Origin of the sequence: uncultured Bacteroides sp. (assembly GCF_937912035.1) — a bacterium.
Lineage (GTDB): Bacteria > Bacteroidota > Bacteroidia > Bacteroidales > Bacteroidaceae > Phocaeicola.
This window is the reverse complement of sequence record NZ_CALDPF010000020.1, coordinates 1-49,036: the sequence shown is the minus strand read 5'-3', so window position 1 is coordinate 49,036 and position 49,036 is coordinate 1. Positions and strand designations below refer to the sequence as shown.

General features: G+C 34.6%; 60 protein-coding genes. 44 read left to right on the top strand and 16 right to left on the bottom strand.

What is annotated here, in order from left to right; all coding sequences use genetic code 11:
• From Q0486_RS03260 to Q0486_RS03215, 10 genes are all read left to right on the top strand, one after another.
• Window positions 1-1,305 (top strand): pyocin knob domain-containing S74 family peptidase (locus Q0486_RS03260; protein ID WP_299230277.1); only part of this gene is annotated, 1,305 nt, incomplete at its 5' end.
• Window positions 1,295-2,569 carry a hypothetical protein gene (locus tag Q0486_RS03255; RefSeq protein WP_299230276.1) on the top strand — a complete coding sequence of 425 codons (1,275 nt, stop codon included), beginning with the start codon at window positions 1,295-1,297 and terminating at the stop codon, window positions 2,567-2,569. The genes Q0486_RS03260 and Q0486_RS03255, both read left to right, overlap by 11 nt.
• Window positions 2,569-2,958, top strand: coding sequence for a retropepsin-like aspartic protease (locus Q0486_RS03250; RefSeq protein ID WP_299230275.1), 390 nt, complete (start codon window positions 2,569-2,571; stop codon window positions 2,956-2,958). The genes Q0486_RS03255 and Q0486_RS03250 overlap by 1 nt, the downstream gene beginning before the upstream one ends.
• A gap of 11 nt (window positions 2,959-2,969) precedes the next feature.
• Complete coding sequence (locus tag Q0486_RS03245) at window positions 2,970-3,404, top strand: hypothetical protein (RefSeq protein ID WP_299230274.1); 435 nt, start codon at window positions 2,970-2,972, stop codon at window positions 3,402-3,404.
• A gap of 11 nt (window positions 3,405-3,415) precedes the next feature.
• Window positions 3,416-3,829 carry a hypothetical protein gene (locus tag Q0486_RS03240; RefSeq protein ID WP_299230273.1) on the top strand — a complete coding sequence of 138 codons (414 nt, stop codon included), beginning with the start codon at window positions 3,416-3,418 and terminating at the stop codon, window positions 3,827-3,829.
• A 2-nt stretch (window positions 3,830-3,831) separates the two neighbouring features.
• Window positions 3,832-4,245 (top strand): D-Ala-D-Ala carboxypeptidase family metallohydrolase, encoded by a 414-nt coding sequence (locus Q0486_RS03235; RefSeq protein WP_299230272.1) that lies wholly within the window; start codon window positions 3,832-3,834, stop codon window positions 4,243-4,245.
• Entirely contained in the window at window positions 4,242-4,757 is a 516-nt protein-coding gene (locus tag Q0486_RS03230) for a hypothetical protein (protein WP_299230271.1), read from the top strand. Before Q0486_RS03235 ends, Q0486_RS03230 begins: the two co-directional genes overlap by 4 nt.
• Window positions 4,758-5,410: 653 nt before the next feature.
• On the top strand, window positions 5,411-5,569 hold the full coding sequence (locus tag Q0486_RS03225) for a hypothetical protein (protein ID WP_299230270.1): 159 nt from the start codon (window positions 5,411-5,413) through the stop codon (window positions 5,567-5,569).
• Between the two features lie 37 nt (window positions 5,570-5,606).
• Complete coding sequence (locus Q0486_RS03220; protein ID WP_299230269.1) at window positions 5,607-6,026, top strand: DUF5053 domain-containing protein; 420 nt, start codon at window positions 5,607-5,609, stop codon at window positions 6,024-6,026.
• A 551-nt stretch (window positions 6,027-6,577) separates the two neighbouring features.
• A complete protein-coding gene (locus tag Q0486_RS03215) occupies window positions 6,578-7,768 on the top strand; it encodes a phage integrase SAM-like domain-containing protein (protein WP_299230268.1) in 1,191 nt (396 codons plus the stop codon).
• A gap of 82 nt (window positions 7,769-7,850) precedes the next feature.
• On the opposite strand, the gene Q0486_RS03210 is transcribed toward Q0486_RS03215, so the two are convergent.
• Both Q0486_RS03210 and Q0486_RS03205 read right to left on the bottom strand, forming a co-directional pair.
• A complete protein-coding gene (locus tag Q0486_RS03210; protein WP_299230267.1) occupies window positions 7,851-8,912 on the bottom strand; it encodes a type I restriction endonuclease in 1,062 nt (353 codons plus the stop codon).
• 33 nt (window positions 8,913-8,945) lie between these two features.
• A complete protein-coding gene (locus Q0486_RS03205; RefSeq protein WP_299230266.1) occupies window positions 8,946-9,635 on the bottom strand; it encodes a S24 family peptidase in 690 nt (229 codons plus the stop codon).
• 171 nt (window positions 9,636-9,806) lie between these two features.
• Here Q0486_RS03205 and Q0486_RS03200 point away from each other — a divergent pair, with 171 nt between their 5' ends.
• From Q0486_RS03200 to Q0486_RS03035, 34 genes are all read left to right on the top strand, one after another.
• Window positions 9,807-10,010: a hypothetical protein gene (locus Q0486_RS03200; protein ID WP_299230265.1), complete on the top strand. Its 204-nt coding sequence runs from the start codon at window positions 9,807-9,809 to the stop codon at window positions 10,008-10,010.
• 207 nt (window positions 10,011-10,217) lie between these two features.
• Complete coding sequence (locus tag Q0486_RS03195) at window positions 10,218-10,430, top strand: DNA-binding protein (RefSeq protein WP_299230264.1); 213 nt, start codon at window positions 10,218-10,220, stop codon at window positions 10,428-10,430.
• Window positions 10,431-10,689: 259 nt separating this feature from the next.
• Window positions 10,690-10,938, top strand: a complete 249-nt coding sequence (locus Q0486_RS03190) for a hypothetical protein (protein WP_299230263.1) — start codon at window positions 10,690-10,692, stop codon at window positions 10,936-10,938.
• Between the two features lie 3 nt (window positions 10,939-10,941).
• Window positions 10,942-12,102, top strand: a complete 1,161-nt coding sequence (locus tag Q0486_RS03185; protein WP_299230262.1) for a DUF2800 domain-containing protein — start codon at window positions 10,942-10,944, stop codon at window positions 12,100-12,102.
• A 58-nt stretch (window positions 12,103-12,160) separates the two neighbouring features.
• Complete coding sequence (locus tag Q0486_RS03180) at window positions 12,161-12,721, top strand: DUF2815 family protein (protein ID WP_299230261.1); 561 nt, start codon at window positions 12,161-12,163, stop codon at window positions 12,719-12,721.
• A gap of 95 nt (window positions 12,722-12,816) precedes the next feature.
• Window positions 12,817-14,763 (top strand): DNA polymerase, encoded by a 1,947-nt coding sequence (locus Q0486_RS03175; protein ID WP_299230260.1) that lies wholly within the window; start codon window positions 12,817-12,819, stop codon window positions 14,761-14,763.
• Between the two features lie 166 nt (window positions 14,764-14,929).
• Window positions 14,930-15,136, top strand: coding sequence for a hypothetical protein (locus tag Q0486_RS03170; protein ID WP_299230259.1), 207 nt, complete (start codon window positions 14,930-14,932; stop codon window positions 15,134-15,136).
• Window positions 15,126-17,549, top strand: coding sequence for a virulence-associated E family protein (locus tag Q0486_RS03165; RefSeq protein ID WP_299230258.1), 2,424 nt, complete (start codon window positions 15,126-15,128; stop codon window positions 17,547-17,549). The genes Q0486_RS03170 and Q0486_RS03165 overlap by 11 nt, the downstream gene beginning before the upstream one ends.
• 275 nt (window positions 17,550-17,824) lie before the next feature.
• Complete coding sequence (locus Q0486_RS03160) at window positions 17,825-18,151, top strand: VRR-NUC domain-containing protein (RefSeq protein WP_299230257.1); 327 nt, start codon at window positions 17,825-17,827, stop codon at window positions 18,149-18,151.
• The gene (locus Q0486_RS03155; RefSeq protein ID WP_299230256.1) at window positions 18,148-19,524 is read left to right on the top strand and encodes a DEAD/DEAH box helicase; all 1,377 of its coding nucleotides are present in this window, start codon (window positions 18,148-18,150) and stop codon (window positions 19,522-19,524) included. The genes Q0486_RS03160 and Q0486_RS03155 overlap by 4 nt, the downstream gene beginning before the upstream one ends.
• An 80-nt stretch (window positions 19,525-19,604) precedes the next feature.
• Entirely contained in the window at window positions 19,605-20,117 is a 513-nt protein-coding gene (locus Q0486_RS03150) for a hypothetical protein (protein WP_299230255.1), read from the top strand.
• Window positions 20,114-20,428 (top strand): hypothetical protein, encoded by a 315-nt coding sequence (locus Q0486_RS03145; protein ID WP_299230254.1) that lies wholly within the window; start codon window positions 20,114-20,116, stop codon window positions 20,426-20,428. Before Q0486_RS03150 ends, Q0486_RS03145 begins: the two co-directional genes overlap by 4 nt.
• On the top strand, window positions 20,425-20,892 hold the full coding sequence (locus Q0486_RS03140; protein WP_299230253.1) for a hypothetical protein: 468 nt from the start codon (window positions 20,425-20,427) through the stop codon (window positions 20,890-20,892). Before Q0486_RS03145 ends, Q0486_RS03140 begins: the two co-directional genes overlap by 4 nt.
• Window positions 20,867-21,064, top strand: a complete 198-nt coding sequence (locus tag Q0486_RS03135) for a hypothetical protein (RefSeq protein ID WP_299230252.1) — start codon at window positions 20,867-20,869, stop codon at window positions 21,062-21,064. Before Q0486_RS03140 ends, Q0486_RS03135 begins: the two co-directional genes overlap by 26 nt.
• A gap of 424 nt (window positions 21,065-21,488) precedes the next feature.
• Complete coding sequence (locus Q0486_RS03130; RefSeq protein WP_299230251.1) at window positions 21,489-21,857, top strand: HNH endonuclease; 369 nt, start codon at window positions 21,489-21,491, stop codon at window positions 21,855-21,857.
• Window positions 21,858-21,956: 99 nt separating this feature from the next.
• Window positions 21,957-22,328 carry a P27 family phage terminase small subunit gene (locus Q0486_RS03125; RefSeq protein WP_299230250.1) on the top strand — a complete coding sequence of 124 codons (372 nt, stop codon included), beginning with the start codon at window positions 21,957-21,959 and terminating at the stop codon, window positions 22,326-22,328.
• The gene (locus Q0486_RS03120) at window positions 22,325-24,031 is read left to right on the top strand and encodes a terminase TerL endonuclease subunit (RefSeq protein WP_299230249.1); all 1,707 of its coding nucleotides are present in this window, start codon (window positions 22,325-22,327) and stop codon (window positions 24,029-24,031) included. The genes Q0486_RS03125 and Q0486_RS03120 overlap by 4 nt, the downstream gene beginning before the upstream one ends.
• 44 nt (window positions 24,032-24,075) lie before the next feature.
• Window positions 24,076-25,272, top strand: a complete 1,197-nt coding sequence (locus Q0486_RS03115; protein WP_299230248.1) for a phage portal protein — start codon at window positions 24,076-24,078, stop codon at window positions 25,270-25,272.
• Window positions 25,259-25,915, top strand: coding sequence for an HK97 family phage prohead protease (locus Q0486_RS03110; protein ID WP_299230247.1), 657 nt, complete (start codon window positions 25,259-25,261; stop codon window positions 25,913-25,915). The genes Q0486_RS03115 and Q0486_RS03110 overlap by 14 nt, the downstream gene beginning before the upstream one ends.
• A 7-nt stretch (window positions 25,916-25,922) precedes the next feature.
• Window positions 25,923-27,038 carry a phage major capsid protein gene (locus tag Q0486_RS03105; protein WP_299230246.1) on the top strand — a complete coding sequence of 372 codons (1,116 nt, stop codon included), beginning with the start codon at window positions 25,923-25,925 and terminating at the stop codon, window positions 27,036-27,038.
• Window positions 27,039-27,064: 26 nt separating this feature from the next.
• Window positions 27,065-27,355 carry a head-tail connector protein gene (locus Q0486_RS03100; protein WP_299230245.1) on the top strand — a complete coding sequence of 97 codons (291 nt, stop codon included), beginning with the start codon at window positions 27,065-27,067 and terminating at the stop codon, window positions 27,353-27,355.
• On the top strand, window positions 27,352-27,669 hold the full coding sequence (locus Q0486_RS03095; RefSeq protein ID WP_299230244.1) for a phage head closure protein: 318 nt from the start codon (window positions 27,352-27,354) through the stop codon (window positions 27,667-27,669). The genes Q0486_RS03100 and Q0486_RS03095 overlap by 4 nt, the downstream gene beginning before the upstream one ends.
• A complete protein-coding gene (locus tag Q0486_RS03090; RefSeq protein WP_299230243.1) occupies window positions 27,662-28,129 on the top strand; it encodes a hypothetical protein in 468 nt (155 codons plus the stop codon). The genes Q0486_RS03095 and Q0486_RS03090 overlap by 8 nt, the downstream gene beginning before the upstream one ends.
• The gene (locus Q0486_RS03085) at window positions 28,122-28,526 is read left to right on the top strand and encodes a DUF3168 domain-containing protein (protein ID WP_299230242.1); all 405 of its coding nucleotides are present in this window, start codon (window positions 28,122-28,124) and stop codon (window positions 28,524-28,526) included. The genes Q0486_RS03090 and Q0486_RS03085 overlap by 8 nt, the downstream gene beginning before the upstream one ends.
• Complete coding sequence (locus tag Q0486_RS03080; RefSeq protein ID WP_299230241.1) at window positions 28,523-28,972, top strand: phage tail tube protein; 450 nt, start codon at window positions 28,523-28,525, stop codon at window positions 28,970-28,972. The genes Q0486_RS03085 and Q0486_RS03080 overlap by 4 nt, the downstream gene beginning before the upstream one ends.
• Before the next feature lie 49 nt (window positions 28,973-29,021).
• Entirely contained in the window at window positions 29,022-29,321 is a 300-nt protein-coding gene (locus Q0486_RS03075) for a hypothetical protein (protein WP_299230240.1), read from the top strand.
• A 71-nt stretch (window positions 29,322-29,392) separates the two neighbouring features.
• The gene (locus Q0486_RS03070; RefSeq protein WP_299230239.1) at window positions 29,393-29,662 is read left to right on the top strand and encodes a hypothetical protein; all 270 of its coding nucleotides are present in this window, start codon (window positions 29,393-29,395) and stop codon (window positions 29,660-29,662) included.
• Window positions 29,622-31,448 (top strand): hypothetical protein, encoded by a 1,827-nt coding sequence (locus Q0486_RS03065; RefSeq protein ID WP_299230238.1) that lies wholly within the window; start codon window positions 29,622-29,624, stop codon window positions 31,446-31,448. The genes Q0486_RS03070 and Q0486_RS03065 overlap by 41 nt, the downstream gene beginning before the upstream one ends.
• Window positions 31,445-33,589, top strand: coding sequence for a hypothetical protein (locus tag Q0486_RS03060; protein ID WP_299230237.1), 2,145 nt, complete (start codon window positions 31,445-31,447; stop codon window positions 33,587-33,589). The genes Q0486_RS03065 and Q0486_RS03060 overlap by 4 nt, the downstream gene beginning before the upstream one ends.
• A gap of 66 nt (window positions 33,590-33,655) precedes the next feature.
• Window positions 33,656-36,670 carry a tail fiber domain-containing protein gene (locus Q0486_RS03055; RefSeq protein WP_299230236.1) on the top strand — a complete coding sequence of 1,005 codons (3,015 nt, stop codon included), beginning with the start codon at window positions 33,656-33,658 and terminating at the stop codon, window positions 36,668-36,670.
• Entirely contained in the window at window positions 36,660-37,928 is a 1,269-nt protein-coding gene (locus Q0486_RS03050; RefSeq protein ID WP_299230235.1) for a hypothetical protein, read from the top strand. Before Q0486_RS03055 ends, Q0486_RS03050 begins: the two co-directional genes overlap by 11 nt.
• On the top strand, window positions 37,928-38,317 hold the full coding sequence (locus Q0486_RS03045) for an aspartyl protease family protein (protein ID WP_299230234.1): 390 nt from the start codon (window positions 37,928-37,930) through the stop codon (window positions 38,315-38,317). The genes Q0486_RS03050 and Q0486_RS03045 overlap by 1 nt, the downstream gene beginning before the upstream one ends.
• 118 nt (window positions 38,318-38,435) lie before the next feature.
• A complete protein-coding gene (locus Q0486_RS03040; RefSeq protein WP_299230233.1) occupies window positions 38,436-38,852 on the top strand; it encodes a hypothetical protein in 417 nt (138 codons plus the stop codon).
• A 21-nt stretch (window positions 38,853-38,873) separates the two neighbouring features.
• Window positions 38,874-39,485, top strand: coding sequence for a hypothetical protein (locus tag Q0486_RS03035; RefSeq protein WP_299230232.1), 612 nt, complete (start codon window positions 38,874-38,876; stop codon window positions 39,483-39,485).
• A 174-nt stretch (window positions 39,486-39,659) separates the two neighbouring features.
• On the opposite strand, the gene Q0486_RS03030 is transcribed toward Q0486_RS03035, so the two are convergent.
• From Q0486_RS03030 to Q0486_RS02965, 14 genes are all read right to left on the bottom strand, one after another.
• Window positions 39,660-40,088, bottom strand: coding sequence for a DUF4494 family protein (locus tag Q0486_RS03030; RefSeq protein ID WP_299230231.1), 429 nt, complete (start codon window positions 40,086-40,088; stop codon window positions 39,660-39,662).
• A 14-nt stretch (window positions 40,089-40,102) separates the two neighbouring features.
• On the bottom strand, window positions 40,103-40,372 hold the full coding sequence (locus Q0486_RS03025; protein WP_299230230.1) for a hypothetical protein: 270 nt from the start codon (window positions 40,370-40,372) through the stop codon (window positions 40,103-40,105).
• A 98-nt stretch (window positions 40,373-40,470) separates the two neighbouring features.
• On the bottom strand, window positions 40,471-42,567 hold the full coding sequence (locus tag Q0486_RS03020) for an AAA family ATPase (protein ID WP_299230229.1): 2,097 nt from the start codon (window positions 42,565-42,567) through the stop codon (window positions 40,471-40,473).
• Between the two features lies 1 nt (window position 42,568).
• On the bottom strand, window positions 42,569-43,354 hold the full coding sequence (locus tag Q0486_RS03015) for a helix-turn-helix domain-containing protein (protein ID WP_299230228.1): 786 nt from the start codon (window positions 43,352-43,354) through the stop codon (window positions 42,569-42,571).
• A 2-nt stretch (window positions 43,355-43,356) separates the two neighbouring features.
• A complete protein-coding gene (locus Q0486_RS03010; protein WP_299230227.1) occupies window positions 43,357-43,509 on the bottom strand; it encodes a hypothetical protein in 153 nt (50 codons plus the stop codon).
• A gap of 240 nt (window positions 43,510-43,749) precedes the next feature.
• Window positions 43,750-43,932 (bottom strand): hypothetical protein, encoded by a 183-nt coding sequence (locus tag Q0486_RS03005; protein ID WP_299230226.1) that lies wholly within the window; start codon window positions 43,930-43,932, stop codon window positions 43,750-43,752.
• 5 nt (window positions 43,933-43,937) lie between these two features.
• Window positions 43,938-44,405: a hypothetical protein gene (locus Q0486_RS03000; RefSeq protein ID WP_299230225.1), complete on the bottom strand. Its 468-nt coding sequence runs from the start codon at window positions 44,403-44,405 to the stop codon at window positions 43,938-43,940.
• Between the two features lie 11 nt (window positions 44,406-44,416).
• Window positions 44,417-45,514 (bottom strand): DNA polymerase III subunit beta, encoded by a 1,098-nt coding sequence (locus Q0486_RS02995; RefSeq protein ID WP_299230224.1) that lies wholly within the window; start codon window positions 45,512-45,514, stop codon window positions 44,417-44,419.
• A gap of 299 nt (window positions 45,515-45,813) precedes the next feature.
• Window positions 45,814-46,107, bottom strand: a complete 294-nt coding sequence (locus Q0486_RS02990) for a hypothetical protein (protein WP_299230223.1) — start codon at window positions 46,105-46,107, stop codon at window positions 45,814-45,816.
• A 245-nt stretch (window positions 46,108-46,352) separates the two neighbouring features.
• Window positions 46,353-47,156, bottom strand: coding sequence for a recombinase RecT (locus tag Q0486_RS02985; protein WP_299230222.1), 804 nt, complete (start codon window positions 47,154-47,156; stop codon window positions 46,353-46,355).
• A 9-nt stretch (window positions 47,157-47,165) separates the two neighbouring features.
• Window positions 47,166-48,158, bottom strand: coding sequence for a hypothetical protein (locus Q0486_RS02980; protein ID WP_299230221.1), 993 nt, complete (start codon window positions 48,156-48,158; stop codon window positions 47,166-47,168).
• 49 nt (window positions 48,159-48,207) lie between these two features.
• Complete coding sequence (locus Q0486_RS02975; RefSeq protein WP_299230220.1) at window positions 48,208-48,639, bottom strand: single-stranded DNA-binding protein; 432 nt, start codon at window positions 48,637-48,639, stop codon at window positions 48,208-48,210.
• Window positions 48,636-48,797, bottom strand: a complete 162-nt coding sequence (locus tag Q0486_RS02970; protein ID WP_299230219.1) for a hypothetical protein — start codon at window positions 48,795-48,797, stop codon at window positions 48,636-48,638. Before Q0486_RS02970 ends, Q0486_RS02975 begins: the two co-directional genes overlap by 4 nt.
• Before the next feature lie 18 nt (window positions 48,798-48,815).
• On the bottom strand, window positions 48,816-48,992 hold the full coding sequence (locus Q0486_RS02965; RefSeq protein WP_299230218.1) for a hypothetical protein: 177 nt from the start codon (window positions 48,990-48,992) through the stop codon (window positions 48,816-48,818).
• Window positions 48,993-49,036: the final 44 nt, after the last annotated feature.

The window sequence follows — 49,036 nt, the reverse complement described above, 5'->3', positions numbered from 1 at the left end:
GCATATAGTGCTTCTTGGGTTGCCCAAATAGCTCAAGATTATCGTAATGGTAATTTATTTGTTAGAGGTAAAAATAATGGAACTTGGCAAGCATGGAAAAGAATTGCTTGTAAAGGAGAAGCTCAACCTGCTTCTGATGTTTCAGCATGGGCAAAAGCTGCTACTAAACCTACATATACTTATAGTGAAGTGGGAGCAGCACCAAATAGCCATACCCATAGCTATGCTGGCTCATCATCTGCGGGTGGTGCTGCAACATCTGCTGATAAAGTTAATAAAGCATTAACTTTCACAGGCTATTCGACAGCTTCTTTTGATGGTTCTACTGCTGTGTCTGTTGCAATACCTAATAACACTAACCAACTAACTAATGGTGCTGGATATATAACTTCAGCTGGGAGTATAACTGGAAATGCAGCGACTGCAACTAAAGTTAATAAAGCACTAACCTTTAGTGGTTATTCGACAGCTTCTTTTGATGGCTCAGCCGCCGTAACGGTAGCTATACCAAATAATACAAATCAGCTAACAAATGGTGCAGCCTTTATTACTGCTTCCTCTAATATCACTGGTAATGCAGCGACAGCGTCTAAAGCTACTCAGATAATCGTAGGTACTTGTACTACCGCCCAAGCCACTGTGCAAAAAGATGTAACATTAGCTAATTATGTATTAGAAGCAGGTTCTAAAGTTATTGTTAAATTTACTTATGCAAGCGTTGCATCTGCAACTTTAAATGTAAATGGCAGAGGAGCTAAGACTATTTATTATAATGGGGCTGTAACTACTACTACTACATGGGGTGCTGGTGATATTGTGGAATTGCAATATGATGGTACACAGTTTCATATCTTATATGTAAATACAGATAGTGCTATAACTAAACCAACTTTAGCAGGTGATATAACAGGTAACGCAGCCACTGCTACCAAATTGCAAACCGCAAGAACTATTTGGGGACAAAGTTTTGATGGTAGTGGTAATATCACAGGAAATATGACTGTTACAGGAGATATCGTAGCGAGCGGTAATATTACTTGTTATTCGGATAGGAGATTAAAGACAAATGTAGAACCTTTGAAAAATAGAGGATATATCCAACCTTGTACTTTCATGAAGGATGGTAGAAAGGATATCGGTTTTATCGCTCAAGAAGTAAAAGAGTTATATCCTGAATTAATAGGAGAAGGAGAGTATCTAAGTCTTAATTATGCACAGATTACGGCAATCCTTGAAGCTCAAATAATAGAGTTAAATAATCGAATTATAGAATTAGAAAACAAAATACAAAAGCATGATAGGTAACGGAGGAATAATAGTGGCACCTGTCACTATTGATGATATAAAGCAAATATTAGGTGAAAGTAGTAATACCATAACAACTTTATGTCGAAGTGATAAAATAAATAAATGGAGTAGGGTAAAACCAGTTTCAAGTGATATAGTATCTGATATGTCATTTGATACAGACCATTCAATAGGGCTAACTTGGGGGATGAAACCCCCAATAGCTCAAGCAAGTGATGGACTGAATCTTAATAAGTTATACATAAACCATTCAATGGGGGCTGCTGCTTATCCTGATTGGGTATATGAAAAAGTACAAGAAGGGAAGCCTTGTAGAATGGGAGATTTCAAGGGATATAATCCAGCGGCGCAAACACCATTCTATATGGATGTGCAAAATTATACTACATCAGTAAATCTTTTTGAAACTAATAAAATAAGGTTAGTTATGTATAGCAACTTAGCTTTGGGTGACTTTCCTACATTGGGAGAGTTCTTTAAAAAATTTTATAGTTATTATTTTGTTGCTGAAATATATGAATATAATTCCCAAATACCTTTTTACGGATTAGAAAATTGGAATTATAAGTATAAAAGTGAAACTCCATTAAGCTCAGCAGGAAGTGAATTGTATATAGATGTTGACGTGAGTATGTTTAATAATAAAAAAATTGACGTACTGATGGGGATGCAAAAATATGAAAGTGGACAATATCAACCACAAACAGGAATGATGCCACCAAGAAGTATGACTGGTTATTATAGACAAATATCTTTCTTTACATTGTTTAACAGAAATATTTCTAATGGATATTGTGCGTATTCACCAAGTGAAAGTATATCACCTTGGAGGGCTTCAAGTACAGCATCTTCAAATCAAGTATCTATGAATGGATATTCTAATTTATACATCAAATTTGATATAGATAAAAAGGAAGTTCCAATGTATATAATTGGTGCTGGCTTTAATACTAATAATTTGCCTGCTAATAGTAAGCATGTAATGTTTAAAGTTCAAACCGTAGGAGAAGGATATAACAATAACCAAACAGCTGTTGGAACACCAATAGACACTACTACAAGGCAAAATATGGCTAATGGATACACTTTAGTTGAAGGTGGTTCAGGAGTTCAAACTGTCGGATTAAATTTTGCAAATCTTATAAAAGCATATGGTAAAATTATATATGTAATGTTTTTCTATTCTACAGATGGCGGTAATACATGGAGTTCAAACCCTATGGGCTATAGTATGAGTATTAATATAACAAGAGGAACATAATGAAAAGAATAAAAAGCAAATCAGATAAAAGACTAATCATTGAAGGAGTGGTAAATGGTAAGTCTGCAAACTTTCTAATAGATACGGGGGCTTCAATAGCCCTCATATCCGAAAGTCACAGAAGAAAATATGATCTAAAGAGAGGTAGACCTTTCAATGGAAAGATAGTTGGAGCTGGAGGAGAGCTTAGCACTTCTTATATCTGTGATACGTTCCCAGTAATCAATGGCAGACCATTCTCACAATTTATACTAACTGATATTGACAACATTATAAACTCTATAGAAAGAGAAACAGGAATTGAAATAATAGGTATAATATCCCTGCCACAAATGAAAGTAAATGGCATACAAATAGACGCAAACGACAACGAAATAATTTTTGAATAAAATATACGATTATGAAATTAATAGAAGTATTAAACGCTTACAATGTTTTAGGTGAAGCAAAGGTATCTAATCTAGAGGATAGTGAAGTATTAAAGATAGTAAAGGCTAGAAAAGCGATGCGCCCTTTAGTAGAGGAGTACGAAGCATTTTCAAAAGATGTACATGATAAGTTTAGATACGATGGTATTGAAGCAGATGATAAAGTAAGAATGGAAGTGATAACAAAGTTAAACGTAGATAATTCTTACAAGGTTACTGAAGAAGAGAATGAAGCTATAAAAAGAATTCTTGACTATATCCAAAAGGTTGAAAACGCAAAGACAGAAGAGCTTGGAAAAGAGGTAAACATCTTAATTGAGAAGTTGGATGATACTAGCTTAACAAAGATGATAAAAGATAATGGTTGGGAACTTAAAAAATTAGATGAGTTAGGAGTTATGCTATAATAGTTTATAATATGACATTGATTGAAATAATAATAAGTGCGATAACTACTATTGGTGGTGTTACAGGCTTTATCAGCCTGTATCACGCCAAATCGAATAAACAGACTATCGACATACACAACATGCAGGAAATGTTGAATGAAGCGCATAGGATGTATGACGAAGCTAGTGAAAGGTATGATGATAAAGTAAAAGAGTTTGAAGAGTACAAAGAATCAAACAAGAAATACATATCTGAATTAATCATTAGATTTGATAAAATCGAAAAGAGATTAAATAAAACGGAGAACTCTGTATTTCAGTTGACAAGCGCAGTATATCAAGGCTATCGTTGTAAGTTTCCAGTAAAGATAGAGGATTGTCCTGTTATCAAAGAATATGAGAAAGCGCACTGTTCAGAATGTGAAAAACATAATAATGATTGATTATGGGAATGTTTTTTACAATAGGCGAGCTATGTCGCAGTGATGTAGCTCTAAATAAAGGTATCAAGAATGAGCCGAACTTGAGACAGAAGATGAACATGGAGAAGCTGATAGATAATGTTCTAGATCCTTTGAGGAGTGCATACAGAAAACCTATATATGTGAATAGTGGATTTAGAAGTTTATCTCTGAATAAGATACTTGGTGGAGCAAAGAATAGCCAGCACATGGAAGGTAAGGCAGCCGATATACAAAGTGCTGATAAAAAAGATAATCTCTGGCTGTTTGAGTATATCCGTGATAATTTGGAGTTCGACCAACTTATAAATGAGAAACCAGATAAGGATGGAATCCCACAATGGATCCACGTAAGCTACAATGAAGATAATAACCGTAATCAAGTTTTGACGTTATGAAATCATTTATTGTAAGTCTTTTATTATTAATCCTCTTGATGTGTAGTTGCAAGACAAAAGAAGTTGTTCGTGATGTATCAAGTTACGAGCAATCTTCTAGCAATATTACGAGCGTTCATACTGAAAGTAATACTGACAGCACTAAAACAACGAAACGCACAGAAACGGAAAACTATACACGTATAGAAGAATCTGAAACGATTACTATATATGACACAGATAAGCAGACTCCATCCCAAGTTACCGAGAAGAAGAAAATCATTGAATCGGTTATCAAAGATAAAGCAGATGAAACCAAGCACACAGGAGTAAACGAAACCAAAAAGGATAGCACTGATATTAATTTTGCTACCGACATAAATGTCGTGAGCAAAGAAGATGTGAAAGAAGAATCTGTTACCAAAGGTATGTTTGATAACTTAGGGAAATACTTAGGAATTGGATTAGCTATTTTAATTGGTATCTATTTGATTTGGAAGAACATAAAAAGTGAAATTGATGAGAACATTTAGAATTATAGAGGATATCACACAAGGTTAGTGTATCTTTGTGCTAATAATTAATAGTAGCATTTTGTAAAAATGCAGCAACTATCCTACATAATTGCTGCATAAAACTAATTAAAGGAAAAAATGAAAGAATTTAGCCTTTTTAGGATATATTCTTTTCCAGTTTTTTTATAATAAATTTACAAAAAAACTTCTTTCTTCCCTTCATCGGTTTTGAGGTTATTTACTATTTCCATATGCCACTACACCTCCTTTCTTTACGTTAGTAAAGATTTATCCTACTTCCTACATAGGATAAAAAAACCGGGTAGTAGGAATACCCGGAAATTTCTTGAATGCGGCAGCAGACAACAAAGGAAGATTCTGAGGTGCAGCGCATATGTTTAGTAAATAACGATTCAAAAATCGTGTATTTTATATAAATAGGCAAGAAAATAACGATATTTCTTCTTATTATACTCTTATTTAGACAATTTAAAAATTATTCTTTAGAAACTTTATTCATATTATTTCCCCACTTAACCTATAGAGGATGTTGTAGAGCATCCTCTTGTTATGTTTTTTCTAAAAAAAATACATCAAATATTTGTGCATAATCAGATGATTATGTATATTTGTAGTGTAATCAAAAACGAATATTAATCATTAAATTAAAGATGGATGAAGAATTAGAAAAAGAAATTAAAAAGGTAAAACAGAAAATAACTGATTATCTTAAAATCGCCAATATTCTTGGAATAAGTGAAGAAGAAAGAGAAAGACAGATAAATATGATGTTGGACGATTTAAACAAATTACTAAAGAAATTAAAATAGGGAGCCCCGAAAGGGGCAACCTTTAAAATTAAATATCATGAGAAAATTAGAGGTAATCTTAAATGAAATCAAGCCGTTAATGGGTAGTATTATTCCTGAAGAACGTGAAAAACTTGATGTTTTAATGAAGGAACTATCAGAACTTCAATTAACAGATGAAGAGAAAAAAGTTTCATCAGCTTTTTTCACTGAAGGCATTCTCTCTATACAAAAAGATATTTCATCAATCAATGAAAAAATATCTATGAAGGAACAATTAGAGGATATATCTCAATTAGTTTCATTATCGTATATCGCTAAAAAGTATTTTGGGAAAAGCAGAGCTTGGTTATATCAAAGAATCAATGGTAATAAAGTACGTGGAAAAGTATATACCTTTAATGAAAGAGAAAAGAAGATCTTTAATGATGCCATTCAAGATATTGCAAATAGAATAAGTTCTGTTTATATCAGATAATGTTTAATTTTTGTGATTGATTACACCTGGGGAGCTTCCGTTATTGGGAGCTTCCCTTTTTTCATAAAAATTTTCTTGCCAAAAAAATCTATAATTTATACTTTTGCTTAGATATTCTTTTAAAAAACATACGTATTTTAATTTAAACCTTAGCGATTTGAAAAAGTCATGGGCAAAACTCTAATTTTTTCTTAATAACCACTCTGGGAAGAGTGGTTATTTTTGTAATATATGATCAATTACTTTTCTATTAGCAGCATCTAAAACTTAATGTATTTGTTGCAAATCTGTTGCAAATAAAATATTAATGCTATTAATATTGTAATAATCAATACTTTATATAATACATCTATTCCGCAGTGCGAAACAGATACAAACTTTACTATAGATGTTATATGTATATTGTAATATGCTGATAAATAGGCTTTTAGCTTAGAATAATAATAAATTATCATGGTAATATCGATTATAAAATTTACTTTATCGCAATCTATTTTCCCTTATTTTACTTATATTTGTTGCAAATCTGTTGCAAATTTTAATCGTTTATTATGGCAAATATAAGTTTATGGCTCGATAACAGAAGAGCTAAGAATGACGGATCATTTCCTGTAAAAGTTTATATCAATCATAAGAAGAGATTTTATATCTCAACTAATATTAATTGCAGAGAGGATAATTGGATAAATGGAGAGTTAGGAAAGAGAGAAGAGAACTACAAAACTAAAAACTCAAGATTAAGAAATATTGTTAGCACAGTTGATAGAGTTATTACATCGCTTGAACTAAACGGCTCTCTCAAAACGATGTCAGATGCTCGGTTAAAAGAGATAATCACATCTGAATTATTCAACATTAAAAGGGGATCATATTATATTGTTGATTATTTAAAGGCTTATATGCCTACTAAAAACAGTGATAGCAGTAAGAGAATTTATACAGCTATGATGTTATACGTTGAAGAATTTGATTCAACAGCAACATTAGACAATATCAACTCTATTTGGATTGAAGATTTTATAATATTTCTCAAAAATAGGGTATCAATAAATACTATTGCAAGATATATAGCTGCGTTTAAGACAGCATTTAATAGTGCCATAAATAAAGGATTAACGCAAAATTATCCGTTTAGGGTGTTGAAAATTAAAAAGGAAAGAACTAGAAAGAGAAATATAGGTATAGAGTTATTACGAGATTTCTTCACTGCTGATATTTCAGAAAAGGATCAAGAATATAGGGATTACTTTTTTCTAATCTTTTATTTAAGGGGTATAAATACTGTGGACCTTTTCAATTTAAAGCATAGTGATATGAAAGGGGGGTATATTAGTTATAAGAGGAGAAAAACCGGAGCCAATTATCTTATAAAGGTTGAGCCTGAGGCATTGGATTTGATTAACAAATATAAAGGGGTTAACTATCTTTTAAGAGTTCAAGATAATAATATTATCAACTCATACACATCTAAAATGAATCTACACCTTAAGAAGATGAAGAAGATAGGAGCAAAGGAACCTATGATGGATTTTCTTACAACCTATTGGGCGCGCCATACATGGGCAACTCTAGCTTCATCTATTGGAATAAGCAAAGATGTTATAGCAGCAGGACTTGGGCATTCATCAAATAGTATTACAGATATTTACATAGAATATGATCAACATAGGATTGATAGAGCTAATAGAAGATTGATAGATTATCTAAAAGGGGATTGGCTACCTTCCGATGATATTATATAACAAATGCCCACTAGTAAAGCGGGCATTGATATTTAGTATATTTAAAACGAGAAATCTTTATTGAGTCAAATATGCGTCAAGCTTATAGATACTTTTGGATTGAATTAATTAGTTCCGACTGGTAATTATATATCTCATCTAAGTTCTCAATCTTGAATTTACTCTCATTTTTATCAGCATCAAATATACCTATGCTATTACTAGTCTTATTAAAATAAAGTCTACATACAGGCTTTCTGTTGTTATCATCAATAAAGACTGCAAAATAGCTTTGCGCATCCCGATAAGTAATACGATCAGAATTGATAGTATTGCGTAGGATGGATTTAATAATATAGAATGCTTCAAGTTCTTCTTCAGTAGTAATAATCTTACTAACAGGCTCTACTATTTCATTGCATTCTTCTACTGTTTCTGATGTGGATGTCTGCTCTGTACTTTTTATTGCAACGTTCAAGCGTTCAGATATAACTTCATTTACATAATTTGAAAGAGCACGCTTAACGTGTTCCGTAAATTGCTCAAGAACTTTCTGTGTCATTACTCCATCATAAACTCTTTTAGATAAAACTTTTACTAATTCAGGGGATGGGGAGTTGAACTCGGTTTTAATTTCAGCTTTTAGAGCAGACATATATTTTAATTCATTAGCCGTACTTAATATAGTTTCTAAATTAAAATAAGATTTATGAAATTTCTTGAGTTCCTCAACTTGATTATCTTTTAGATTCTCCAAATTAATTTCTAAAAAAGGAGTATCATCCATTAAATTTTGTTGTGATAAGTCTGTGTAAAATCTATATGTTATGCCATTAGTTAAAACTCCAAACTTTGCTTTTGAAGCTACAAAGTATTTTTGTAATTGATTATCATGAAGGTTTAAATCTTGTTTCCAATGCTTACATTCAATTAACATTATAGGTTCGCCATCTTTCATTATAGCGTAATCAATCTTCTCTCCTTTCTTTCTTACCAAATCACAATCCATCTCTGGAATGACTTCTAGAGGATTAAATACATCATATCCTAACATTTGGATAAACGGCATAATAAACGCATTTTTGGTCGCCTCTTCTGTTAATATTTGCTCCTTGAGATTTTGAACTCTATCAGCTAATTGTTTACAGTAGTCTTTAAAATCCATAGTATCAATATTTTGTCGTTAAAAATCTGCTAGTTACTTCATCGTATTAAACCTAATAGTAAACTTAATTAATCCCATTGCTTTAATTGAGCTTACAGGAAAGTCTTTCGGTTGGTGGTTGGTATTGTGGCTGACAAGTTTAATCCAATCATCTCCTAAATCTGACTTTTGAACATATTTCACTGAAAGGTATTCCTCACCATCTAAATCAATTGAAACTAGATACATCTCACCAAAAAAGATATTCCTCATATCTACATTGACTTCTTTGTATGCAACGATATCACCAGATTTAAGTAATGGATACATAGAGTCTCCTTTGACATTTACAGCTCCATCACATTTTGGCATATCAGGAACAACGACTCTACCTATTATATTTTGATTTTTTTGGTCGAATAAAGTTTTTAGGTTAGCTGCTGCATCTACATTGTATAGGTTAATAGTCTGTTCTTCATATATCTTTTCTGCTGATTTAGGTTTGTGTATCTTTGATATTTCAGTCTTGAACATATCTCCATTACCTGTTAATAGCCATTCTGGAGAAATATCCCCAAATGAGTTGACAATCTTTTCCAAAACACTATGTTTAATATCACTATCTCTATTAATAATGTTAGAGAATGTAGTTTGAGATATTCCTATTTTATTAGCAAAAGCACTATCATTCAATCCATAAGTAGACTGAATCAATGCAAGTCTTTGTAATACAAGCCTTTTCATTCCTATGTAATTTAGAACCGTTATAAATAACCCAATTGAGTATAAAAATCTTTTCTTTTTATTTGCCAATTAACCCGTTTGGGGTATATTTGCATTATCAATAATTGGCGCACCATTATAACGCAATTATATGGCAAGTAAAACAAAGGAGAACAAACATAAATAAAAGCGATGGAAAAAGCAATAAAAATTGAAAGAATTCCTTCAGCCACAATCACATTGAGAAGAATGGAAAAGTTCCAAAGTGGCTATATATGGTTTAAGGACATTGAAGCGAATAACATTCATTCTGCAATCTGCAATTTGAAAAAAGAGGGATATGTGTTCAATTGTGAACGTGTTCCTAAAGGTATGCACATAACACGTTTAAAATAATACTACTATGAGAGCATTGAAGTATGGTACACTTGGATTATTATTTATGGTTTCATTAATCCTCCTATTCTGTGAGAGTGATTCACATTCTATTCTGTTAGCTACTAAAGCAATCGGTTTGATAACCGGTTACATCTTCTACAAGCTATTTACACGATTCGCTAAAAACGATAAACTATTTCAAGAAATTCTAAACGATTAAATATTATGAGAACAAAGAAATTAAAAATAGGAAAGGTTGAGCCGGTTAATAAAGTGTGGCTTAATATGGATGAAGCAATGGCATATATGGGGTGTTCAAGAAATTTTATTGATAGCCTAAAGTATAAGGCCCTATTAATTCCGTCTAAAGTATCAGGCAAATTATTCTTCAATGTACACGATATCAATAAACTGTTAGAAGATAACAGAATCATCTAAAAACGATTAAATATTTAAAAGTATGCAACCAATTCAAATTAACGTGTCGGTTAATATCGGCATGACAACAGAGCTAAGCGGTATATTATCATCGCTATTCAGCAGTCGACAGATCGATGCACCCGAACGGAGAAATTTAATAGCTGCAAATTCGCAGCAAGTAGAAATCCCAGCAGATCCACAACCAAAGCGGGAAGAAAAGACTACAGAAAAGGCACCGGTTGAGGCTGTATCAGTTAAAGAATACACAGAAGTAGATGTGCGTGAGGCTATAGATAGAACTAGAAAGCGTATCGAGGGTGAGAACTACAAAGAGAATACCGATGGTGAGGGTTATAAGAAATGGCACAGAGCTTTAAATGGTTGGTTTAAGAATACGGCTGCTGTATGTGGTGGCGTTGATAAGCCTAGCAATCTTCCTGATAGCGAATGTAGAGAAAGGTTCATAGCTCTCTGTGATGCTGTGTACGTGAAAGATAACGAACTGGTAGTAGACTGTCCTTATTAAGATATGGAAAATAATTCACATGCCTTATTAAGTCCGTCATCAGCTCATAGATGGATAAACTGTACACCTGCTCCACGTTTGGAGGCTGGTGTAATAGACAAAGGCAGCGACTACGCCGCCGAGGGGTCATTGGCACACGCTTATTGCGCGAAGAAATTGAAAGAGTTTTTAGGCACGCCTACCGATTCAGAAGCTAAAGAGATAGCATCATTATATGAGCGCTACCATTCAGGCGAAATGGACGAATATACAGACACCTATAAAACTATAGTACTGGAGAGATTCAACGCCGCACGCGCCATTACTAAAGATGCGCAGCTACTCATTGAAACGAGATTAGATTTCAGCGAATATATACCCGATGCTTTCGGAACTGCCGACGCTATTATCATCGCCGACGGAACTATGGAGATAATAGATTTCAAATATGGAAAAGGCGTTAAGGTATCAGCTGTCGATAATCCGCAAATGAAGATATATGCTTTAGGTGCTTTTGAAAAATTCAGTTTTGAATACAAAATAGATAAGGTGCGAATGACAATTATACAGCCACGCATCGAGAACTTAAGTGATGACGAGTTAACCGTTTCAGAATTAATGGTGTGGGCTGATACGGTACTAGTGCCAAAGGCAAGACAGGCATATGAGGGTAACGGCCCGCAAGTACCTGGCGAGTGGTGCCAATTCTGCAAGGTAAAAAGCAGCTGCCGAGCATTGACAGACCGCTGCAAACAGGCCGCAGAAAATTACCAAGATCCGAAGCTGCTAAGCGCCGAAGAATTAGCCGGCGATGTATTACCTATTTTGCCAATCGTAAAAACGTGGTTAGCAGGTGTAGAGGACTACGCACTACAACAAGCGTTAAGCGGTATACAATTACCGGGTTGGAAAATCGTTGAAGGACGCAGCGTCCGTAAGATTACCGACCAAGAGGGTGCAGCTTTAGCGCTAAACAAAGCAGGCTACAAAACTACAGAAATTTACAAGCCTCAAGAGCTACGTACAATTACCGAACTGGAGAAGCTAACAGGAAAGAAACAGTTTGCTGTTATATGTGGTGAATACGTAGAAAAGCCACAAGGCAAACCTACACTAGCTCCTGAAAGCGACAAACGACCTGCCCTAGATCCGGTAGCAGATGATTTTAAAGATATCAATTTATAGATAAATAACAAGACGGCTCGGCGTATTCCGAGATTGAATAAGATAAAAACATTTAATCATGATTACACCAATAGTAAAAGACACGAAGGTAGTTTTCGGCCCATGCCGATTGAGTTACACACATGTATTTAGCAAATACTCTCCAGATGGAGATACTGCTAATGGTAAGTATATGACTAACGTACTTATCCCAAAAGAAGAAAAAGAAACTATTAAGGCTATCCAACAGGCTATTGAGGCGGCAAAGAAAGCAGCTATAGCTTCAAAATGGGGTGGCAAAGAACCTAAAAAATTAGATATGCCACTGCGCGACGGTGATACTGATAAAGAGGACGATGGCGTATATAGTGAAAAATTTTACATAAACGCAAAGAGCAGCACACGCCCAGGAGTTTGTGACAAAAACAAATCACCGATTATGGATGAAGATGAGATATACAGTGGAGTTTGGGCTATTGTTTCGGTAACATTCTTTGGCTACGATGTAAGCGGTAACCGTGGTGTAGCATGCGGCCTTAATAACATTATGAAATTTAAGGATGGTGAAAGACTAGGGGGCAGAGCATCTGCTGAAAGCGACTTTGCAGATATAGATATGGATGATGACGAAGATTTATAAACCACTCAACACCTATGCAAGTATCAGCGCTTGTATAGGTGTTAATTCCAAATCATAAACGTAACAGAAAAAAAATCGCAAAAGCAAGATTTAATATGAGAGAAATAGGCATTGATATTGAAACTTACAGCAGCCACGATCTGAAAAGCTGCGGCATATATCGCTATGTAGAAGCAGATGATTTTACAATACTGCTATTCTCCTATAGCGTAGATGGTGGACCGGTGCTATGCGTGGATTTAGCACAAGGCGAAACACTACCTGCCGAAATCGTGGATGCTTTAAGGGATCCTCTTGTTATTAAAACAGCTTTTAATGCAGCTTTCGAACGTATTTGTATCAGTCGTTACTTCGGTTGGTCATTGATGGATCCTACACAATGGAGATGTACTATGGTGCGTGCTGCACGTATGGCATTGCCTCTATCGTTGGAGCAATGTGCAGAAGTACTTAGATTGAAAGAGGGGAAGATGAAAGAGGGTAAAACCCTTATACGCTATTTCTCTACACCGACCAAAGGCAAACGCCACATGCCAGCAGACGCGTTCGACCGTTGGGAGTTATTCAAGCAGTACAATATCCGCGACGTTGAGGTAGAGCAGCAGATTTTAGCCAAAGTACGCAGATTAGAGCCTGCTAAGTTTGATGAAGAACTGTACACAGTAGATCAACGCATTAACGACAGAGGGGTTTTGTTAGATCGGCAGTTAGCCGAAAACGCAGCACGCTTTGACGAGGAGTATAAAGCGCAGCTGTTGGAAGAGGCGAAAGTTATTACCGGTCTTGAGAATCCAAACAGCACAACACAACTAAAAGAGTATCTGAATCGTACTTGCGGAATAACTGTTACGACACTAAACAAAAAGAGTTTGGACGAGGTAGAGACTTTAGTAAAATTCTTTAGCAAAGCCAGCAGAGCCTTGGAATTACGCCGTGAAATGGGTAAAACATCTAACAAAAAATATGCGGCTATGTTGGAATGTGTTTGTAACGATGGACGAATACATGGACTATTACAATTCTACGGTGCAGCACGTACCGGACGATGGGCCGGTAGATTGGTACAGGTGCAGAACTTACCACAGAATCATTTACCCGATTTAGACTATGCACGTCAATTGGTGAAAGCAGGAGATTTAGATGATTTCCAACTAAACTACGCCAACCCTACGCACGTGCTTTCGGAGCTGATACGTACCGCGTTTGTTGCAAAGCCCGGCTGCACCTTCCACGTATGCGACTTTTCCGCTATCGAGGCGCGAGTAATTGCGTGGTTAGCCGGTGAGCAATGGGTATTAGACGTATTCCGTGCAGGCGGCGATATATACTGTGCAACAGCAGGACAAATGTTTAATTGCAAAGTGGAAAAACACGGACCTAATGCCGAACTTAGACAAAAAGGGAAAATCGCAGTTTTGGCTTTGGGTTACGGCGGTGGTGTTGCTGCACTAGAAGCTATGGGAGGTAGCCGTATGGGATTAACCGAGCAGGAAGAAAAAGATATTATGCTTCGATGGCGAGAAACAAATCCGCGAATTGTACGCTTTTGGAGTATCATTGAAGCGGCGGCTATAAAAGCAATAAAAACAGGAGAATCTACTACAATAAATCGAAATATAGTGGTATCATACAGATGGGGAATGTTACTCATAACTCTACCATCGGGGCGTACAATATGCTATCCACGTACTAAAATAGGAATAGAACGAAATGATGGATGGAGAGGTGATCACGAAATCATCGAATATGAGGGTACAAACCAAACGACTAAGAAATGGGGAAAGATACGGACCTATGGGGGTAAGCTGACAGAGAACATAGTGCAAGCTATTGCAAGAGATATACTTGGCTTTATCATCTTAAGAGCTGAAGCATCAGGGCTTAATATCGTTTTCCATATCCACGACGAAATAGTGGTAGAAGCGGAGCCGGGACAAACCCTGCAAGACGTCGAAAATATTTTTAGCAAACCTATTGACTGGTGCCACGACCTGCCGCTAAAAGGCGCAGGATATACAACACCATATTATCTCAAAGATTAATAACCATAATAAATAGATAACCATGCCAAATGATGACAAAATGAAAAAATGTGGTAACTGTTTGATGTGTGTACATTACGATTCATGTTTTGAATGTGCCTTAACCAATAATCAGGTGGACGATGAACAAGAAAGTTGTATAGATTATATTTCGGAGGATTGATATATGGAAGAAAAAGATTTTAATGGTAAGGTAACAGTCGATGTTTCCGCTACACTTTTGCAGAATATATATCGACGTTTTGAGGACGAACCAACGCCACATGCTATCAGAGTGAGCAGATGCCGTACTAAGGTAAGACGGATAACAATTTACTGCGACGCTGAAAATATCAAGTACTTTATTAATAAGATAGTGAAATATGAAGATTAAATTAAAATATGATTTTACGATAGACTTAGCAACAGCTCATAGCCGCTTGTCTAAAAAATGGAGAAATAGGCATTGGCAATGGTCCGAACTACTAGAACGCTGTAGCCAAACAAGGCGTACAGGCGAAACAGCAGCAGAGTATGAGCGTATGACACGTGAGGAGCAAAGCAATGTAAAAGATGTGGGTGGATTTGTAGGGGGATATCTTAGTGGTGGAGTACGAAAGAATACAAACGTTTTATATCGAAGCGTGGCTACTCTGGATATTGACTATGGAACCTTAGACGTGTGGGAAGATTTCCAAATGGCATTTAGTTTCGCGGCAATGATATACAGCACGCATAAACACAGCGAAAAGACACCGCGCTATAGGTTAGTATTTCCACTAAACAGACAAGTCACACCGGCAGAATATGAGCCCCTTTGTCGTAAGATAGCAGCCGAAATCGGTATAGATCTTTTCGATGATACCACTTATGAATTACCACGACTATTTTATTGGCCCAGCACCAGTAAGGACGCAGAGTATGTTTTTGATTATCAAGACGGACCAGCATGTAACGTAGACCAAATATTAGCACAATACGTAGATTATAAGGACGTAAGCGCATGGCCTATATCAAGCAGAGAGGGCGACATAATAGCCCACGAGATAAAGAAAGCAGGAGATCCAACGGAGAAACCCGGACTGATAGGAGCGTTTTGCCGTGCCTACAGTATCGAAGAAGCGATAGAGAAATTTCTACCTGACAGCTACGAAGCAACCGGAGCCGACGGGCGATATACCTACAAGCTAGGTAGCGTCGCCGGTGGTTTGGTTTGCTACGAGGGAAAATTTGCCTTTTCGCACCACGAAACAGATCCTGCAAGTAGACAGCTATGTAACGCTTTCGACTTATGCCGCATACACCTATACGGCGCGAAAGATGAGGGAAGCCGCGCACTGGATGTTACACGTAAGCCATCATTTGAAGCTATGCAGGAAATGGCAAGAAAAGATCATAATGTAAAGCTGCTCTTATCAAGAGAGCGCAGTAAATCTGTAGAGGATGATTTCCAGGGAGTGGAGATACCCGAGGACTACAGCGACGAATGGAAAGCTGAATTAGAATATAGCAAATCAGGTAAGCTTCAATGTACTATAGGTAATATATTACTCATATTAGAAAATGATCCTGCACTAAAAGGACGAATTACACATGATCTATTTGCTGGTGTGGATGCTGTTGTTGGAGGGCTGCCTTGGAACAAATACGCGACCCAGTGGACGGATAACGACGACGCTAACCTACGCGTATGGCTGGAAAAGAACTACGATATAACCGGTAAGGAAAAGATCGCCGACGCTTTGACCGCTGTACTAACGCGCCACAGCTACCACCCTATACGCGACTACCTCAACGGCTTAACCTGGGACGGTACGCCACGCCTGGAACGCCTAATTATTGACTATATCGGCGCTGAGGACACCGAGCTAAACCGAACAATGACACGTAAGCATTTTACAGCAGCAGTTACACGTGTGTTTAATCCAGGATGTAAATACGATTATTGTCTAATCCTAACAGGACCGGAAGGAGTAGGTAAATCAACGCTGCTAGGGAAAATGGGTGGCAAATGGTTTAACGATAGCATAACAACCACAGAGGGCAAAGAAGGTATGGAGCAACTGCGCCGTGCGTGGATTATTGAAATGGGAGAATTAGCAAGTATTAAACGTAGTGATGTGGAAAGTGTAAAGGCTTATCTATCAAAAAGAGTAGATATCTATAGGGCGGCATACGGAAAACGAACTGCTGAACATCCTAGACAGTGCGTATTTTGCGGAACAACTAACGAGGTATTATTTCTCAAAGGCGATAATGGAAACCGCCGCTTTTGGGTAATGGCTGTAAATCCGGCTTTACGCAAACATAAAAAATGGCAAGAAGCATTAGATAGAGACAGAGACCAACTTTGGGCTGAAGCTGTGCATTATTACAAGCAGGGAGAAAAGCTATACCTAAACGACGAAATGGAAATACAGGCCAGAAAAAGACAGGAGGACTATAACGACAACAGCGATGATCCGATAGCGGCAATGCTGCAAAAATTCTTAGATACCAAACTACCGGTGGACTGGGCGACCTATGATATAACAGACCGACGCAGGTGGTTAAAGAACCCCGACCCGTTGGATGCTAAAGGCGTGGAACTAAGAGAAAAGGTATGCGCAGCAGAGTTCATTTGCGAGCAAATGGGGCGAGATATGGCAGATAAAGAATATAAATATCTATCAAGAAAAATATGCAAAATGATTGATGATTTGCCGGACTGGGAACGAATGGGAGCCAGCCGACACGCGCAGAAATGGTACGGCGTGCAAAAAGGTTTTATACGTAAAAATGGAATAGTCGAAGAGGACGATTTATAACGCAACTGTAACCGGAAATGCACGCAGCCGGGAAAAACGAAAATGCGCACAAATGTAACCTACTAATTTGGTTACATTGATAATTACATTTTCGGTTACATTATAAATTGTTGATAATCATATATTTATATTAGTGTGTAACTATGTAAACTATAATATATATATAAATAGTTAAGTAATGTAATATATAGATATATACCTACTTATATATAAAAAAAACACGTATACGCGTATATAGTATATATATATAGGGAATTTTAAGTTTCAGTTACCACATGAAAAGGAGCATAGAAAATATAGTCAAACATGCCGAGGTTTCGGAGAAAGCGATAGAGCGATATTTAGTAGATGAGATAAAAAAGTTGGGAGGTATCTGCCTGAAATACACTAATCCCAGTATGGTAGGTTATCCCGATAGAATCTGCTTGTTACCCGAGGGTATTACCATCTGGGTAGAACTAAAAAGCAAAGGCGAACAATTAAAGGCAATACAGAAAGTACGTATATGCCAAATCGCTAAAATCGGACATATAGTTAATGTTTGTGATAGTAAAGCAGATATCGATGAAGTCTTAAAACCTTATAAAGGAAGAATGATATGATTTTTAAACCTTACGATTACCAAAAAACAGCGATGCAGTGGATTATCGATAAACCCTATTGTGGTTTATTCCTGGATATGGGACTTGGAAAAACAGTATCGACACTAACAGCTATACAGGAACTATTTGACTACTGCGAGATAAGCCGCGTTTTGGTTGTTGCGCCTAAAAAGGTAGCAGAGACAACGTGGAGTACAGAGGCTGAAAAGTGGGAACACTTACATGATCTAAAAGTAGTTAAGGTATTAGGTAGCGAAAAGCAAAGATGCATAGCACTAGCGCAAAAGGCAGATGTTTATGTAACAGGGCGAGATAATTTTGTCTGGTTAGTTGGAAAATATGGGGGACAACTTCCGTTTGATGTCTTAGTGATTGACGAACTGACAAGTTTTAAGAGCGCAAAGAGCGAAAGATTTAAAGCTATGAGAATAGCCAGACCAAGTGTTAAGCGTGTTATCGGACTAACCGGAACACCGGCGCCAAACGGATTAATAGATCTATGGGCGCAGATGTACTGCATAGATCAAGGAGAAAGACTAGGCAAATCAGTAAGCAAATACAGGGAAGCCTACTTTGAAACGCACAAATGGAATAATATAATAGTCCGTTGTGATGTGAAAAAAGGTTGTGAAAACATTATCCACAATAAGATAGCCGATATATGCCTAAGTATGCAGGCAAAGGATTATTTGCAACTACCCGATATGATAACTCATACAGCCAATGTAGAGCTAAGTAGTAAGACGATGGCAGCTTACACTAAGTTTGAAAAAGAAAAAGTACTGGAGTTTAAAGACAAGCATGCAGGAGAGCCTAGCAATATTCTAGCAAATTCAGCAGCAGGACTTATGAATAAGTTAAGTCAGTTTGCTAACGGTGCAATATACGATGAAGACAGGCAGGTACACGAGATACATAGTGAAAAATTAGACCGGTTATCCGAGATAGTGGAAGCAACAAATGGGAACAGTGTTTTAGTATTTTACCAATACAAGCACGACATACCCAGGATCCAAGCGAAGCTAAAAGATTATAAAGTTCGTAGCTATGAGGGCGAAAGGGATCTAATAGATTGGAACAACGGGAAGATAGACGTATTACTGGCTCATCCTGCAAGTACAGCATACGGCTTGAATATGCAGCAAGGAGGGCATTATATCGTATGGTTTGGTACAGGTTGGAACTTAGAACACTACCAGCAAGCAAACGCCCGATTGCATAGACAGGGGCAACAACACCCGGTTATAGTCTATAAGTTAATATGTTCCGGTACAGTAGATGAAAGAGCAGCGGCAACATTGGAGAGTAAAAAAGGCGTACAACAAGGTTTGTTGGATAGCCTTAACTACTTAATTAGTAAACATAGCGCATAATTAGAGCATTTAAAGAAGTTTGTATAAAAGCAGCTCAATATAGTTTAATTGAATTTATGAATAAACAAAAAGAAGATAATATGGAAAATAAAGGTGTAAATCATGTGTATGATATTGATATAATATCATTTGACATAGCGCAACGTGATGAATACGAGTTAATACTTTGCGGTAAATTTGAAGTAAAAGAGAAAGATGGTAGATGTTTCGTAGTCCGTAAGAAATTTAAATATCCTAAGAGCTATGAGGAGTGTTGTGAAGTATTAGGATTTAATGATAAATGGGGTAAAGGTGATAATGAATATTCCATCTATGGTTATATGTCTGATAAATTAAGAACATTCCAAAAACTCCTCCTCTGCCGTGACGCTTATTGGAAGATTGCAGGAGAAGAAATGGGGTTAGGTAAACCATGGAAAGCTGATTGGATAGAAGACTCAATAAAGTATGTAATATACGAAGTTTACCATCAAATCAGAACGTGCTGTTTTTCCTATGGCAAACAGCTACTTGCCTTCCCAACATTAGAAATGCGAGATGCTTTCTATGAGAATTTTAAGAAGCAGATAAATGAAGTAAAGGAGTTGCTATGACAATAACATTAATTGAAATACTCGCTTTTGCTGGAGTAATGTTCAGCTTCTATGGTCTGCTTATGACAAACCTAGTAGAGAAGTTAAGAGCAGATGTTTTTAATAGAACTTTTGATACAGAACACAAAGCATGGAAGATGTGGGAACATGGAAAGATAGATTTAGAAGATGCGATTGCAGCAGAGAATATGGGAAGAAGAATAAGATCTAAACATTCATTCGCTTCTATGCTGTTCTCACTAAGACCATTGTGTATAGAGTTCTGGTATGATGAAGAAGAAGTTAAATTTTTAAATGGGGAGATATTATGACAATAGCAGAAAGAATTAACCAAATAGAAAAGCTTAAGAAAAAACATAGTGAGCTTTTACTCAAATGCAAGCCAATGCAAGCAGCAACAGTATTAAGGCAAATTAAAGCACTGGAAATAGAACACGTTCCACTAAGAAGTATATTGCCTGAAATGACAAGAGAAGAGAAAGATGAAGCGATGATTAAGATGAATAAAATCTTTGTCTATTCAGACCTATTAGATAGTGCAGCAATAGAATTTGACGCTTACCTAAAGAAGTTCGGTATCGTTAGCACTGTACTATCTAAAGAAGTCAAAGCAATCAAGAAATCAGCTATAAATCTTATCAACTTCATAGACGGATTGAATAGCGAAGAATTAAGCGACCTACACGCTGATATATGTGATGAATGTAAATTCCCAGTAGAAAACATTATTAACAAACACATGAAAAGATATGAAAGCAGATACAACCCAAAATAGTGACGGATTAGAGGAGAAAATGGAAGCAGCAAGGAAAAGACATGAAAAACTATTCCCATTCAGGATTAATCATCATACAGTTATTTTAGTACCCAAGTCAAAACGTACAGAAGAATACAGACAAGCATTTATTGAGAAAGTGAACAAAGAGGTTGAATGTAGAACAAGATGATAAGATTATGGTGTGTAATAGTAAGGATATGTACCATGCTATTACGCACTTCCTTATTCTTGTTGCAACTACATAGACAACCATACTATTATTATACTGCTGATTTATAACATATTAATTACTGTTTAGTTATACATATTAAGCATATTTTTTACTAAGTTTATAATATCAAAGAATAGTAAACAGCAAATGCGAAAGAGAATTAATCTAAGTGTTTCAGATGATACCTACAACACACTACATGAACTATGCAGAATGTATAGCTTTAGTAGTGTGTGTGAAATGGTTTCAGCTATGATAAACATTTGGATGGATAGACTAAAGCCCAAAGAAGAGCAAATGCTTGATACACCTGAAGATGTTAGTCAGGAAATAGACCTAATATTCAATGAGTTATCATACCACGAAAAGCAACCATCTTCTGATGAGGTACCAGTACACGGCAATTCAAGGTTATATAGACATGGCAAATGATAGAGATTACATAAAGCTAATTAACGCTAACAAATGGCGAAAGGTACGTAAAGAGAAGTTAACAAAGAATCCTCTCTGTGAGAGATGCTATAAGGATAACAAGCTATCTCATGCAACAGAAGTACATCATATAAAGCCAATAGAAGAAGCAACTACATTAAACCTTAAAACGGCTTTAGCTTATAACATCAGCAACCTTATGAGCTTATGTCATCAATGTCATGTAGAAGTTCATATGGAGTTAAACAAGGGAAGTAAGCAAGCCAACAAGGAGAGACAGAAAGAAAAGGTTAAGGCCTTTATTGATAAATTCTTTTGAGGGGGGGATATTTTTAAAAAAGGGGTGCTGCCTTTAAACCCCTTGAGCCCAACACGTAAATATGTGAGTAATTTTTTGAATTTGCGGAACTTTTGATTTATGGCAAAAACAATTGAAGAACATAAAAAAATAATTATTAAAGCTTTAAAGCAGCATAATCAGTATAGTGTTGCTTTAAATGCTCAAGTAATTGCTCTTGCAAGTGCAATGAGAAACTTAGAGATGGCGAATGAACAGATCGATACGTTGAGTGAGGTGACCGTATGGGAAGAAACACGATACGGAAAAAAGATAGCTCCTCATCCTGCATTCAAAATAACTAAGGATGCTCAAGAATCTATCACGAGAAATATGAAAGCATTGAAATTAACCGTTGAAGATTTAAGCGGTGAGATTGATGATGACCCATTAGTTAACTTAACTAAGAAACTTGAAGAGAAAAGAGAGCATCCTAAAGTGCTTAGAAAATGACAGAAGAAGAAAAAGATAGACTACACGAAGCGAAATTAAAAGTTACAGATGAGCTGAAATTAATAGACATAGATAGTTATGAGTTATCACAGGTTGATAGCAGAATAGATGTGTATGTCTGTGAAGTCATATCAAATCCTCAAAAGCACAATCTATTTGAACAACTTGCCGTTAATCGTTTTTTTAAGATGGTGGATAAATACGGCATTAATATTACCGAAGTACATCTGTTCTATGACCTTTACGAATCGCTTTATTTCCCGGGAAAGAAAGGACAGCAGAGGTATAGATTAACACCGGTACAAGCGTTCCAATTCGCTAGTATTTTCGCTTTTTGGAAAGATAACAAACGAGTAGTGCGAGAGGTACTATTGTTCGTTCCAAGAAAATTCAGCAAAACAACAAGTAGTGCGAGCTTTGCAATATATGATTTGCTCTATGGTGATGCGAATGCAGAGAGCTACACTGGAGCAAACAGCCACGACCAAGCCAAAAAGTGTTTTGATGTTATACGTGGTTGCATGAAGAAACTCGATCCAAAACAGAAGAGATATACAATCAACGAGCAGATTATCAAGGGAAGGAGAAAAGATAGAACAGCATTTGCACAATGCTTAACGGCTAACGCAAGAACTAAGGATGGCCTTAATGCATCTACTGTTATCATGGATGAATTCTCTCAAGCGAAAGATAGTGATCTATTGTCTGTGCTTACTACATCTATGGGTGTTCGTGATAATCCTTTAACTGTCATCATTACTACTGCATCGGATGTAATGGATGGCCCATTCTATTCAATGCTTCAAGGATACAAGAATCTATTACTTGGCGACTATGAGGATGATAGTGTTTTTGCTCACATCTTCGAGCCTGATGTGGATGATCCTGAAGATAGTGAGGAGACGTGGATAAAAGTTCATCCTCACATGGGTATTACTGTCTCACTTGATTTTTACAGAAGAGAGTATGCATCTGCATTGAGAAATGGTGCAGAGTCAATGTTAGCATTTAGGACAAAGTTATTAAATGTGTATTCAGAGAATGAGCAGAGATGTTGGATTAGTGGAACGCTAGCAAGACATATTAGTAAACCTATGCATCTTGACTCTATCATAGGCAGACCAGATGCGATGGTATCTATTGACCTTTCAGAAAGTGATGACTTCAGCGCAGTTACAATGGGTATGTATAATCCTTCATCACGTACATTTAACTTTCACACATCATATTTTTTCCCTGAAGGTGCATTAAGTGGGCATCCTAATGAATCTCTATATCGAACTTGGGCAGAGAAAGGATATTTAAAGCTAACCAAGGGAGAAGTAATTGACTATAGGGAAATCGTGGATTACATCCTTTTCCTTAACAAGAAGGTTAAAATTCTTGGTATTGGCTATGATCCTTGGAAAAGTCAAGAGGTAATCAATATGCTTTCTGCTGCTGGAGCTTCAAGCGTGATAAGAGGTGTTAAACAGACATATGGAAACTTCACAGCACCAGTGGAGAGTTTTGAGCATGGAGCTAAAACAGGAAAGATATTTATTAATGACAATCCAATTAATGCCTATTGTTTTTCAAATGCTATTCTTGATTCAGACAAATTAGAGAACTGCAAGCCAATCAAACGAAACAGAAATCAAAAGATAGATGGCGTTATCACTAAATTAATGTGCATGAGGTTATTCATGGATTACGAAAGATAGGTGGTACCACTTTCAGCTATTTCTAGGCTATATAAAAGGCAGTTATGATTTTAGATAGCATCAGAAATCTTTTTAAGCGTAGCACAAGTGAATCACCAGCACGAATGGGTATTAGCAGAGAGGTATATTCATTATCAATCAATGGTAATGCTCTCAATGTATCAACAGCATTTAGATGCATCAACTTACTATCTGATTCAGTGGCTAACTTACCATTACAGGTGATGCGTTTTAAAGATGGAATCTTTGTAGAGGACAGAGAGGATCATCTTCATTATCTCCTAAATGTGCAACCATGTAGCTCGATGTCTGCTTTTGATTTTTGGAAACAGACAATCCAATATCTTCTCACCAAAGGTAATGCGTATATCGTTCCTATGTACATAGGGCTTGACTTGGATAGATTAGTATTGGTAGATCCTACTTGTGTAGCTCACGACACTAACAATGATATATACACTATTAATGATAGCGTTAATTGTGTTAGTGGTACATTCAAGGAAGAAGAAATCATTCACATTAAGAACTACAGCTATGATGGAAAGAATGGCATCTCTACCCTATCATTTGCAAAGCTCACTACTGATATTGCATTGAGTGGAGACAATGAAACCTTGAATAGGTTTGTTAACGGTGGTAATGTTAGAGGTATAGTAAGTAATGATACCTGCGTACGAGGATTTGGAGAGTATCAAGATAGCGAATTAGGGAAAACAGCTGATGATTTGGATTCTAAATTCCGTTCAGGTAAAAGAATAGTTTCACTTCCTGGCCAAGTACAATTCAATTCTCTATCCCTATCATCTACAGATATGCAGTTTTTAGAAACTCGCAAATTCACTGCAATAGAGGTATGTAGATTCTTCGGTGTTCATCCATCATTTGTTTTTGCTGATGTCTCAAACAACTACAAATCAGCCGAGATGGCAAATGTGGCCTTCCTAAGTAATACACTCAATCCACTTCTAAGAAAGATAGAAATCGAACTACATAGAAAACTGATATCTCCTGCTCTCTGCTGTAAGAGGAAATTCCAATTCGATAGAAAGGGATTATATGCTTGCGATCTTGAATCAAAGGTAAGATATATCAATCAAACAATCGCTTCTGGTCTTTACACAGTCAACGAATGGAGGAAAGAAGAAAATATGCCATCCGTTGAAGGTGGTGATAGAGTTCTAGTATCTGCCAATCTGAAAAGTATTAATGAATTCAACACGAAAATAGATGAAAGCAATTAAACGCACATTACACACTATTTCTCCTTTATCTCTCCGAGAGATAGACGGCGTAGAGAGCCGTATAATTACTGGATACGCTATTCTATTTGATACTCCATCTGCAATGTTATTTGAGAATGACGGAGTGAAGTATTATGAGAAGATATCACCTTCAGCAATTACACGCCAGCTTTTGGATGAGAGTGATATTAAGATGACTATGTTTCACGACAATCATTTGATATTGGCTCGCAGTAAAAAGGGTGAAGGTACACTCAAGTATGATATTGATGAGAGAGGAGTATCATTTGAATTTGAAGCACCAAAAACTATTGACGGCGACAAGGCTATCGAATTAGTTAAAAGAGGTGATATAAGTGGATGCAGCTTTGCATTTACTACTCACTACTACAACCGAGATTATGTAGAGAAGGAATTCTCAAGTAACGGCGATGACAAGACATTAACACACATCGTAAGAGTCATCACAGGAATCTATGACTTCACATTAACAACCGATCCTGCTTATCCTGATACAGAATGTAGTGTAGAGGAAAGGGAGCTATTCGGTATCACAGAAGAAACTAACAGCACAAACGAGAGAGCAGTGCATCAGGTAAAAGAGATGCGCGAAAAAGCAAATATTAATCTTTTAAATATTTAATTGTATTATGTCTAAAAAATTCATTACTAGAGATCTATTAAACAAGTATCAAGAAAATTGCGACAGAATTAAGGCAATTGCTGATGTATGTGAGAAAGAAAATCGTGAACGTAACGATGAAGAAAATCAAGAGTACAAAGTATTGTGTAGAGAGAATCAACACTTAGAAATGAGAATGAATTCTCTAGCTGCTGATTATGCTAAAGAAAATCCTAATCCAGCTCAAAACGCAGATAAGGTTATCCGTGAAAACATGGTAGCCGGCCGTCAAACTCAAATCCTATTGACTCGCGATCTTATCGTAGTAGCAGATGGAAATGAAGGTGGTATAGTACCGGTTAAGATTCAGGATATAGTTGAGCCATTGGTAGAAGGCCTTATCCTTGATAAAGTAGGCTTGCCTATGATGACAGGTTTAGCAGGTGACTATATTTGGCCAGTATATGAAGCTGTAGAAGCTACTATCCAGGGCGAAGGTGTAGCACTTACAGATACTAAGATTAATCTATCTAAACTAACTGCATCTCCTCAAAGAGTTGGTATTGCTATTCCTGTAACACGCCAGGCAATCAACCAAACAGAGGGAGTATTAGAAATGATCGTTAAAAAGGTAATGCCTTTAGCTGTACAGAAATTGCTTAACAAAGTGATGTTTAGCACTACAAAAGTAACTAACGCTACTTCTTTAGTTGGTCCATTCGTAGGTCTAGCTTCTAAAGCTACTTCTCTAAGCGCAGAGCCAACATTCAAAGAATTCAACACTCTTAAAGCAAATGTACTTAAAAAAGGTGTTGATGGTGAGCATCTATGCTGGGTAATGACTAAAGCTCAAAAAGCTATTGCAGAAGCTACTCCAAAAGATGCAGGTAGTGGTATCATGGTTTGTGAAAATGATAAGATAGCTGGTATTCCAGTATATACTACAGAAGCTATCGGCGAAGGTTACATCGGTCTTGGTGACTGGAGATATCAACCTATGGGTTTATTCGGTGATATTTCATTCATCGTAGATCCATATTCTCAAGCACGTAAAGATGCAGTAGATTTCGTTCTTAATGTGAATTATGGAACTACTACATTAAGACCTGATGCATTTGCTTTGGGTAAATGTGCAGCATCCTAAATTAACTTCAAGATAATAGATGTATCATGGTAAACTTAGAACTTTTTAAAAAGCACATCCAAATGGATGACTACAACGGAGATGATGAGTATTTGTTGCATCTATTATCTGTAGCGGAGAGTCATGTAATTACAGCTACAAACAGAAGTTTTGAAGAGTTAACCATAGATGGAGAGTTACCGCTTGAACTACAGCAAGCGGTACTCCTAATCGGTGGGCATTTCTTCGCTAATAGAGAAGCTGTAAGTAAGATTAACATGAATGAAGTTCCTTACACTATACAAGCATTGATTAAACCATTTAGAAAACTAGCATGAGAGCAGGAGATTTAAAAGAGCATATAATATTCCAACGTAAGAGAGTCACACAATCAGAATATGGTGGTGGGTCTGTTGAGTGGGAAGATGCTATATCTGCAAGAGCTACTGTTGTTTTTAAAGGTGGTAAAAGGATTGTAGATAGCAATGAGATTTTTAATGAATACACTTTCACGTTTTATGTTCGTATCTATCATCAAGTAGATGAGAGTATGAGGATAAAATACAATGGTAAGAGTTATAAAATTTTGTCGCTGTACAGGAATAAGGACTTACAAGGAATTGAGATTATAGGAGAGTTAATTAATGATTGACCTGAATTATAGAGAAACCATATTGGAAATTGATGCTCGCCAGGTGTACAGAATGTTTGCAAATTTAAGTTTAAAGAATCAAACTAAAGCGCACAGGGAAGCTCTTAAAAAAGGTAGCTCAATATTAGTAACGGCAGCTCGGCGAAACCTTAGAAAAGAATTTGGCACAACAGCAACGAAGAAAGCATCTAAGACTGGAAAATCACTTCAATCAGGTATTAGGTATTGGGTAGGGAAACAAGGTAATTTTGCTAAAGTTCATATTATGGGTGATTATCGCTTGAAATGGTTTGAGAAGGGAACAGACTCAAGAAAAACCAAGAACAAAGGGATAAACCGAGGGAGAATAAGTGGTAGATACTTTTTTAAAGAAGCTAAGAGCCAAACCGAAACGAAAGTATTTCAGACAATCACTGATTATTTTAAAAAGGCCATTATAAAACTAGCACAAAATGAATAGTTCAGATTCACTTAAAATAGGTAAAGTAATAGTTCAGTTAATAAAAGAGAATGCAGAACTTAATAAAGCAATAGGTTTAAAAATCAATCCTCTCATTGCTCCTGAAAATACTACTCTCCCATTATGCGTATACCGAAGAGGGAATTTGCAGACATCCAATAATAAAGATGTAAGGGCTTTTGAACAGGATATTCAATTTGAAATTGCTATTGGTGCTGCAAATTATGATGAAGCTTTAAATATTGCAATAGCCATGTGTGACCTACTCACAAAAACAAGGGGTAATTATAATGGTATTTATATCTCCTCCATAACTCTTGATAATGCTACAGAAGATTATATAGAAGAAACATATACACAAACATTAGTATTTAACATCAAAATTAATTTAATATGATAGTACAGGGTAACGATATGATGTGGTTTGTTGACAGTAAATCAATAGCAAATGCAACTAGCCACAAGCTAACAATCAATGCTGAAACCGCTGATACTTCTAATAAGGATTTAGGGGGTGATTGGGATTCTCAAGAAATCAAGAAGCTATCTTTTGAAGGATCATCTGAAAATCTATTCTCTGTTGATGGTAAAGGAAGTGGATTTGATGAGCTATTTGATTTGATGATAGCTAAAACTCCAATAGATGCTATTTTCTCTATCGAAAAGAGTGCAGCAGAAAAGGATTTAACAGATGCTCCTGAAAATGGATGGACAGCTCCAACAGCAGGTGGCTACAAGGGTAAAGTGGTTATCACTTCACTAGATGTGAATGCACCGAATGGAGAAAAAGCAACATTCACGGTATCATTTAAGGGAGTCGGTAAATTAAGCAAGTTAGCATAATTATTAACAAACCGCTTACACTTGCGTAGGCGGTTTTTTGTTTATACACATGAAGATAAAAGGTAAGAACTACAAAATAAAATATACACTTCGGGCAATGTTCATATTTGAACAGATTAAAGGAAGTGCTTTTGCTATCAATACTATTACAGATGAATTCATCTATTTGTATGCGCTTTTATTAGCAAATAATCCTGATATGCAGTTAACTTTTGATGAGTTGATAGATGAATTAGATAATAAGCCTGAATCAATCCAAGAGTTCAGGAAGTCTTTAATTAAGGAGAATGAAAAACAATCGGTTTTTGCTCCTAGCGAAAAAGATGTTGATAGTAAAAAAAAATCCTAAGTGCAACTGAAATAGTGACTACTCTATCACGATGTGGCATACCATTGAGCTACATACTAGATGAGATGCAGATGTACGAGATTAAGCCGTTAATTGAATCTGCCCATTTACAACATAGGGATAGTTGGGAGCAAGCAAGATTAATGGCTTACATGACAGCTCAGGTTAACTCTACTAAAAAGTTAAAACTAACAGACATCATTAGGTTTGCTTGGGATGAAGAACAGAAGAATATATCAGTAACTAATGATGATGCAGAGAGATTAAAGATTAAGGCAGAAAAATATAGAAAATACTTATATGGGACAGGTAGCAGATCTAGTGACCAGGTTACTTCTTGACGGAAGTAATTTCGATGACAATATTACCAAAAGTACAAAACAGATAAAGAATATGCAGAGACAAGCTGAACAAGCAGAAAAGGCCTTTAAGGATAAATTCTCTGCTATAGTTGGAGTTGTTGGTAAGCTAGCAGCATCAGCTGGCTTAGCTGTAGGGGCTTTTGAGATTTTTAATTCAGCTATCAATTCAAGTGCTAGCGTTCAAAGAGAGTTTAAAATTGTATGTGATACTGCCAAACAGGGTGTTGATGATTTCTTCCGTTCATTGTATACCGGAGATGATACATCATTTTTTAAACGTATGGAGAATATACGTAAGTCAGTAGAGTCTACTATTGACTTTATGAGGAATGCAGCAGTTAGGCAGATATTAATGGAAAGATACAATGCTGCAATCATTGCTTTAAAGGAACAGGCTGATGTTGAAAAAGATGAGGACAAAAAGAAGGAGTATGAAACGAGGGCAAGAAAACTAAGTCAGCAAGCATTAGAGCTTAATACAAGAGGGCAGGCTGAATACGATGTATTTATTAAGAACACCTTAAATGCTTTATCAGACGGCTCTGCTAAGTTTTTCAAAGGAGCAGAGGGATTTACTAAACTTCTAACTATTGCTGACACAACCAGCAAAGAGAGAAAGAGAATAGAGGATTTTAAAGAGGATAAGGAAAGGATCACAGGGCAAAATAGGCAAATGTCAAAAGTATCCGGATTGTATGGTATGGGAAATACATCTTTTGTTGATACTAAAAAGGTTGAGTCAGAGCTGAAAGAGAAATACGGCAAGGAGTATGAATACCTATCAAGAGCATCTATCTTAGTAGAAGGTTTGAATGAGGATATGATAACGACTCTTCAAGCAGCGAATGATATGGCTGGTAAGCTAGAGAAAGATGCTACAGGTACATTAGGAGATTGGAAAACCATTTTTGAAAGATTAGGGAAAGATAACTTCAGAGGAAGTAGTTCTACAGAGATACTTCCTGAAGGTAGTATAGCTCATTACAAAGAACAATTAGGGAAACTCTCTAAAGAGTTTGAATTAGCTACATCTGACCAAGCTAGAGTAGCACTACAAGCCAAGATAGATGAGCTTAAAGAAATAGTCAATACTCTTTCCTTTTATGCTAATAATCCTAATCCTCCATCGGTCGGTGATGGTAAAACATCCTTAAAACAGAAAGTAGATCCAGGCAAAGGATTACAGGTTAAAGGACTAGTTACCTACACACAAGAGGATATAGAAACCAATAATGAATTTGCAGATAGTCTTAATGCAATAGCACAGATTATGGGTAATATTCAAAATGCTACAAGTGGAGCAGCTGGAGAATGGATTAGTTTTGCCGGAAACTTAATGACTAGTACGGCTGGAATGGTTACTGCTGTTAACCAATTATCAAAAGCCTATGAGATCCAAGCTCTCAACGCTAAATTAGCAGCACAAGGAGAAGCTATAAAATCGGCAGCGATGACTCCTTTTGTTGGTTGGTTATTAGTAGGTGCAGCAGCTGCATCAGTTGCAGCAGCTTTCGCATCCGTACCTAAATATGCAAGTGGTGGTATTGTTGGTGGCGCATCTCCTATTGGCGACTTGAACATAGCTAGGGTTAATAGTGGAGAGATGATATTGAATGGAACACAGCAAAGCAGATTATTCTCTTTACTTGATGGTGGCTCTCCTGCTTCAAATGGTGGTGGGGGTAAGGTAGAATTTAAAATCAGAGGTCAAGAATTAATAGGGGTATTGGACAATCATAATAGGAAAACTAATAAATTAAGATGATGTATAAAGAGAAATTCCATTCAACATTTTACGATCGTGACAATAATAAAGTCAGTATTCACATATATAAGAACGTAGAAGAATCAGAAAATATAGTTAGCCAAGAGTTAACACTATCTTCAAATGCCGTGACTATCACCTATCAATCAGATGAAATTTTCCAGCCATTAAAGCAGAGTGGCTGTACTATTAGTGTTTTGACTGATAGCATTCTCACAGACCTATATACGGGGAAGATTAACGATGTGATGGTTAAGATATACAAGAATGAGGAGTTATTTTGGATGGGATTTCTCACTCCTAACCTTTATTCATCGGAGTATCAAACGAGCTTAGATTTGCTTCAATTGGAGTTTATAGATGTCGTATCTAATTTAGAGAATATCAAATATAGTAGTTCAGGAAATGGCGTTAACTCCTTCTACAACATTATCACAGATGCATTATCTAAAATTGATGAAGGGCATATTATCAACTCTATCTATCTTCATAAATCTTTGAGTATAGATGATGATCAAGATATTCTAAATAGTCTATATATCCAAGAAAGAAATTTTTATGATGAAGGCAAGGAGCCACAGACTTGTAAAAGCGTAATAGAAGATATATTAAGATACTTAGGAATGTCTCTAATCCAATATAAGGATAGTTATATTCTTTTGGATTATGAGAGTTTAAAGAAAGGTTACTATGATTTTATTAAATACGATTTAATAGAAAATACAATCTCTTCTGCATCATTCCAAGAAGATAAAAGAACGATATCAGAGATTGGAATATATAATAACCAAGCTACAATATCAATGGGAGATATTTATAATCAAATCTCTATAGTGGCAAACAATAATCCTATTAATGATTTACTACCAGATTTATTTGATGATCTTGTTAATCAAAATGAAGATCCTAACAAGTATTATAATCTTGATGACACACCAGGTATAATGGATGAAGAGCTAACAGATAATACATATTTAGTGGCATTCTTTAATTCTGAAAAATGGGAGAACTTCGGAGCTTGGCATAATGAACAACAATTTAAAGAACTTACTCCGGATAACATTATTAGTTCTAATGGAATATACAAAGGTACGTATTACCAAAAGATGGCTCAATATAAAAAAGAGGATGGAGAGCCTTCAACATTAAACTGGAAAGACTACTTAACAATGCTATCTATAACGCCATATCCTGATACTCCGAGTTTCTGGATAGAGAAGGAGAATCAAGTTTTTAAGGGTGGTTATTTTATTGTAGATATGAGATATATGCTATCCAGGAGTCCTTTTGCTATGGTTGAGAATCAATATTACATAGAGGGCGAAAGCCCAAAGAGAGTCGTATTTGAAGGGGTATTTAGTGATTGTAAATTCCCAGTTCAATTACAGATAGGAGAATACTACTATAACGGTAAAGATTGGCAAAAAGAAGAATGCAAATTTTATTTGTGCAGAAAAAATAAAGAGGGAGAAGATGTTTTCTATACTGAATATAATCTTACAAATCAAGTTAGCTATACAGAGAATTTAATAGATAGTGGCGATGGAGTTCTAATTGCTTTACCAAGTAATATGATTCTACAAGGAACTCTTAAATTTAAAGTGTATTCTCTTGAGAATTTAGGAGGTGGATTTACTCAAAAAGGAGGTACATTTACCCCTCCTGAATCAGTTGTTAGATGTTGCCATATCAGTGATTTTAAATTCGTTTACACGACCAAAAACACAAGCATAGATGTTTTCAATCCAGAGAATAACGAGCCTGATGTTCTTTATACAAATGATATTGATAGTGATAATATAACCGAATTTGAGGATATTAATTTGAGGGTTAATACTTATTCACCGAAAGCAGTATCTTATTCATATGTAATTAAAAATACTACATCTGGATATGATTTTGTAGATCTACTATCGAAAAAAGAGTATGAGGAGCAAAAGAAAATGGAAGAGTTTATAATTGAGAAATATTACAATCAGTATTCAATTCCTAGAATCAAATATAGTAATATGTTACATAATAGAGATTTAAAACCATATACAGCTATTGTTTCAACATCATTAAATAAAACGCTATATATAAATAGCTTGATATACAATTTAACGGATAATTCTGTGGAAGCTAATTTGATCGAGTTGTAAAAAGTTTATGGTACCATAATTCCGTATTTATAGGTTATTTAAAGGAAGGTAATTTATAACGGAACTATGAAGATAATATCACAGAGCATTCCACATACTTACAGAAACAAACGGTTAAAGGTTAGATCATATTCTTTTAATACACCATCATTTACAGGTGGTACTCATTCGCATGGTAATTTATCCATTCTCGACATTATTAGTAGCGATGATGTTACTTGGTTACAAGCTATTAAAGCTAAAATATCCATAGATGGTACAAACATTAAGGTTGATACCAATCTATACACTACAGGTGGGATAACCATGTTTGGAAATGATGGGGAAGTAGATATTCCTACTATATTTGATAGTTTACCTATAGATGGAACAACTATTTATTGGGACAATGGCATATTAAAGTCTGCAGGAAGTAGTAGTGCTATTACAGAAATAACATCTGAAATGGTTGTATCTGCTCTTGGTTATACTCCTTTTAATTCTGATAATCTCACCAAAGCCAACATAAAATTTATACTTGGTATTGCTGATTGGGCATTAGCTGCTATAAAGCCTAGTTATAATTATACAGAAATTACAGATACGCCTGATCTTAGTATTTATGCTCTTGCAAAAGATATTCCTTCGCTTACAGGTTACGCAACTACAGCATCTGTTAATACTTCTTTAGCAGGTAAAGTTGATAAGGTTACAGGTAAACAATTATCTACTGAAGACTTTACAACAGCTTTAAAAACCAAATTAGAGGGGTTGAGTAACTATAATGATTCAACTATCTCATCTGCTATCAATAAACTAAGAGAAGATTTCGATACATTGGTTAGTGGTGATACCACTACAGCTATCAAGTCTTTTAATGATATAGTAGCATTCCTTGATGGTATTACAGATACAGAAGACCTTGAAAGTATTATTGCTTCTATAGAAACACAGATTGCAACCAAGCAAGATATTATTAGCGACCTTGCTACAATTAGAGCTGGAGCTAAAAATGGAGCTACTGCTTTGCAAAGTTATACCGAGAAATACACTGGTACTGTTACTAGTGTAGCTACAGGAGCAGGTCTTACTGGTGGAGCTATCACTAGTTCAGGTACTCTTAAATGTGCTCTTAAATCTGAAACTAAATCTACTCTTGAAGCTACATCTATGGGATCTACTTCAGGTAGACAGTATGCTGTAGGTTTGGATAAGAATGGAATATTATCAGTAAACGTTCCATGGACTGATAATAATACTATTTATACTCACCCTACTACATCAGGAAATAAACATATACCTAGCGGTGGATCAAGCGGACAAATATTACGATGGGGTGCTGATGGTACAGCTGTGTGGGGTAATGATAATAACACTACTTATAGTGCTGCAACAATAAACGCAGCAGGTTTAATGAGTGCTGATGATAAGAAAAAATTAGATGGTATTGCTAGTGGTGCAAATAATTACACTTTAACTAAATCAGCAATTGAAGGATTGCTTACAGGAAATATAACTACTCATACTCATAGCCAATATTTAACAGGTATTACATCTGCATTGGTTACAACTGCATTAGGTTATACTCCTTACAACTCTGCAAACTTTACTAAAGCTAATATTAAATCAACTTTAGCTATTAGTGATTGGGCCTTAGCAGCAAATAAGCCTTCTTATTCATTTAGCGAGATAACAAGCAAACCTACAACTCTAGCTGGATATGGAATTACAGATGCTGCTCTTACTAGTAGCCTTAGTAATTATTTACCGTTGAGTGGTGGAACAATGAATAACAATGCAGGAATTTATTTTAATAACAATGTAACAGCTTGGGATTCAGCGAATGGTCTACAAGGTATAAGTAATCTGTCTTCAGATTCTGCGTTAGGATATTGGGCAGGAATAAGTTTCAAAGGATATTACGGTATTCAATTAAGAAGTTATGGTGGTACTACAACTAAATTACAGTATAGGGGTAACAATTCTACTGCTTGGGGCGCATGGTATGATATTTGGCATTCTGGGAATCTAACTGATAATAAACAATTATTAAATGGAGCTGGATATATAACAGGAATTACTTCAACAATGGTTACAAATGCTCTAGGCTATACACCTTATAATTCCGCTAGCTTTACTAAGGCCAATATAAGAAGTACCTTAGGCATCAGTGATTGGGCTTTAGCAGCAAGTAAACCAACTTACACATACTCAGAAGTAGGAGCAGCAGCAGCATCTCATGGTACTCATTTATCTGGCAATGCCGCTCTTACAAGTAGTAGTAATTCTGCTGTAAATGCTAACGATGTTACATATAATATTATTGGTTATTATACATCAAACGGACCTGCTACTACTTTAGGAGCTTCTACAAATGATGGCGCACTTTATAGTCAAGCATATAATGCTTCTTGGATTGCCCAAATAGCTCAAGATTATCGCAATGGTAATTTATTTATTAGAGGTAAAAATAATGGAACTTGGCAATCTTGGAAAAGAGTTGCTTGTAGTGGAGAAGCTCAACCTGCTTCAGATGTTTATGCATGGGCAAAAGCTGCTACTAAGCCTTCTTATGCTTTTAGTGAGATAACAAGTAAGCCTACAACTATAAGTGGTTATGGAATAACTGATGCACCTACTAAAACCGGTACAGGAGCAAGTGGAACATGGGGAATTAGTGTTACAGGTTCATCTGCAAGTTGTACAGGTAATGCTGCATCTGCTACAAAGCTACAAACTGCAAGAACAATTTGGGGGCAGTCATTTAATGGCACAGGTAATGTTGATGGAGATATGACTGTTACCGGTAATATCTTAACGACTGGTGGTGTTACTATGTATTCTGACAGAAGATTAAAGACAGATATACAACCATTAAATAATAGAGGATATATAACTCCTTGTAGTTACGTTAAAGATGGTAAGAAGGAAATAGGTTTCATTGCTCAAGATGTACAAGAAATATATCCAGAATTGGTAAAAGAAGGTGAATATCTTAGCCTTAATTACTCACAGATGACGGCTATACTTGAAGCACAGATAATAGAGTTAAGAAATGAGATTAATGAACTTAAAGAGGAGTTAAAAAAATATGGCAGTTAAAGTAGAAGATATTGGTAAAAATATAAATGCTTATGGTAATAGTGTCAATATTAATGAACCATTGACATACTTTAAAAATGATGTAGTAATAAATAAATGGAATAAATATAAGCCCTATTCTAATAGTGCAAAATTTTTAGATTTAAGCACAGATCCTTCACCTGTTGGTCAGATATGGGGAATGAAATACCCAATAGCTCAAGCAAGTGATGGACTGAATCTTAACAAGGTGTATATTAATCATTCAATGGGAGCTGCTGCTTATCCAAATTGGGTATATCAATATATTAATGATGGTGACCCTCGAAGATTGGGAGATTTAAAAGAATATACTCCAGCAGCAGAAATACCATTCAGAATGGATGTGCAAAATTATACTTCATCAGTAAATCTTTTTGATAGTAGTTCAATAAGATTAGTTATGTATAAATATAATATTAATAATTATTTTTCTTCATTAGGAGAATTCTTTCAAAAGTTAGATAATAATTATTTTTTTGTTGCTGAATTATATGAATATAATTCCCAAATTCCTGTTTACGGGCATGAAAATTGGAATTATAAATATAAAAGTGAAACCCCATTAAAAACAGCAGGAAGTGAACTATATATAGATGTTGATGTATCTAAATTCGAGAATAAAACATTTGAGATACTGATGGGGATACAAAAATATGAAAGTGGACAATATCAACCACAATCAGCTATAATGCCACCAAGAGAGATGACTGGTTATTATAGAAAAATATCATTCTTTACATTATTTAATAGAAGTGTTTCTAATGGTTATTCTGCATATTCACCTATTGAAAGCACTTCTCCTTGGAGAGCAGCAAGTACTGCATCTTCAAATCCAGTGTCTATGAATGGAAGTGCAAATTTATATATCAAATTTGATATACAAAAAAATGGAGTTCCAGTATATGTAATTGGTCCTGGATTTAATATGAATAATATACCTTCTGGTAGTAGGACTATTATGTTTAAAGTTCAAACTGTAGGAGAAGGGTATAATAACAACAATCAAGAAGTTGGAACACCAATAGACCCTACTACAAGGCAGAATATGGCTAATGGATATGCTTTAATTAATAGTGGTTCTGGTGTTCAAACTGTAGGTTTAAATTTTGCAAATCTTATAAAAGCCTATGGTAAAATAATATATGTAATGTTTTTCTATTCTACGGATGGCGGTAATACATGGAGTTCAAATCCTATGAGCTATAGTATGAATATTCATATAACAAGAGGTACATAATGAAAAGAGTAAAAAGCAAATCAGAAAAAAGACTTATCATCGAAGGATTAGTAAATGGCAAGTCAGCAAACTTTCTAATAGATACGGGGGCTTCAATAGCCCTCATATCTGAAAGTCATCGTAAAAAATTCGACCTTAAAAGGAGCAGAATTTACAATGGAACTATAATAGGAGCTGGGGGTGACATAGGTACTTGCTATGTTTGTGACACGTTTCCTATAATCAATGGTAAACCTTTTCCACAATTCATATTAGCGGACATTGATAATATAATAAATTCCATTAAAAGAGAAACTGGCATAGAAATATTAGGTATTATCTCATTACCGCAAATGAGAATGAATGGCATACAAATAGATGCAAATGATAATGAAATTATCTTTGAATAATTTGGATATGTGAATTTTTTTTACTATATTTACTTATTAAAGTAGGGTAGTATTATAAGCTTAATAACCTATAATGCTACTTTATAAGCTTAATAACCTATAATAAATTAAAGAGAAAATGAAGAAATTTAAATTAGCAGAAGCGTACAAAGTGCTGAACAATAGTAGCACTAAAGTCACAAAAATGGAGGAAAATGATAAGTTTGTTGTTATTGACATAATAATGGAACTTAAACCTATCTCCGAAGAAATAAGTGAAGCTATCGATATAGCAAGGGAAAAATTAAAGGGTGAACATCATGATGAGTTTATGGCTAAAGTTCCAAAATGGGAAGAGCTAAGTGATGAGGAAAAGATTGAAATAAACGCTTATCTATTTAAATACAATAAGTCTATTGAAGATTCAATTGCTAATCTTGTACAAGAGGAGGTTGAATTAACAAAAAAACTATCTAAGGAAGCATTTAAGAAATTTTGGGCAAGTAATGATTTTGACGTTCCTACTATCGTGATGCTATCAGAGGTTTTATGTTAAAAATATCATAAGTTTTGTATTATGATAAGTTATACAGATACTAAACATAGGTTAAATATGAGGGGTATGAGTTTTACCCCTCTACAATTTTCTTTTGCAACTTTGGTAGCTATCGGTCTTGATAAATATGAAGCATATAAGATTACTATTAAAGAAAAAGAATACACTAAATTAAAGGGTGATAATGTAGAATCATTTGAGGAAAAATGCAAGAAGGAATGTAAAATACTACTTGAACAGCAAAATGTTATTGCACTTGTAGATTTATTAAGGCAAGAGTACGAAAGACAAGTTACTGAAAATGCGTTAAACATTGATGATATATCATTAAGTCCTAAGCAACTAAAAAACATATTAGGAAAACTTATCGTTAATGGTACTAAAGCGGATAATGGTAACAATAATATAGAATTGATAAAGTTAGTAGATAACTACATGAAAAACTTTGCGCCATCCAATGAGGGAGATGCTGAGTTTGCAAGGCATTTTATTCAAGTATATCCAAAACCTTTTAATGGTGTATGCCCATTTTGCAATAAAGAAATAGACATTCCATTTGGTTTAAGTTTTACAACTACATGTTGTGGAGGTAAAATGGTATGGGATGAGGAAAAAGATAGATATGTATATTAATAAAAAGGAGAGTAACATTTGTTATTCTCCTTTTTCGTTTATATATTTAATTTAGTCTGCAAACATCTAATATTTACAGATAGGAATATACATTTTAGCCAAGTTGTATGTCAATGTTATAACTTCTATCATTTATAAAATTAAATGGCTAAAACATACACCTCTGCTTGTAAATTAACTTTCCATAAATATATCCAAATAATTAGTTTCAATTACACCGCTGATATCTAAATCATAATTAACGCCACTCATGTATGCTTTGAACAAATTAGTAGCATTTTCTGTACTATCGCTCGCTACAACATAATAGTGTTTTTCTTTCTTTACCTTACCCCTTTCATCAATGTAAGAATATACATTCTTTATTGTATAATATTTAGGCTCTTCAAGCAAATCGTTAGGAATATATTCTTCATATTTAACACGAGATATATCCTCAATAGTTAAAAATTCTAAACACTCTTCCTTTAAAAGATTCTGTATTCTAACCTCTACTTCGCCAAAAGTCCAACCATTTACTAAATAGTTTTCAGTTACTTTCTTTTGTTTACCATCAATTTCTTTGAGGTAACTAATTCTAACGGAGAATAAATTTACATTCATAATTTCTAAGTTTTTTATTGTTCTTTTTTATAATATTGAAATATTTTATTTACTTTTTCATAGTGATAAATAACTGAGCGTGACCTATCTAACACCTCTCCTACATGCTTATAGCTATATCCTTTATCTCGCAATGCGCAAGCTATAAACACTCTATAACGAAAATATTCATCACTTCTACAATCACATTTTAAGATTTCATCTCTTATACCATATTTTTTTATTAGGTACTCATAATCTTCCTTGATTTTCTTTCTTTCGTATTCATCTCTTATTTTACTCATATCATTTGTTTTTCAATGTACGTTATATTTGTTTTTTAAAGTGAGATAAAGATAGTGATTATTTTTCAAACCACCAAATTTATCAACACTTTTTTTAATTAAAATGGAATTTCACCAACTTCTTCGTTCATAATATCATCAAAATCAACTTCTCTATCGTTGTAATGATAATAACTATCATCTTGTTGCATATCAAGTTTCTGTTGAACGCCTTGTTCTTGCCATGAATAAACTATATGTTCATCCATAGTGTTCTTTAATCGCCTACTCTCCATCTCATAATACATTCCAAAAACTTGGTCTACAATACCAAAAGAACGATTCTTACACAATTCAATAACAGTTGAATATTTCATGTATTCTGCGACCTTTTCCGCACCCCAAAACTCAGTTGCACGTTTCTGAAAGTCATTACCTACACGATGAAGAATGATTAAGTTATCACACATGTTTGTTAAATCGGCTGTACCGCTTATTGATTCTTTTCTCAATAAAGTATTAGCGTTTTCTTTTCTTGGATGGCATACTAAGAGTATGTGAATATTTGACTTCTTAGCGTAATCCTTTAAATCGTATATAAACTTTGTCTGTTGAGAATACTTATCTCCATCATATGTATCAAGATTCAGAGCCATTAGGTTATCCAATATAACTAACTGAACACCATTCTCTTCCACGCATTTTTTTACATCATCAAAAATCTGTGCAAATTTATTTCCATACTCATTATTGTACAAGAATATCTTATCATCTAACCATGAGTTTATTTTATCGCAAACATTTTTAGGAGCATAATAAAAATTATCATATCCCTCTTTTTTCTTCACGTAATTCTTACCTGCTGCAATCTGATTAATCCAACTCTGAAATCTGAAATCTTGTAATTCGCCTGACCAACATGCACATTTATATCCTCTTTGCACGATATTCAACATAACACAATCTAACCATGATGACTTACCCGCTCCACTTAATCCTGAAAGCACTGTGACCTCACCTAATAGTAAACCCATTACCTTTTTATCAAATTCCACATATCCTGTTGGCAAAGCAATTAACTTACTAATATCAATATAGCGTATGTCACTCATTTTCAGCCATTTCTTACCTTTAGTATCATCTTCGTTCTGTGGAACAAAAGCTGGTTTTGCATTACCATTATAGTATCTTTGCTTGAATTGATATTCGCCATACTCTTTTTTTGAATAAGCGTCAGGCTCATAATGCAATCTAAAATCCTTAAAAGTAAACTGAGAACACGAGTTATGAAGGCATTTAAAACCATAACTTCCATCTTTCATCCTAAAAACTGCTGAATCTGGGGCTGAATGAGATGAATTAAATGGGCATTGAGCTAATACATATTTCGTGTAATTGTTAGTTTCAATTTTATTACTTATAGCTATATTGTGAATATTAAAAAACTCATCCAAATCAAAGGTAGATGCTCCATAATTATTACTCCTATCCTTAATAATTGGTTGTGGCAAGTAAGATGCTACCTTATAAAAATATTCGTTAGGTGTAGCTTTTACATCGCTTGGAACTTTCAATATAGAGCTACATCTTTGCGGTCTTTCAGTAGTGTTAGCTCCCTTTCTACTATATGTTCCATAAAGCTTGCATATCCTACTTGGATTGAACGTAGAGCAGTCAATTTTGATTTTATCAGTGCTAAAATACATATCCAATACTTGTAGAAACTTTTTCATTATGTCAGTATTCTCAAGGTTAGATAGCATTGCTTGTTTTAATAATAAATGATAACCATTAGCACTATCACAAACAACAGGCTGCTCAAATCCCTCATCACGCAAGAACTTGTATATATTATTAACAACTTCTTTAGCTAATTCTTTTTCCCCATCAGTGCTATTCGTATCAGATGGTTTATCAATGTCTATATCTATCAAACACCATTTTCTCGCAATTATTTCTGTATCTGATGTGGTGGATTTAGGTTTCAATACAATCTTATTGTGTTGCTCTCGTGAATAGCAAGCATCATCAATAACATTTAGAGTAAAATATATATTACAATGGTCGAATTTCTTCACTTCATTTAGCAGCGTTTCTATATCTGTAAAGTAACCACTATATACTCTCTTGTCGGAAGGATTCATTATACGAATTTCTACTAACTCATTGTTATCCTTAAAAATGTCATACCATTGGCGAATTGTTGTTTCTTCCATTTTATTTATAAATTTGTCCGTTAATAACTACCTTCTTTTTACTTTCATCAACATTGCCATCTGTAACATTGTTAATGATAGCTTCATATAACTTACGTTCGTACATGTTCTTACTAAACTCACCTTCCAGCAATCTATTGAAGCATGATTTGGTATCATTGATAATCCAATCAAAGGTAGCTTTCCATCCTTGCTTGTTATCACCCTTGCAGAACTCACTTGAAGCAATGATTTTGAAACATTTGATTAAATCTTCAACATTGGCATTGTTGTTCTTTAGCGTATTGGCAATAGCTTTCTTACGCTTAGGATTAAGCTCACGAATGGTTGCTAACATACAACAAATCTCTTCCCATTGCTGCTTGATGTAATCATAATCAATCTCATCTTTCTTGGATATAGATTTATCTATATCTTCTTTAATGTTATCTTTATTAGTATATGTATATAGTATGTTGTCGTTAGGCACAACCCTGCCTTGCTCTTTTGCACAACCCTGATTTATACTTATCGACAATGCTGATTTGACAAATCTTCTTCTTCCATCAAATAAAGTTTTTATAACATATCCTTTTTTTATTAGAGATGACAACACCTTATTTGCACTTGTTTCAGATATTCCTAAAAGTTTAGATATGTATTCATTCGATATATAACAATCTTTATCATTTGTTGTATAACTATCTATTTCGATAAACAATATCTTCTCATTCCAATTTAAATTATCATCTTTCCAAATGTCAATAGGAATCCATATACCCTTAACTTGTCTTTTATTTTCTTCCATTATTAGTCCTCCCTTACAACTACAAAAATCGTATTGTCAATTATTATCGTATCAAGCTGTCTTTTTTGAATCATAACTCTTACCATTTGTTTACATTTGCCTATTTTTTCGGCATACGTTTTAAATCTCATTAACTTTTTAGTTTCTACTATCATATTCTTTATGTTTTTAATTATGTCACAAACAAACACTATTTTTGTGACAACCATTTTTAAAATATTAAAAAATATAAGTCTTATTTTTATGAATAAAGCCTATTTAAGGATTTATTATAATAATAACACCTATATGCCCTCTAATTTAGTGTAAGAGGGGATGTAAATAGCTACTTTTACGCTTCAATGGATAACTTATATCACTTGAGTACAAAAATCGCTAAAATAGGAGTATATTAATTAAAAAAGCATACCTTGTGTATAAGGAGTAAAACTTGCATCATATCTCATGTTATCACCTTTAGGATAAGGAACAATATTATATATAAGTTTTTTTCTCATATCCTTAATCTGTCTTTTATCGCATGAGTAAATTTTATATTCATTATTACTCAATTCAAATTTATCATTTTTATTTTCCATATAAATTATTTTATGATTTTAATCGTTATATCTTTTTCATGCAATCTAAAACTATCATCAGGATGTATAAGTAAATCTATACGCTTCTTATAACGCTGATTCATTACATCACGAACTTCGTATACACCCATACCTTTAACTTCGATTAGTTTTGGTTTATCTTTAGGAAATAACGCCCACAAATCTCTGCTAACGGCGCACCATTTTATCCTATTATGTTTCAACTTTGTCAAATCAATCTTACTACCATCAGCCGTAATCAAAAAATCATCATCACATTGCTCTTTAGTTGGCTGATATACACTCATAGAAACATTTTTAATGATACGTTTCACTACAAATGTGTCAATAACAATAATATCATTATTTGAATATAGTTCTTCTTTAGGATGGGTATTCCACCCCAAAAAAAATCCTATAAATAAGCATGCTATCGCATCAATAATTGTAATTTTTCTATTTTTCTCTCTCATTATTCGTTGAATTAAATTAACATCATAGGTGTCAAGACAGATATACTCTCACATCCTTCTTGAGATAATACGCAAGCTCTTGTTTCATCAGCTAAGGATAATAGAATCTCTTCACCTTCAAAAATATTCATGCAATCAATAAATTTTTTAGCGTTAAATGCAATATTCAAGTTAAAATTACAATTTATATCAAGCTCTTCTTTAGCCGATTTACCGAAATTAAAATTTTCCGAACTGACAATTAATTTATTTTCACTAAAAGACAAGCGTACCATATCATTAGGTGATGATAACGAACATCTACTGAAACTTTCAGTAATATCTTTTTTATTTATTTTAACTCTTAGAGGATTATCTCTTGGTATTACAGCGTTATAATTAGGGAATTTACCCACCGTATTTCTTGCTACAATAATAGTATCACCAATAGTATAAACGGTATTAGTATCACCTACTTTAATATTGCAGCACTCTCCCATCTTTAAATTATTTAAAAGTACAGGTATGACATTTTTGTTGATTAACATTTCAAAATCTACATTGTTTTTTTCTGCATCACCTACACGAAATACAGTTAATGTAATATTTGAAGCTGCGCAAAACTCAAACATTCCGTCTTTTATACAAAGATGAATTGTTCCAAAAATAGGTCTTAGAGAATCGTCCACTAAAAAAGGTGCTGAGTTAGATATAGCATAATATAAATCATTTGAATCTATATCTATTGCTAAATTATTATTAATCTTTGATATTTCAGGAAAATCTTTTGCATCAGCTAAGGTGATATTATACTTTCCCTTACTATGCTTAATCGTACATTTATCTTCCTCTATGATAATGTAGAAACTCGCATCATTGATTAATTTCACGTAATTAACTACCTCTTTATAAGGCAATAAGAAATTACAACTTTCAGATAGCATAATCGTGCCATCAAATTTAGTGCTTATAGCTTGCTCCCCATCAGATGAAATAAAGCGTAATACTCCATTTTCTTTTAACATACACTTTACGTTATCTAAAATAGGAAGAACTCTGCTTTTTCCTGCGAATGAGCCACCAAGAATAAACGCTTTTAAGAAATCACTTTTTTTAAACTCAATTTTCATTTTACTTCATTTTTAATTTTTACTCCACAAATATAATAATAAATTTTACAATCGCAAAATTTACGCAAGTTTTTTTGCATAAAAAAAGGAGTGCCGTAAGACACCCCTTAAAAACTTAGATATGAAAAATGAAATTTGTAAAATAAAATATTTTTTCTATTGCTTCATTATCATAATATATGATAGTAATGCAAATTACAAGAAAAACGCCCCGCAGTATATAGTGATTAAACTATAAGTGCGAGGTCTTTACAATCCGTTTAATGTGCGCATCATGTAAGATTGCTTTTGTAATTAGATTAAATTTTTTCTAACGTTCTACCACTATCTGTCATGATATAATAGTAGTAAGCTATATCCTTATATCTTGAATTATCTAAAATAAAAAACGACTTTCCATTATTACCTTTTATTAAGGCTCTAACTTGTGTTGAATCATACTCTTGAAATTCAGACTTCATAATTTCATCAAATTCAGAAGTTTTGCCCTTTACTAATTTAGTATATGCATCTCCCAACTCATGGCACTCCACAACTTCCTGTGTTGGGAATCCATTTTTTTCTGTTAATTGAATAATTCTTAATGTGTACATTTATTTATTTATTTATGTATACAATGCCAATATTGGCATTGTGGAGGAAATTGGTAACGCTCCAATTCCTATGGATTTTCAGTCCATCGCTTCTACTTAGTTAGCTTCTCCTCCGATGCTACCTACTAACTTTCACAAGCTCTCGGTAACTTTGCATGTATCAGTAAAATTAAATCTATACAAATATAATACATATTTTTTTATTATGCAAATATTTTAGCAATTATTTTTCATAAAAAAGAAAATTATTCTGTAACATCTTCATAATCAGTGAATTTAGCACTTGTTTCGGCTGCTTTAGATAAATCAATTGCATCTTCCTCGTTATCAATATAACGTACCTCATTATCTTTCAATACTGCACTATCCGATTTAATAGCATCCATCATTTCAATAGATAGCGGAGCGTATTTAGAAAGCAAACGTTTGATACAAGTCTTTTCATACATTGCAATCTTGCTATCTTTCTCTTGCCAAAGTCCATATCCCTTCCTATATGTTTGGCTATACTTCTTACCATGTGCCTCAAGTTCCTCAACGGACATATACAATTGCTTGCTGAATCCATTCATAAGTTCAAACATGGCAACTACACCAACAACGGGAGCTTTATCTCTATCCTTATCTAACTTTTTAAATTGCAATTCACCACTTGCAAAATCCTCACCTATAATTTCGCCCTCACGAACATCTCTTACATTAATCTTCTTAAATTGCCCACTTCTCAACGCTAATTGAACGTATGCTTTTGCACCTAATTGAAATTGAGCAACTTGTGTACCATTTTTCCTATCATTGTAAGGTAATACATAACACATACCTAATGATGGTTCAAGTGGTAAAGATAACGCACTTGCTTTAAGACAACAAAACATAACTGTACTTGGGTCGCAATCGGCTAATGCTTTATTGCTTGATACCAAAGCAACCATATTGCTTACAAACGTTTGTTTCTTTTCGCCTAATACATTATTCAAATACTCTTGTGTTCTACCATTCTCAACCATTGAGTTGAACTTCTGCAATCCTGTTTTCTTTTCTGTACTCATAATATTTTTTTAGTTTTTTAAATCTCCAATAATACAATTACCTTTAACCGTACTTTTTTTACTATATTTTTTATACAAATTTTTATGTTCTTGTTTAAACGCATTAGTATCGAAAGATACTTTTTCGTAACTTTGCTTCAACTTGATATACTTGCCTAAATCTACCAATTCAATTTTCTCTGTGATGTTCTTTTTAATCATAACATCATAAAGATAAGACCTCAATTCTTCTTCCGCTTTTTCCATTTCCTTTACCTTAGCGTATAATTCAGTCTTTTGGAAATCCCATAATTCCCTACATAATGCTATTTTATCTTGTATAGGCTCTGGCAACATAGCACTTTCCATTGGAACAATATCACGTTCTACATACTCTTCTATCGTTTCAAGATATTTATCTATGATACTCATAGCTTGAGATACATTAAACAATGGCTTATTAAATCGTATAGTTTCCGTTTCAATCTTACTTGGGTCTAATACTCCATCAAAATCTGCACTTGGATAATGTGATAACATTAGTTTAAATTTCCAACCATTTCCTAAAGATTCCGCATACTCTTTGCCTAATATGCTCTCAATGAATAATTGATTTTGATAAGTTTTTCTTGATGCTTTAATATCCTTGTTGGTACATTTATTTTCCACCCAAGTTAGAATCTTATTATCCTCATCCACAAGCATATAGTCAATGTGAACTAATAGACCAACATTTTTAAACTTATACTTTTTACTCTCTATTCTTGGATTAGACACCCATCTGCTATCTTGAGATTTCAGCATATCGTATATTAAACATTCAACGGTATCACCAATTCTCATAGCTTCTGATGTAAAACCATCCTTAGGCTGCTTTATTCCCTTCACGATAGCAAGTCTTTCTTTAGCACTTTCGGGTACACTACCCAAAGAACTAACTTTGGATAGTATATTTGCATCCGAACCACCTAAAAAGCCTACTCGTGAACTTATAATCTCATCTTTATATTCAAATTCAGACATATTTTTTTTTTGTTATTTCACAATCGAACTTTTCCATCAAAACTTTTACTCAAAATGGCATCTCATCATCAGCATCAAGCGGAGGTGTAGGTTCTTTCTTAGCTTGTGTTTTGTTTACTGCTTTTGGAGCTTTAGCAGAATCATCACTTCTATCTTCATCTACAATTACTACCTTTTGAATATTGATATTCCAATCTTTTATAGTAACACCTTGCTTGTTTACATATTCAGCCAAACTTCTCTTACATTCAACTGATATTTTATTACCCTTCTTGTAATTAGCATAAATTTCTTCTGCTACATTTTCCCAACATGTGCAATTAAAATATTCACAATGCAAAAAATCTGTACCATCTTTTTTCTTTAATGTATTAGAAACTGAAATATTAACTTTTAAATACTTCTTGCCTGTTGCTGTTTCTGCTATCGCTAAATCATTGCATATTGTACCATAAATTAGCAGTTTATAACTTTCTCTCATACTTTTTCTTTTTTTATTAATTTACCAATTAGTTTTTTTGTTTTTGAATCGCATATCTCCATGCCTATCTTTAAAGTTAACTTACCATCGTAATTCATTACAAATTTATAAAATTCCTTTGGAGTAAGGAAATATTTTATACCATTTTCTTCAAACATATCATGTAAAATTATTAATTACCACCAAAATATTCCTCCCCATAATACGAAAAAAATTAAAAAGGAACTCAACCATGCTATTGACATAAACACACAAGCAAATGATGCTTCTTCTTTGCCAATAATTATAAGCCAAATAAGAAATAAAATTCCTACTATAATCGCTACTAAGTTATACCAAGCTAATGTTATCATTTGTTTTTATATTAAAATACTACTTTCACCGTTGTTCCTTTTCC

Coding starts and splice junctions, on each gene's coding strand:
- Q0486_RS03255 (WP_299230276.1), top strand. CDS start 1,295: ATGATAGGTAACGGAGGAATAATAGTGGCACCTGTCACTATTGATGAT.
- Q0486_RS03250 (WP_299230275.1), top strand. CDS start 2,569: ATGAAAAGAATAAAAAGCAAATCAGATAAAAGACTAATCATTGAAGGA.
- Q0486_RS03245 (WP_299230274.1), top strand. CDS start 2,970: ATGAAATTAATAGAAGTATTAAACGCTTACAATGTTTTAGGTGAAGCA.
- Q0486_RS03240 (WP_299230273.1), top strand. CDS start 3,416: ATGACATTGATTGAAATAATAATAAGTGCGATAACTACTATTGGTGGT.
- Q0486_RS03235 (WP_299230272.1), top strand. CDS start 3,832: ATGGGAATGTTTTTTACAATAGGCGAGCTATGTCGCAGTGATGTAGCT.
- Q0486_RS03230 (WP_299230271.1), top strand. CDS start 4,242: ATGAAATCATTTATTGTAAGTCTTTTATTATTAATCCTCTTGATGTGT.
- Q0486_RS03225 (WP_299230270.1), top strand. CDS start 5,411: ATGGATGAAGAATTAGAAAAAGAAATTAAAAAGGTAAAACAGAAAATA.
- Q0486_RS03220 (WP_299230269.1), top strand. CDS start 5,607: ATGAGAAAATTAGAGGTAATCTTAAATGAAATCAAGCCGTTAATGGGT.
- Q0486_RS03215 (WP_299230268.1), top strand. CDS start 6,578: ATGGCAAATATAAGTTTATGGCTCGATAACAGAAGAGCTAAGAATGAC.
- Q0486_RS03210 (WP_299230267.1), bottom strand. CDS start 8,912: ATGGATTTTAAAGACTACTGTAAACAATTAGCTGATAGAGTTCAAAAT.
- Q0486_RS03205 (WP_299230266.1), bottom strand. CDS start 9,635: ATGAAAAGGCTTGTATTACAAAGACTTGCATTGATTCAGTCTACTTAT.
- Q0486_RS03200 (WP_299230265.1), top strand. CDS start 9,807: ATGGAAAAAGCAATAAAAATTGAAAGAATTCCTTCAGCCACAATCACA.
- Q0486_RS03195 (WP_299230264.1), top strand. CDS start 10,218: ATGAGAACAAAGAAATTAAAAATAGGAAAGGTTGAGCCGGTTAATAAA.
- Q0486_RS03185 (WP_299230262.1), top strand. CDS start 10,942: ATGGAAAATAATTCACATGCCTTATTAAGTCCGTCATCAGCTCATAGA.
- Q0486_RS03180 (WP_299230261.1), top strand. CDS start 12,161: ATGATTACACCAATAGTAAAAGACACGAAGGTAGTTTTCGGCCCATGC.
- Q0486_RS03175 (WP_299230260.1), top strand. CDS start 12,817: ATGAGAGAAATAGGCATTGATATTGAAACTTACAGCAGCCACGATCTG.
- Q0486_RS03170 (WP_299230259.1), top strand. CDS start 14,930: ATGGAAGAAAAAGATTTTAATGGTAAGGTAACAGTCGATGTTTCCGCT.
- Q0486_RS03165 (WP_299230258.1), top strand. CDS start 15,126: ATGAAGATTAAATTAAAATATGATTTTACGATAGACTTAGCAACAGCT.
- Q0486_RS03160 (WP_299230257.1), top strand. CDS start 17,825: ATGAAAAGGAGCATAGAAAATATAGTCAAACATGCCGAGGTTTCGGAG.
- Q0486_RS03155 (WP_299230256.1), top strand. CDS start 18,148: ATGATTTTTAAACCTTACGATTACCAAAAAACAGCGATGCAGTGGATT.
- Q0486_RS03150 (WP_299230255.1), top strand. CDS start 19,605: ATGGAAAATAAAGGTGTAAATCATGTGTATGATATTGATATAATATCA.
- Q0486_RS03145 (WP_299230254.1), top strand. CDS start 20,114: ATGACAATAACATTAATTGAAATACTCGCTTTTGCTGGAGTAATGTTC.
- Q0486_RS03140 (WP_299230253.1), top strand. CDS start 20,425: ATGACAATAGCAGAAAGAATTAACCAAATAGAAAAGCTTAAGAAAAAA.
- Q0486_RS03135 (WP_299230252.1), top strand. CDS start 20,867: ATGAAAGCAGATACAACCCAAAATAGTGACGGATTAGAGGAGAAAATG.
- Q0486_RS03130 (WP_299230251.1), top strand. CDS start 21,489: ATGAGGTACCAGTACACGGCAATTCAAGGTTATATAGACATGGCAAAT.
- Q0486_RS03125 (WP_299230250.1), top strand. CDS start 21,957: ATGGCAAAAACAATTGAAGAACATAAAAAAATAATTATTAAAGCTTTA.
- Q0486_RS03120 (WP_299230249.1), top strand. CDS start 22,325: ATGACAGAAGAAGAAAAAGATAGACTACACGAAGCGAAATTAAAAGTT.
- Q0486_RS03115 (WP_299230248.1), top strand. CDS start 24,076: ATGATTTTAGATAGCATCAGAAATCTTTTTAAGCGTAGCACAAGTGAA.
- Q0486_RS03110 (WP_299230247.1), top strand. CDS start 25,259: ATGAAAGCAATTAAACGCACATTACACACTATTTCTCCTTTATCTCTC.
- Q0486_RS03105 (WP_299230246.1), top strand. CDS start 25,923: ATGTCTAAAAAATTCATTACTAGAGATCTATTAAACAAGTATCAAGAA.
- Q0486_RS03100 (WP_299230245.1), top strand. CDS start 27,065: ATGGTAAACTTAGAACTTTTTAAAAAGCACATCCAAATGGATGACTAC.
- Q0486_RS03095 (WP_299230244.1), top strand. CDS start 27,352: ATGAGAGCAGGAGATTTAAAAGAGCATATAATATTCCAACGTAAGAGA.
- Q0486_RS03090 (WP_299230243.1), top strand. CDS start 27,662: ATGATTGACCTGAATTATAGAGAAACCATATTGGAAATTGATGCTCGC.
- Q0486_RS03085 (WP_299230242.1), top strand. CDS start 28,122: ATGAATAGTTCAGATTCACTTAAAATAGGTAAAGTAATAGTTCAGTTA.
- Q0486_RS03080 (WP_299230241.1), top strand. CDS start 28,523: ATGATAGTACAGGGTAACGATATGATGTGGTTTGTTGACAGTAAATCA.
- Q0486_RS03075 (WP_299230240.1), top strand. CDS start 29,022: ATGAAGATAAAAGGTAAGAACTACAAAATAAAATATACACTTCGGGCA.
- Q0486_RS03070 (WP_299230239.1), top strand. CDS start 29,393: ATGTACGAGATTAAGCCGTTAATTGAATCTGCCCATTTACAACATAGG.
- Q0486_RS03065 (WP_299230238.1), top strand. CDS start 29,622: ATGGGACAGGTAGCAGATCTAGTGACCAGGTTACTTCTTGACGGAAGT.
- Q0486_RS03060 (WP_299230237.1), top strand. CDS start 31,445: ATGATGTATAAAGAGAAATTCCATTCAACATTTTACGATCGTGACAAT.
- Q0486_RS03055 (WP_299230236.1), top strand. CDS start 33,656: ATGAAGATAATATCACAGAGCATTCCACATACTTACAGAAACAAACGG.
- Q0486_RS03050 (WP_299230235.1), top strand. CDS start 36,660: ATGGCAGTTAAAGTAGAAGATATTGGTAAAAATATAAATGCTTATGGT.
- Q0486_RS03045 (WP_299230234.1), top strand. CDS start 37,928: ATGAAAAGAGTAAAAAGCAAATCAGAAAAAAGACTTATCATCGAAGGA.
- Q0486_RS03040 (WP_299230233.1), top strand. CDS start 38,436: ATGAAGAAATTTAAATTAGCAGAAGCGTACAAAGTGCTGAACAATAGT.
- Q0486_RS03035 (WP_299230232.1), top strand. CDS start 38,874: ATGATAAGTTATACAGATACTAAACATAGGTTAAATATGAGGGGTATG.
- Q0486_RS03030 (WP_299230231.1), bottom strand. CDS start 40,088: ATGAATGTAAATTTATTCTCCGTTAGAATTAGTTACCTCAAAGAAATT.
- Q0486_RS03025 (WP_299230230.1), bottom strand. CDS start 40,372: ATGAGTAAAATAAGAGATGAATACGAAAGAAAGAAAATCAAGGAAGAT.
- Q0486_RS03020 (WP_299230229.1), bottom strand. CDS start 42,567: ATGGAAGAAACAACAATTCGCCAATGGTATGACATTTTTAAGGATAAC.
- Q0486_RS03015 (WP_299230228.1), bottom strand. CDS start 43,354: ATGGAAGAAAATAAAAGACAAGTTAAGGGTATATGGATTCCTATTGAC.
- Q0486_RS03010 (WP_299230227.1), bottom strand. CDS start 43,509: ATGATAGTAGAAACTAAAAAGTTAATGAGATTTAAAACGTATGCCGAA.
- Q0486_RS03005 (WP_299230226.1), bottom strand. CDS start 43,932: ATGGAAAATAAAAATGATAAATTTGAATTGAGTAATAATGAATATAAA.
- Q0486_RS03000 (WP_299230225.1), bottom strand. CDS start 44,405: ATGAGAGAGAAAAATAGAAAAATTACAATTATTGATGCGATAGCATGC.
- Q0486_RS02995 (WP_299230224.1), bottom strand. CDS start 45,514: ATGAAAATTGAGTTTAAAAAAAGTGATTTCTTAAAAGCGTTTATTCTT.
- Q0486_RS02990 (WP_299230223.1), bottom strand. CDS start 46,107: ATGTACACATTAAGAATTATTCAATTAACAGAAAAAAATGGATTCCCA.
- Q0486_RS02985 (WP_299230222.1), bottom strand. CDS start 47,156: ATGAGTACAGAAAAGAAAACAGGATTGCAGAAGTTCAACTCAATGGTT.
- Q0486_RS02980 (WP_299230221.1), bottom strand. CDS start 48,158: ATGTCTGAATTTGAATATAAAGATGAGATTATAAGTTCACGAGTAGGC.
- Q0486_RS02975 (WP_299230220.1), bottom strand. CDS start 48,639: ATGAGAGAAAGTTATAAACTGCTAATTTATGGTACAATATGCAATGAT.
- Q0486_RS02970 (WP_299230219.1), bottom strand. CDS start 48,797: ATGTTTGAAGAAAATGGTATAAAATATTTCCTTACTCCAAAGGAATTT.
- Q0486_RS02965 (WP_299230218.1), bottom strand. CDS start 48,992: ATGATAACATTAGCTTGGTATAACTTAGTAGCGATTATAGTAGGAATT.